The sequence below is a fragment of the Exiguobacterium sp. s143 genome, assembly GCF_018618895.1.
In the GTDB taxonomy this organism is placed as follows: Bacteria; Bacillota; Bacilli; order Exiguobacteriales; family Exiguobacteriaceae; genus Exiguobacterium_A; species Exiguobacterium_A abrahamii.
This window is the reverse complement of the sequence record NZ_JACSMX010000002.1, coordinates 57,549-115,219: the sequence shown is the minus strand read 5'-3', so window position 1 is coordinate 115,219 and position 57,671 is coordinate 57,549. Positions and strand designations below refer to the sequence as shown.

Here is a 57,671-nt window from a genome sequence, read left to right as displayed (position 1 = left end):
CGCCTTGCCCGACATCTAAAAAAGTGATCTGTTCAGGTGCGTGCCACTCCGTGTAGCCCCATGCCGTAAGTAAAAGGATCAACGGTAGAGCATGCCCCCACCATCTCCGCTCAGCAATGAACCAAGCGATTCCCGTTCCGACAACGACAATCGTCAAGACGATAGGAGAAAATGCCGGAACGGCAACCATCGCCAACGGTAGATCCTCCGCCAGTCGTAACGCTTGATCCATCCATTGAATCGCATACTGATGCGCGATCTGAAACGTTGAACGAATCGGTAAGAACGGAAGTGTCGCAAGAATGAACGATCCCGGCAGAATCACCCATTCAATCCAGCCACCAATCAATAAGTTCAAGAATGGCGACCAAATTGAAAACGTCGTCTGTTCAATACCCTGTAAAAAGAGGAGTGTTCCAAACTGTGCCCAAGCACTGATAAGCAGCCAGTTCCAAGGACGACGAACCGAACCCATGAGTCGTCTCGACAGCACAAGAAACAGCGTCAGTCCGACCGTCAATTGAAATCCGATATCGTAAATGACAGTTGGTTGAATCGCTAATTGAAAAGCTGCGACCCCCGCAATGACCTCGACCGGATCTAACGGTTTGTGGAAACGACGACCGAGCAACAGAATGATCGCGACGAGCACAGCCCGCGTGACTGGAGGACTCCACTCCGTCAACCATCCGTAAATCGGCAGTAAGATCAGAACGATATCAAGTCGTTTTTCTTTTGTCATTCTGATTTTTCGTAAGACGTACAGCAGACTAACTACTAAAAAAGCGATATGTGATCCTGAAATGACGATCGCATGTAATAAGCCGAATTTCTTAAACCGTTCGAGCGTCACTTGATCCATTAATCGATCCTCACCAAATACAAGTGCTTCGACGTAGAATGCTTGCTTTTGTGGTAACAAGTCTTCTATCCGTTTCAACCATGCTTCACGTACCCGTCTTCCTTCTGCCGCATACCCAAGTGTCGGATGACAGGAATCAAACGAACGTACTTCCCACTTTCCAGCGTAACGATGCGTATGCATGAATTGCAGTTCGTCAAAACCTCCCGCATTCGATTGTTGGCGGACATCGAGCGGTTCCGTATTGACGTGACAGGAGTAACCGATTCGTTCGTATCCTGTCTCATCTTCTGCAATCGTTGCCGTCAATAGAACCGATTGACCATTGCTCTCCGCATCATAGCGAATTCGATCCCCATTACGCTTACCTGATAAGATGTCAACAGACGAGACGTCGTGCGGTTCAGGTGACAGATGACCCATTCCGATGAATAGACAACTCAGAATGAACAAAAAGAAAAGACGACCGATTGAAAAAGACCATGACTTCATGACAGTAAATAGCATCAGCGTCACTAACCACCAGATCGATTCTTTAATGGCGACAATGAGTAAGAGAACGAACAGCGCATGAAGCGGCATCAGTAGACGATCAGGTAGGATTTAAGCGATTCTAACGTCTTTTCCCCAAAGCCCTTTACATCTCCGAGTGATTCATACGTCGCAAATCCTCCCTTCTCCTCACGATAGGCTAAGATCGCTTCTGCTTTGGCAGGACCGATTCCCGGAACCTCCATCAACTGTTCCGCCGTTGCCGCATTGAGGTCAATCAGTCCTTTTGGTATCTCTGCTTTTGAGCGTTTCGTTGGTTTCGGCTGATCTTTCGTCTTTTTTACCGGCACGATGACTTCCTGTCCATCAATGAGACGTGCCGCGAGATTCATTTGTCGAATGTCAGCTTTCTCAGTCGTCTTTGCTTTTTCGATTGCATCCTTCACTCGATCACCGAGGTGGAATTGATAGGGTCCAGGTGCTTCTACCGCCCCTTTCACATCGACCATGATGAGTTTGTCACGAATCGAGGTATCTTTTTCTACTGGCTCTGCTTTTGCCTCTTGTTGTTTATCCGTTAAGGACGGTTGATCGACCATCGCTTCATTCGAACAAGAGGGTAATGGTACGAACAATAAAATGATGAGTAGCAGGACGACGACGAGACCTGCGATCTGTTGCAAACGTGGAACGGTCAAGACGAATCCCTCCTTTTTCCACGACTCTAACAGGTCGCTACGGACTTCAGGAAACGAAGGAATACGCACTAACCACTCTTTTACAACATGATACGGTGTGTTATGTCGGATAAAGATCATATCATCCATACCGTAACTTTGAATTAGCATCTGTTTGACGAACAAAAAATCCGTCTCCTTCAAGCAACACGAACGTGTATCGCTTAAAGAAGACGGATGAGATCACTTTTACATTTTTTCAGCAACGAAGAAAATCCGCTCGGCTGTCTCAGAAGGAGCATCCGGTCCAAAATCGCCTGTGACCGCAAGAACCCGGAATCCGGCGTCGCGTAACCACGTCACGTACTGTGCTGGAGGATATGTCCGCTGATGATGCGTTTCATCGACACGCTCGTAGCGACCGTCCTCTTCCTCGATGAAGAAAGTCAGTTCATGGACGACAGAAAGCGGTGCTTCACCAGGATCCGCGAACCAGATATACGAACTTTGCTCCGCATGTGTCGCATATGTCTTTCCATTGAACAACGTTTCCATCTTGTATGGAGAGTGTGTATCAAATAAGAGACGTCCACCCTCTTTGAGGATTGCTGCTACATGTGTAAACGTCTGTTTGACATCCTCTTCCGTCCGGAGATAGTTCAAGGAGTCGCATAGGATCGTCACGGCATCGACAGGTGTCGGCAATTCGATTTCGCGCATGTCTTGCGCCCAGAATTGAATGCGTAATCCCTCTTCCATCGCTTTTTCCTGCGCGACTTCGAGCATCTCTTCCGATAAATCGATTCCGAGCATCTCATAGTGCGCCGCTAATGCAAGCGTCGCCGTACCCGTTCCACATCCGATATCAGCAATCGTACTGCCAGTCGGAACGTATGCTTTGACCCAGTCGACCCATTGATCGTACGGGACGTCTTGCATCAATTCATCATAGATGTAGGCGAACTGTTCGTATGCCATTAGTTGACCTCGACTTCAACCTTTGGAGCATCTGCCCAGAGTTTTTCGAGATTATAGTAATCACGATCGTCACGGTGGAAGACGTGAACGACGACGTTTTCAAGATCCGCTAACACCCAACGTGCCGCATCGAATCCTTCGAGACGTTTGATCGGCAGGTTATGTTCGTGCGCGACTTCTTTGAGTTCACGTGCGATTGCCTGTACTTGTTTTTCTGAATTCCCTTCACAGATGACGAAGTAGTCGGCAACTGGTGAGATGCTCGACATATTCAGGACGACGATATCTTCAGCGCGTTTATCGTCGATGGCATTTACGATTAATTGTAATTCTTGTTCGACTGTCATAGGACGGTCCCCTTTCGTTTGGCCGCGACGAAGGCATTATAAGTCTCAATCGTACGCGGAAAGATGATGGCTTGTTTTTTACATAAAAAATGAATCGTCTGACTGAGTGTTGCAATGACAGCGTCCGTCAAATCCTGCTCCGCTACTTCACGAAGCGCTTCGACACCTGGATAACTGCGATTTGGTTCAATCGCATCCGCGACGAAGATGATTTGATCGAGCAACGGCATACCGGGTGCCCCCGTCGTGTGATTTGCGATGGCCTGATAAATCACATCTGAATCAAGACCAAGTTCTCGACGGACAAGCTCCGCACCTACTGGCGCATGAAGCAGTTCGTCATCATAATCGAGTAAAACACGTTGATTCAATTCAACGGCAATCGAACGCATCTCATTCGTATCGCGGTATTTCGCATAATCATGAAGCATAGCAGCAAGTGTTGCTTCTTCTTCGTCAACACCATATTTAAGAGCCAAGTGTCGCGCTGTCTCGACGACACCTAATGTATGCACATAGCGTCGCTCAGGCAACGTACGCTCAATGATTTGACGTGCTTCTTCAAGGCGCATATAGATTCCACTCCTCAATCCGTTGTCGAACGGCTTCCGGTACAAGGTAGCGAATGCTCCGTCCGCGCGCGACCCGTTGCCGGATATCCGTCGAAGAAATTTCTAGCAATGGCATATCGACTGCTTTCACACGGGCACCACGCGGAATCAGATACCGACTGCCCGGTCGAGCGACGGCACCAAAGACGACTTCCTCGTATAACCGTTCGGCTTGATACCACGTATCGAGGCTCACGAGTGAGTCTGCTCCAATGAGAAACAGAAACTCATGCTCCGGGTACCGGTGCTTGAGTGCACGAATCGTATCATACGTATAGGAAGGCTCTTCGCGCTCAAACTCGATTGCCGAGACGGAAAAAGCAGGATTCAATGCAATTGCTTCTTCTACAAGGCGTAAACGCTTGGTTGCGTCTGTGACTGTACGTTGTTTATGCGGTGGCACATTCGCTGGTACGAACCAGACCGCATCGAGTTCGAGTTGTTCCTGCGCTTGTTCGGCAATCAGGAGATGACCGATATGCGGAGGATCGAACGTTCCGCCCATCAGTCCGATTTTCATCGTGGCAATTCGAGCGTCTTGTTCTCTTTTGATTCTTTATAGAGAACGATGACTTTTCCGATGACTTGAACGAGTTCAGCATTCGTTCCTGCGACGAGTTCTTGTGCGACATCCTTCGGTGCGTCCGCACAATTTTGCAATACTTGTACTTTCAAGAGTTCCCGTTTTTCGAGCGCATCCATCAAATCAGCGCACATCGCTTCTCCGACTCCATTTTTACCGACTTGGAAAATCGGGTTTAAGTCGTGAGCTGTCGCGCGTAAAAAACGTTTTTGTTTACCTGTTAACATGATTAAAATTCCTCCAATTGCTTTCGTATCACCTGCTCGCCAAGTGCAAGGTCAGGTGCTTGTCCGGTGAAGCGTTCAAATGCTTCAGCCGCTTGTAAGACGAACATCGGGACACCGTCAAGTGTGTCGAGACCTTTTTCGGTCGCTTCACGCAATAGACGGGTCGGCGTCGGTCGATAAATAATATCACAAATCAAGGCGTGCGTCTCCGTCAATTCGATCGGACGTGCCTCGATATGTGGCGCCATCCCGACAGAAGTCGTATTGATGATGACGTCGTAACTCGTTAAATCAAATGTTTCTTGCCATGGTAGAACGGTTGCTCCGAATTCATCGGCAACTGCCTTAGAGCGTTCTTCTGTACGATTCGTGATCGTCACATCTCCGGGCAACGCAGCAATGATGCCTCGCGCCGCACCGCCCGCACCAAGAACGAGCGTCTTTTGAAATGACGGACGACGTTCTGTCAACGCGCGGACGAATCCGATTCCATCTGTATTCGCACCAATCAACTGCCCATCCTGCCGATATACCGTATTCACGGCGCCTGCTTTTTGAGCTGCCGGCTCTAGCCGATCCAGATACGGAATGATTGCTGTTTTATGCGGAATCGTCACATTGATTCCGTCTAGCTGATGTGTGCGTAATTTCGTAATGATTTGCGGCAATTGCTGCTCCGTTACATCGATGAGGTCATAACAGCCGAAAAGCCCAGCCGCTTCCAGCCAAGCTGTATGCAGCTCAGGTGAAAGTGAATGGGCAATCGGATGACCGATGACGGCAAAGCGCATCAGACGAGCGCCTCACGTAAGGATACAGCGACACCTTTCGGGGCGTAAGCAGCGACACGTCCACCTTTTCCGTGAACCGCAACCCACCCGAGTCCACTGAAGACGATATCCGTCTTCATGTTGTCGCGGAGGCTGAATTCATGACGGACAAGCGGCGGTAGCATCTCACGCGTCTTTTCGTTTGGCGGAGACAACAGCTCACCGTTGTGGTTCGCGTATAAATCGTCTGCCTTTTCAAGCTTCGTCCGGTGAACTTTCAATTCGTTCGACATGTAGATGACGAATGAACGCTTGTTCCCTTCCATATAGTCCAATCGTGCAAGACCTCCGAAGAAGAGTGTCTGTTGCGGGTGGATTTGGAAGACTTGTGGCTTGATCTCTTTTTTCGGTGTGATCAGCTTCAAGTCCTTTGCATCAACATAGTGAGCCATCTGATGATGATTGATGATCCCCGGTGTATCATACAGGTTACAGTTATCGTCGAGTGGAATGTCGATCAAGTCTAGTGTCGTTCCTGGGAAGTGACTGACCGTGATGACGGCTTCATCTTCTTCACCGAAGCGTTTGATGACTTGGTTGATCAGCGTCGATTTCCCGACGTTCGTACAACCAACGACATAGACGTCGCGGCCTTTTCGATAATAATCGATTTTTTCAGCGAGTTCATCGACTCCGTGCCCTTTTTTCGCACTGATCAGATGAACGTCGACTGGACGTAATCCAAGTTCTTTCGATGCTTGACGCATCCAGTTCATGAGACGGTTCGGGTTGAGTGACTTCGGTAATAAATCGGCTTTGTTCCCGACGAGTAAGACGTCGTTTTTACCGACGAACCGATGTAATCCCGGTAACCAGCTTCCATTAAAATCGAAGATATCAACGATTTTAACGACAAGTGCATCTTTTTGACCGATTCCGTCTAAGATTTTAACGAAATCATCGTCCGATAACGATACATCTTGAATTTGATTGTAGTGCTTTAATTTAAAGCAACGTTGGCAAATGACCATTTCACGATCAAGTGCAGATTTAGGTGCGTATCCTGGTGCTTTTGTGTCTTCCGTTTGAATGGCGACACCACAGCCAGCGCAGTGGATTTCTTCGATCATATTATGTTGAGCCGCATGCGGGAACGATATCCCTTCTCTTTTCACCGTAGCGCCCTGCTCGCTACTCCAAGAGCGTAACTTCCGACCTCTCGCCGTACATGTTGCGACTGCTGCCTTCCCTTTCATCTACCGATCTGACAGGGTTATTGTTGCTTATCCTGACGAAGTGTTTCGATCGGATGCTCCAGTGCAGAAGGATCTTCCTTGACGCGTTGTGTCAATTTATAGATTCCTTTGCGTTTCATCCGGCGGAAAATGACACGTTCCATCAGGCGATTGAATTTCGTGACGACACCGTCCGTCTTAACGACAGGTTGAACGTGGATGACTTCGATTCCAACGGAGTTTGCACCGAGTACATCCGTGAAGAGTTGGTCTCCTAAGAAGACAACTTCCTTCGCGTGATAACCGAATTCCGTCAATGCCCGTTTAAACCCGATAGGAAGCGGTTTTCGAGCTGGCGCAATATAATGCAATCCGAGTGGATCCGCGAACTTCTTGACGCGGTCTCCGTTATTGTTCGATACGATGATGACGTCGAAACCATATTGATTATTCACCATATCCAGCCAAGCAACCAATTCGTCTGGAGCATCTGCGATATTCCATGCGACGAGCGTATTATCAAGATCGGTCAAAATCGCTTTGACACCGTTTCGTTTGAGCATTTCAAGGTCGATATCGTAGATCGAAGCCACGAAATGTTTCGGATAAAGTCGTTTGAACAAGAATAAAACCTCCAGATAATGGTCTAGCTCTATAGTTAAGTTTAAGAAACAGTTATGCTCTTATCGTTCGATTATAGCACAATCAGGTAGTAAGAGCGACGCACAAAAGAAAACGGAAGGCGGACCTTCCGTTTTCTTAATAATACCGAATCCACAAATAGAGTTGGGATAGAATCAACGTTACGATCGTGATCGGTGCTCCGTAAATCAAAAAGCGCATATAGGTGAATTTTTCACCTTGTCGTGTTGCGAGACCCGCGACGATGACGTTCGCCGATGCACCGATCAATGTCCCGTTACCACCGAGACATGCACCGAGTGCGAGGGACCACCATAACACGTCCACTTTCGCATCTGCTGGTGATAATCCAATTCCAGCAGCCACATCGTTGATGAGTGGAATCATCGTCGCAACGAATGGGATGTTATCGATCGTCGCACTGGCGATACCAGACAACCAAAGCACAGCAGTTGCTGTCGTCTGAATATCACCGCCTGTCAGATCAATCGTCTTTTCGGCGAGGTAACGGATGATGCCCGCTTCCTGAATCCCACCGACGAGCACGAACAATCCGGCGAAGAAAAAGATTGTCGTCCACTCGATACGGGCAAAGATTCCCTCTAACTGATGATCGTTTTCAATCGTCAGCAGCATCAGAACGGTCGCTCCAAGGATCGCGATCGCTGGTGCTTCGAGATGAAGTCCGATTCGATCAAGCACCGGATGTAACACGAACAGCGCAATCGTACTGACGAGAACGATACTACTTCGCGTGACCAATTTTCGACTGACGATATAACTCTTCTCATCGATTTCCATCAGTTTTTGTCGATCTTCCGCTTCGACATGCAACTGCTTCCGGAAGATGAAATACAGGATGCCGATCGTTACGACCGTGATGACGAGGATAATTGGTGCAAGATTCACTAAAAAGGCATTGAACGTCAAGTGTGGATTCGCAGCACCAATCATGATATTCGGTGGATCCCCAATCAAGGTCGCCGTCCCACCGATATTCGCAAATAGGACTTCTGCGAGCAAGAACGGAAACGGCGCGATTTTAAGTATCTTCGTAATCGAAAATGTGATCGGAACGATCAATAGAACCGTCGTGACGTTATCAAGGAATGCCGATCCAAGTGCCGTCAATGCGGACAGTAGAATCAGTACCTTGATCGGATCACCTTTCGTCGTCTTCGCAGCGCGGATTGCAATGTATTCGAACAATCCAGATTGGTTGGCAATCGTGACGAGAATCATCATGCCGATCAATAAGACGATCGTTCCCCATTCAATATATTCAAACAATGCGGTCTCGAGATCCACGATACCGATGATGACCATCGCGAGCGCTCCAAGCAAGGCGACGATCGCCCGGCTTACTTTTTCACTGATGATGAAGCCATAGGTCACTAAAAAAATGATGAGTGCGATATACGTCTGGACCTGTGTACTTCCGATTTCTGCTAATGCCAGTGCCGGCATGATTCATTCCTCCTAAACGTAAGGAGACGCCCAAAACGGGCGCCTCGCTTTCATGAATGCCATTGTCCGAGGCGCTGCCCCATTAAAACTGGTCCAATCGCCTGACTGTCTAACGTCAATGCATCTTTCGGACAAATCAGGACGACCGTCGAACCGAATGAGAAGTATCCAAACTCATCCCCGCGACGAAGGTCCTTCGACTCGTTCGTCCGAACGATCGAGTTAACGTTCAGTGCGCCGACCATGACATGTTCAAGCGCATGTTTCCCTTGGACGATGCGCGTCACACGACGGTAGTTCCGCGTCAATGGACGAAGCGCATGTGTGAGACCGATCTCATTCACTGGTGCTGAATCGCGACCGAGCGTATAGCTCGTCCGGACTGTTCCATCCATCGGCACATGAACACGATGGTAGTTTTGCGGACTTAAGTAAAAGATCATCACACGTCCACCAACATATTGCTGTGCCTCGTGATGGGAACCGAGTAACTCAGATACCGTATACGATTGTCCTTTGACAGTAAAGCGGCTATCAGCCGTCAAGTCGTCAACGACGGATAGCACACCGTCACACGGACTGACGAATGCGCCTTCTGATTGATCAATCGGTCGCATTTCCGGTTTGACATGACGAATGAAAACGTCATGTAAACTCGAATACGCTTCTAAATTCCGAGTCGCTTCTGTCATATTTAGATCGTATGCCTGAACGAACGGACGGATGAATGGACGACTGATACGGCTCATCGCAAAACGTTTCAGTTGTTTGGCAACAAGCGGGTGTCCATTTAATTCGAACACGCGAGAGTAAAACCATTTTTTAATCATTGAGATCACCGGATGATTCTTCTTTTGAGTCCTTTACGTCTTTTCCAGCGAAGAACTCTTTATAGCTGTCTTCCGTTTGCTCTCCTGCTACACGTCCGACTTCCTTACCATCCTTAAAATGAACAACCGTCGGTGTACCCTCGATGCCAAACGTGTCCCAAGCCGACTGTTCGACAGCAAGATCAATCTGTTCGAATGGGATGTCCTGTTTTTCACCAAGCGGGACGAGATATGGTTTTACTTTTTCACAGTGAGAACAACCTGTTTGATAGAAATACATATAGAATTCATCACCGGATTTTACTTTATCTGCGACTTGTGTAGCCGTTAGGTTGCCGTTCTTCGATGCAGAATCTTCTCGATCCGTGAAGACGAGAAGTAATCCTCCCACCAATACGATCAAGGCGATGACTCCGGCTGTAATCCAATTCGCCTTGGATTGCGGTTTTTTCGTGTTTTTACGTTTCGACTTCTTTGACACGTCTATCCCTCCGTCATTCTGGTATTAGCCATTTTTTCTGAACCATTATAGCATGACCATTCGCAAGAATCGTATCGATTTGCAAAGCGTCATCAATCAGTAACAGATCCGCTCGTTCTCCAACCGCTATTCGCCCGCCCGGTATACCATATGCATCCGCGACATGTCGCGTGATCGTCGCGATTGCCTGATCAAAAGTAACACCATGCTCCACTGCATCGCGTACGGCTTGCATCAAGGAAGAGGGTTTTCCTGTATCAATTCGCACTAATCGACCTGCCTCATCAAATGCCGGAAGACTTGCGCCAGCGTCGCTCGACATCGTGATCTGCTCGAGTGGAATTCCCGCTGCTAAAGCACGGGCGACAGCCTGTCCTGCTGGAATCTCGCCTTCCGCAATGAAGCTTTCCGTCGTACACGTCGTTAAATCGATCCGTCCTCCTCGTTTCGCCCAGGCGAGTCCTGCCTCAAAAATCCGTTCACTCCGATTGATATGTGTCGGAAGGAATTGTTGAATCGGTAGATCGGTCGTGTCGATCACTTCATGTAATAGATCGAGCCCTTGTTTCCCGTCTCCGATATGGACGTTCATCGTTCCCGACACGCCTTTGACCATGCCGGCAATTCGGGCTTCTGACGCTAATCGCGCGAGTTCATGAGCTGTCGGTTGTGTCGATCGGTGATCGTTGATGGCAATCTCTCCGATGCCAATCACTTCATTGATGAGGACGATATCATGTCCTGTCGATTGCGTCAGGAAGACCGGCGGAACCATATAACTTCCGCTTAATAGAAAGGGACGGATACCAGATGCAGCATATCCCCGTATGTGTGCCAGTAGGTCAATTCCTGTTCGTGTCCAACCATCCGTTCCGAGTAATCCAACGACCGTCGTGACACCGCCTTCGAATATGTCACGAACAGTCAACGGAGCCGTTCGCGTGGCAAATCCACCTTCTCCACCTCCACCAATCGGATGTAAGTGTCCGTCGATGAATCCGGGGACTAGCCGTTTGTTGCGACCATCAATCCGTTGCGTGATCAGTGCTTCATCTATGGTGTAAGAACCGATACCGATGATCTGATTCCCTGCGATGTAGACATTTTGCGGCATCTCTTGCCACAGAACCTGTTCGATGACGATCATCGTTCATTCCTCCTTAAGACAAAAAGCGAGCCTATCGCCCAAGTGACGACATCTCGCTTTTCCTTATTCTGCCTTAGTCCCTTGACCAAGACCTAAATCTTCATTGACGGCATCGAGTGCGAAGACGACAAGTGAAGTGACGACAGACATAGCTGTCGCGAATCCGAAGCTATACGTTACTGCATCAACTGCCGATACGATGAACACAGCCGTGTTCACGAGTAAGAATGACCAAAAGAATGTAACGAGAAAACGCATGATTTCCCCTCCGTTTCCATAACGTACTATAGAGTTATCCTACGATTTGTAGTATACCATTTTTTAATCCAAGCAACAGCTTTTCTCTAATTTTTTCAAGCGCTTTCTTTTCCTTGAAAAACTTAATCGTTTCATACGAAGGACAATCGCTTCATATGCTACAGTAGAATTAACGAAAAGAAAGCGGAGGATTTCATCATGACCCGTCACTTAATCGCTGTCGATCTCGACGGCACCCTTTTAAAAGATGATAAGACAATCAGCGCTGCGAACATCGCTGCACTCCAGCGTGCACGTGCGAACGGTCACGAAGTCGTCATTGCAACCGGACGACCATTTCGTCACGCCAGGAAATATTACGAACAACTCGGTTTGACGACACCGATCGTTAATTTTAACGGTGGTCTCGTTCATCACCCGAAAGATAATCACTTTGAAGTCCAGCATCATCCGATTCCATTAAAAACTGTTCAACATATTTTAGAATCTGTCGCTGAGACGAAAACACAAAATATCGTCTGCGAAGTCACGGATCATGTCTATTTTCAATATGACCCGGTTGGCATTTACGAATTCTATACCGACCATGCCTTATCCGTCACGACCGGAGATTTACGAAAGGTGCTTATGCATGAACCAACATCTCTTTTGATTCATGCCAAAGGAGAACACGTCGATGAGATCCGCTCCGAACTATCTGGTATCCATGCCGAGACGGTACTCAATCGTCAATGGGTGAAGCCTGAATTCATGGTCGAAGTGATGCGAAAAGGTACAAGCAAAGCGGTCGGTCTTGCCCATATCGCCGACCACCTTGGTATTAACTCTAAACAAATCATTGCTTTCGGTGATGAGGAAAACGATTTAGAGATGATCGAGTATGCTGGACATGGTGTCGCGATGGGTAATGCCATCCCCGTGCTGAAGCATCTGGCAAACGGCACGACGAAGCGAAATGAGGATGACGGGATCGCGTATTACTTGAGACACGTCCTTGGACTCGCATGAAAACAGATAAAGAGGCTGACTCAAAAAAAGAATGACGCGTCTTTTCACGCCCTTTCCTCAGGCGAGACACAAGCCAGTTTTCTTGCTTCGTTGAAGCAGGAAAGCGGGTCTTGTTCGTCTCTGACAGCGCATAAATGCGCTTGTTCCTGTAGGAGTGGCGTGTGACGCGTCATTCTTTTTGTTACGAGATAAGGATGGCAGATCATCATTCTGCCACCCTTATCTTTGTAGAGGCTGACTTTTGTGTCAGCCTCTTTTCATTATCCTTTTCGGAAGTATCCGACAACCGAGTCTGTCGCGACGACGTTGATGAAGACCGTCTCGTCCGCTTCCCGGCAAATCCGTTCAATGTCCCGTAATTCATGACGCTCGATGACCATCATCAACGTCGCTTTTTCAGCTCGAGAATACGTACCAATCGAAGGAATTTGCGTGATGCCTCGAATGATGTGCTGATGCAAAGCCGTCGTGATGTCATCCGCATGATTCGTGACGATGAAAATCGTTAGACGCTGATTGCTCGTATGAATCTCATCGACGACTTTAGACGTCACGTAGATGAAGACGATCGTGTATAAAGCAGTCGACCAACCGAACAACGCTCCTGCTAATAATGCGATCAAGAAATTCAAGACGAACAGATACAAGCCGACACTGCGATCGGAGAAACGAGCAAAGATGAGGGCGACGATATCAAACCCACCCGTCGAAGCACCGAACTTAATCGTGATACCGGTACCGATCGCAAGCAAAACACCTCCAAACACTGCATTCAGTGTTTGATCACCTGGTATGACAGCATATTGAGGAATAAGACCAATGAAAATCGTCGTTGCCAAGACCGAAACCAACGTAATGATTGTAAAACTCCGACCTAACATGATCCATGCGAGCACGATCAAAGGGATGTTCAACGCCAAGAACCAGACGTTCTCACCAAACGCAAATGCTGTATTTTGAAGGACTTGCGTCAGGATTTGGGCAAGTCCTGTAAATCCAGTCGAATAGACACCACTCGGAATCAAAAACCAGTTCATGGCAACGGCAATGACGAATCCCCCAATCGAAGCCACGATCACTTTTAACATACTTTCCTTTACTACTGCTGTCACACGCCGTTCTCCTCTCATTCATAACTATCTTGAAACACTTTAGCACATTCAAATGTCGTCGGATAGTCAAGATTTCCAAAGATTGATGTTCTTTTTCATGATGGCGTTTTCATTTGTGACAAAGGTGTCCTGCTTCTTGTTACACACAAAAAAAGAACCGACTCAAAAATCGGTTCTTTTTTCTCTCTTATACTGTCATCGAAGCAGGAACTGTAATCTGTCCTCCTGCCGGAACTTCAACAGTTGTTCCATGAACGTTTAAGCTGAATGCTTCGCCTTCTGTTTGGGCGATTTCGACGGCATTTGGCTGTACATGGACATGGATATGATGACCGCGCCATTGCATCCGGAACGTATAGCTCGTCCAGCCTTTTGGCAACATCGGCTTGAAGGATAACGTATCGTTCGCCACCCGTAATCCAGCGAATCCGTGGACGATCGACATCCATGATCCAACCATCGACGTGATGTGTAAACCGTCTTCCGTATCATTGTTGTAGTTATCGAGGTCAAGTCGTGCTGAGCGTTGGTACAGTTCGACCGCTTTTTCCTCATAACCGACTTCCGCCGCAATGATTGAGTAGATACATGGTGATAATGACGATTCATGAACCGTGCGTGGTTCATAGAAATCGAAGTTCGCTTTTTTCTCTTCTACACTGAAGCGATCCGTCAAGAAGTAAAGACCTTGTAAGACATCTGCTTGTTTAATGAAGACAGAGCGAAGGATCCGGTCCCATGACCAATTCTGGTTTAGCGGAAGATGTTTTGGATCGAGGTCAGCGACCAAGATTTGTTCCTTATCCATGAAGCCATCCTGTTGCATGAAGATTCCAGGGGCTGCCTCATCTTTTGGATAATACATCTTCGCGTCGATATCTGCCCACTTCTCCAGCTCCTCATCCGTCAACGCTAATTGATGCATAAGTTCTTGCAGACGTTCTGGCTCTTCTTGTGCCAAATGACGGTGGACGGTCTGCGTATATTCGAGACACCATGCCGCAATCAGGTTCGTATACCAGTTGTTGTTGACGTTGTTCTCGTATTCGTTTGGTCCCGTCACGCCAAGAATCATGTAGACGTCCTTATGCGCGACGTAATTGACACGGCTTGCCCAGTAGCGAGAAATCTCGACTAACACTTCAAACCCGTATTGTCCGAGGTACGATGTGTCTCCCGTGTAGTTCGTGTAATTATAAATCGCATGCGCAATTGCGCCGTTCCGGTGAATTTCTTCATGTGTGATTTCCCACTCGTTGTGGCACTCTTCTCCGTTCATCGTCACCATCGGATAAAGTGCACCCTTCATCCCAACATTCTTATCCGCATTTTCTTTTGCTTGCGGTAATTGATTGTGGCGATACTTGAGTAAATTCCAAGCCACTTCCGGTTTCGACGTCGCAAGGTAGAAGTTCAAGCAGTACGCTTCTGTATCCCAATACGTCGCACCACCATACTTCTCGCCCGTGAATCCTTTTGGTCCGATGTTGAGGCGTGAATCTTCACCTGTGTAGGTCTGGAACATATGGAAGATGTTGAAACGAATCCCTTGCTGTGCCTCGACATCTCCTTCAATCTTCACGTCCGCTTCTTCCCAGTGGTGCAACCAAGCTGATTCATGTGTCGCAAGCAATGATTCAAAGCCTGATTCGAATGCGACATGAACACGTTTCATCGCTTGCTCCAGTAACGCATCGATTTCATGATCGCGATTCGTTACGAGCGCGACGAATTTTTCGACTGTGACACCTTCTCCGACTGCGGCTTGTTTCGTGAAACGATTCGCGATGTACTGCGTATTGCCATCGACGACTTCGCACCGTGCGCCTTCGACATCCGTGATCATCGCTGCCGTTACATGCCAATCGAGCTTTTTCGTTTTTGATGTGACATAACCGAACCGTTCTTCAATTCCGTGTTCGACAGGAAGCCAGAACTTCTCGTCATAATTCGAGTCTTCATTCTCAACATCCGCATCGAGATACGATTCAATGACGATTTCTGCTTCAAAATTGACAGGTGTCACCGTATATTGCAAGGCAGCGATTTCTTTATCGACGATCGAGAAGAAACGCTTGGATTCGACTTTCGTTTCCTCTACCCCATTCTTCAATAGCATCGTCCGTGTCAACACACCGTGTTGCATATCAAGTTCGCGTTTGAAGTCGATGACTTCCCACGTATTCAAATCAACAGCTTTTCCGTTGACAGATACTTTCAAGCCCATGATGTTGACAGCATTGAGTACTTTCGCGAAATACTCCGGATAACCGTTTTTCCACCAGCCGACACGTGTCTTATCCGGATAGTAAACACCTGCGACATACATGCCTTGATGCGTGTCCCCTGTGTATTCCTCTTCAAACGTCCCGCGCATTCCCATATGACCGTTTCCGATCGATGTCATCGATTCTGCCAATCGATTATCTTCTGGATGAAAACCAAGCTCTGTAATTTTCCACTCATTGACCTCAAAAAGTCGTTTCATCGTCAAGTCGCTCCTTTTTATGCTACGCATGTCGGTCACCCTGATCATGTAAGCGTTTCATCTATACTATACATTCTTTATTGTACACATAAAAAGCACCAATGCAATCGTTTGCACGAAAATAAATTTCTTTTTCTGCAACCGCTTCCTTTTACTAGAAATAGACGTCGATTTGAATCAAAAAAAGTCTATTTTCAAACCAATCGGCTTAAAAATAGACTGTCGTTTCATGCTTCAGATTTTCCGCCACAAGACTGACGGACGACGAGATAATGCGGGACGATGACGCGCTTCCCATAAGGTGTCGCATCTTCATTGATTTGTTCAATCAAACAATTCGTCGCTTCAAAACCAAGTCCAAAAATGTTGATTTCAACAGAAGTCAACGGTGGGCTTGAGAATTCTGCGATGAACAAGTTATTGAAACTGACGACGGCCATTTGATCCGGCACACCGATCCCCATTTCATTCAGGGTACTCATGACACCAAGTGCCATCATATCATCACTGACGACGACAGCCGTCGGCGGATGTTCAAGCGACATCAGTCGTTTGACTGCCTCGGCGCCTCCTGTCGTCATGAATGGTGCACTGACGATGTAGGATTCTTGAATCGGGATGCCCTCTTCCATGAGAGCCGTCTTGTAACCCCCGACACGCTCTTGCGTCACAGCTAAGTCCTGTGCGCCTCCGACGAATGCGATACACTCATGCCCAAGTTGATGCAAGTACTTCGTCACTTCGCGACCGGCTAGATAATTATCCGTATCGACATACGTGACATGTGATGAATCACTGAATGGTTTTCCGACGACGACGAACGGAAACTTCGAATCCTGCAGAAATTGAACGACTTTGTCATCCGTGCGGGAATACAGCACGACGACACCATCGACACGACGGCCCTGAACCATCGAGACGACACCTTCATATACTTCTTCTTCCGAGACACCTGTCGTCATATATAACGAATATCCATTTTGATGCGCTTTTGTACTGATTCCTCGAATGACTTCCGAAAAGAACGGGTTTTGTAGCGTTTTTGTTGCAGCACTTGGCATGACGAGACCGATCGCTTGTGTCGTTCGATTCGCTAGACTGCGAGCATGAACGTTCGGATAATATCCGAGCTCATCCATCGCCTGCCGCACCCGTTCCTTCGTCTTTTGACTGATGCGTGAACTATTCGCAATGACGCGTGATACCGTCGAGGGTGCGACATTCGCTTCCCGTGCTACATCCTTGATTGTTACCTGCATCCCCTTCACCTCACATTTCCCCTAGTTAAGTATTTTATTTTGTTTGACGTTGCATGCGTTTACGGTGAAAGAGAAGAAGTATGAGCGCTAAAATCGGAGCAATCGCACCAATGGCGATGATCGACCACCAGTTGACTTGTGACTTTTCGATGACATAGCTGTTCGCACTATTTGCATCAAGCGTGATCTCATAGGCGTCACCATCTTGACGCACCAAGTCTGAGAATAAAAGTCCTCTTAAACGCTGGTCATCACCGATTTCTTTCGCAGACACGCGTAAGCTCGTCTTTTTTTCTCCAAGATTGATCGCGTAAACGACTTGTTGTTGTTTCGTCTCCCGTGAGTAGACTGCCATATGATCTGTTTTTGCGATCAAGCGTTGCTTCCCTGTTGCAAACGCTGGGTAGTCCTGACGCATCTCGTTCAACGTTTTTACGTACTGTTGCATCTTCTTGTTTTGATCAAATGTCATCATCATCCGGTTTCCAGGATCCTCGCCACCTGGCATCGCCACCTCTGTTCCTTGGTAGACGATCGGCATCCCCGGGGCAGCATAGAGTGCAAACAGCGCCAATCGAAGCTGCCGTTCCTCTTCGTCTGCTCCACCAATCTTTGCTTCCGTGATGAAGCGCTTGACATCATGATTATCAATGAAGGTTGCAAGTCCCTTGGCATTCGGATTAAACGTAGTATCTCGATTATAAACTGAATCGAGCTCTTCCGCTGAACCATTTTTGCGGGCAAACTGATCCTTGACTCCATAATAAAACGGGAAGTTCGTCACGGAATCAAAACCTAATTTTGAATAGGATGCGATTTTTCGCGGATCTCCATCGAATACTTCAGCCAACAAGAATAAGTCCGGATGCTTTTCTTTGACTGCTGGAATGAACGTTTCCCAAAAAGAGGCTGGCACATGGCGAACCGTATCGAGCCGGTATCCGTCTATACCCGTTTCGTCGACCCAGTAGTTCGCGACATCAACTAAATAATCGACGATTTCTGGATTTTCCGTATTGAAGTCCGGTAAATCGAACAGCCAGTTATTTTCGACTTCCGACGGGTTATTCCAGTTCATGATTGGTTGATTTTTATGGAACCACTCCGGTTTTTCTTTCACCATTGGATGATTTGGTCCTAAATGATTGACGACAAGATCAAGGACGACCTTGATATCCCGGTCATGAGCTTCCTTGACGAGGCGTTTAAACTCTTCCTTTGTTCCGAAGTGCGGATCAATCTCGTAATAATCATCCGTCCAGTATCCATGATAACCATTCGGACGGTTCTTAAAGATCGGCGTTAACCAAATCGACGTGAATCCCTTTTCCTTGATGTAATCGAGACGTTTCGTCACGCCTGCTAAATCACCACCTTGAAACGCTTTTAGATTTTCAGGATCCGCCTCTCGGTCATTACTCGGATCGCCATTCTCGAACCGGTCCACCATGATGAAATACATTCGTTCTTTTTCCCAACCTGCTGCTTCACCCGTCATCGGCTGAAGTCCGATAGACAAGAGAAGCGGCAAGAGGAGAAGCATTATGCCTCGTCTCATGCCGCTGATTTCCCCCTTATGATTATCCTTTTGTTCCACCTGCTGTCAATCCAGACACGAAGAAGCGCTGGAATGCGAAGAAGAGAAGAACGATTGGAACTGCTGATAATACGGCACCTGCCGCAAATAACGTGAAGTTATTGTCGAACTGCTCCGACACCATGTTGTACAACCCGACCGCAAGTGTCTGTTTCTCAGGAGAACGCAGGACGAGCGATGCTAAAATGAAGTCGTTGAATGGTGCCATGAAGTTGAACAACGCGATGACGGCGACCATCGGTTTTGCGAGCGGTAAGATGATTTGCCAGAAGATTCGTAAGTGACCGGCACCATCCATCCGTGCCGCCTCATCGAGTTCTTTTGGAATCGTATCGAAATATCCTTTTGCAAGATACGTATTCATTGGAATCGCGCCACCCGAGTAGAGTAGGATGAGCGCCAGATGCGTATCAAACAATTCTAACATATTAAGCAAGACATAAATCGCAATAATGGCAACGAATTGCGGTACCATCTGCAACACGAGGAACAAGATTAGTGAATTTTTCCGACCGACGAAGCGATAGCGTGAAAAAATGTATCCTGTTAACGTGATTAGAGCGACGGAGACGACCATCGTGATGACGGCAATCTTGATTGTGTTTAAATACCACATGCCATAATCCGTTTTTGATGGATCAAACAAATCGAAGTAGTGAATCAAAGTCGGATTACTTGGAAAGATATCCGATGTAATACTTTTCCCTGGGTTAAGTGAAGTCCCAACAACCCAAAGGAGTGGATAAACGATAATGATGGAGGCGATCGTCAAAATGAGATATGACAACGCCATGTTGATTCGGTTTTGTTTTCTCATATTAGATCATATCCTCATCTTTGAATGATTTTGAACGCTTGAACTGAATGACGGCAATCGTCATGATGAAGAACGACAACACAAGCGTGATCGCTGCTGCAAATCCATACTGCGGGTTCGCGCCAAGCGACAATTTGTAAATCCACGAAATCAAGATATCCGTTCCACCAGCCGATTGACCCGGCACTGCCGGTCCACCGTTGTTGAAGAGATAGATGATATTGAAGTTATTGAAGTTGAACGTATACTGCGTGATCAAGATTGGTGCTGTTGCGAAAAGAATCATCGGCAATGTGATCAAGCGGAACTTCTCTCCTGCTGTCGCTCCATCGATTGTTGCTGCCTCATAAAGATCTTCTGGTATCGACTGCAAGATCCCCGTCGTCAGTGTCATGATGTATGGGAAACCTAACCACCACTGAATCCCGATCAAGGCAAGCTTCGTATACGTCGGATCTGTCATCCAGTCGACACCGTCAGTAAGACCGATCGCTGGTAACAATGTCGTATTGAAGACACCGAATGTCTCATTGAACATCGAGCGGAAGATCAAAATCGTGATGAAGGCTGGTACTGCCCATGACAGGATCAAGATGGAACGGAAGAACCGTTTTCCTTTGAGTCCTTTTTGGTTAAGCAAGACTGCAAGTCCGATACCGATCGCGATGACACCTGTCGTCGAAGCGACGGTCCAGACAAGCGTCCAACCAAGAACGCTGACGAATGTATCGCGGAAAATATCAACCGTAAAGATATTCAAGAAGTTTTGAATCCCGATCCAGTCGACCAGCTTTGCTGGAGGCGAGTTGTTGAACTTATAGTTCGTAAAAGCAATCAAGAAAGTAAAGATTAACGGTAAGACGACTGTGAACACTAAAAGTACTAACGAAGGAATCAACATCGCATACGGGAATCCATTATCGCGGAAGTTCCGTAGTTGCATCTTCAAGGAAGGTACTTCAAGGTTCATGTCACGCAACTTACCGATTCGATACGCATCGATAAAGTTCCAGACGTAAATGGCGATACCAAAGACAAGTAAAATCAAGGCAATGATGCCCTCGACCATTAGAAAGATCGAGTGATCCCCCCTTACGCCTGGTACCTCACCGAGTGTAATCAAGCCCCAGATCGCTCCGCGATCGCCAGGACCATTTCCGGCTCCTTTGAAGAACAGTTCAAAGTTGACGAGAAAATATGATAGTACGACGACAAAAAATGTCGCGCCTTTAAGGAATTGTTTATTGTATAGTTGTCCTACTCCTGGAATGATCGACATCAGCGCCGCAATCGTGCGGTGGTTCGTCTTTTTTTCAGGCGTTGGATTCGTCGGGTGTGGTGTTGCAATCGCAGCCATCGTCCGTTCTCCTTTCCAAAGGTCATGTCTGACCTCAGGCTTCTCTTCCAACCATAAAGATGAGGGGGAATCCAAGATCCCCCTCTCTTTATCTCTTTTTCATGGATTCACACGTTCCATTTACGCTTATTGATTGTTAGCTTCGATTTGTTGCTTGATTTGTTTGACAGCATCATCAGCTGATTTTTGTGCGTCTTGTTTGTTTGTTGCAACAAGCTGAAGTGCTGCTGCCATTGGTTCCCAAACTTGACCCATCTCAGCGATGTTCGGCATTGGCACACCGTTTTGTGATTGTGCGAAGACTGCTGCTGCGACTTCGTTATCCTTGATTGCTGCATCTTCTTGAAGAGCAGTAACTGGTGGGATTTCATTGTATTTTTCGAACATTGCTTTAGCGTTTTCTTCACCTGTGAGTGATGCCAAGAACTTCTCAGCCCACTCTGCATTTTCCGAGTATGCTGAAATCGCGTATGTTTTTACACCAACGAATGTTTTGATCGGCTCACCGTTTGGAAGTTTCGGAAGTTCAGACGCTCCGAGGTTGATACCTTTTTCTTTATAGCTCGCAACTGCCCATGGACCGTTCATGACAGCAACAGCTTTTTTATCGCCGAAGAGTTGATCAAGTGCTTGACCACCGCCACCACCGATAAGACCTTTCGGGAAGAGACCTTCTTTGTACCACTTGCCGATGTAATCCATACCTTCGACAGCACCTTCATTGTTCAAGCCGATATCTGCTGGATCCAATTTGCCACCGTTGTCTTTGAAGACATATCCACCGTATCCACCGATTGGACCGTGTGCGAAGTAGAAGTTATCCCAAAGCGCGAGGAATCCGTATTTGCCGTCTTTCTTTTGCTCTGTTGAGATCTTGTACAGATCATCCATTGAAGCTGGTGCTTCTTTTAATTCATCTTTATTGAAAAGGAGGATTGGTGTTTCAACTGCTTTCGGATATCCGTAGACTTTACCATCAAACGTTACTGCTGATTTCGCTGTATCGATGAATGGCTCAAGTGCTTTTTCGCCATCCTTGAGTTCCGCGATCAAGCCTTGGTCAACGACTGTACCGATTTGGTCGTGTGGAAGAAGCATGATATCCGGCCCTTTACCTGCTGGTCCGTCAAGTGCTACTTTCTTCTGCTGATCTGTCATCTTAACTTCTTTAACTTCAACTTTGACGCCTTCTTTTTCTTCGAACGCTTTAGCTGCCGCTTTAGTCGTTTCAGCTTTTTCAGTGTCTTCCCAGATGACGATCTTGCTTGGTTTTTTACTGCCCGAATCTGAAGATGATGATTCAGAATCCGATCCACCGCCACATGCTGCAAGCGCACCGATTGCCATGACAGATACAGAGAGACCTGCTACGAATTTTTTCATTTCCATGATTGAAATTTCCTCCCCAAGTTAACTTATGAATGATAAGTTTTAATGCACAACGTTTGCATAAAGGCACAACCATTTTCTCATGATAACAACCGAGTGGTTGTAAGCGTTTTATGAAAACGTTTGCATCACCTTTACATTTTTATTATACAATCTAAAATCCTTTTGACAAGTCCTTTTATTCAATTATTTTCTTACATTTCAAAAACTTTTTATTTTTGATTTCATTATTTGAATCAAACGCTAAAAAGAATAAGCGAACAAAAAGAAAACGTTTTCATTTTTATTGTTTGCACAACATGATGCAAACGATTGCATCATACTCTCGACTTTTATCAGGAATCCTTGATTTCACGGGATTGGAATTGACTTTAAGAAAGCGCTTTACTATTCTTAGGTCGAAGACATAATCAATACGATGCAAGCGATTGCGTTAAGGAGTGACTGCCATGTTCAAAGAAGCTGTGTTTCACCGTGCGATGTCTCCATTCGTCTATAAGTACGATGAGCGAACAATCCACATCCGTTTACAAACGAAAAAAAATGACGTTGATCGCGTCGATTTGATATGGGGCGACCCATACGATTGGCATACTGAAAACCCGGATGCTGCCGATTGGAACTTCGATCCCTCAAAATCAAACTACTGGAATACATTTGAAACACCGATGAAGCGAAGTGGATCAGATGAATTATACGATTATTGGTTCATCGATGTCGTACCTCCTTTCCGTCGTCTACGATATGGTTTCCGTCTCCATGACGGTTCAACGAGTCATGTATTCACGGAACGTGGATGGTTTGATGAAAAACCGCTCGATGATACAGGCTACTATTTCTGCGTTCCTTTCCTTAATGCAGTCGACGTATTCACTGCACCAGATTGGGTCCAGGATACGGTTTGGTATCAAATCTTCCCAGATCGCTTCGCAAATGGCGATGCGACGAATGATCCAGCTGGTACACTTCCATGGAATAGTACAGCACCAACGACGACGAATCTTTTCGGTGGAGATTTCCAAGGCGTCATCGATCACATCGACTATCTCGTTGAACTTGGTATCACTGGTATTTACTTCTGCCCCATCTTCTTGGCGAAATCGAATCATAAATATGACACAATCGATTACTTAGAAATTGATCCACAGTTCGGTACGAAAGAGAAATTCAAGGAAATGGTCGATTTGTTACACGCACACGGCATTCGTATCATGCTAGATGCCGTATTCAATCATGCCGGCTTCCACCACAAAGCATTCGCTGATATTCGTGAACATGGTAGTCGTTCAACCTATAAAGAATGGTTCCATCTGCGCGATTTCCCACTCGTGACCGAGCCGCTACCGAACTACGATACGTTTGCTTTCGTACCTGAGATGCCGAAATTCAATACCGAGAACGATGAAGTAAAGTCATACTTACTCCATGTCGCCCGCTATTGGGTCGAAGAATTCGGAATCGATGGCTGGCGACTCGACGTCGCCAACGAGGTTGATCACGCATTTTGGCGTGATTTCCGTCAAGTCGTCAAGGAAGTCAATCCTGATGCGTATATCCTTGGTGAAATTTGGCATGACTCACAGGAATGGTTGCTCGGTGACCAGTTTGACGCCGTCATGAACTATCCATTTACGAATGCCGCCTTGAACTTCTTTGCCTTAGATAAGACTAAAGCAACTTCGTATGCGAATGATATGTCGCATGTATTGTTCTCAAACACGATGAATGTCAATGAAGTGACCTTTAATTTAATCGGTTCACACGATACACCACGTGCGTTGACGCGCGCTGGCAATAACAAACAGAAGCTTCGTCTTCTCTTGTTATCGATGTTGACGTTCTCAGGTAGTCCCGTCATCTATTATGGTGATGAAATCGGTCTCGATGGCGATCAAGATCCAGGCTGCCGAAAATGCATGCCGTGGAATCCAGAGGAGCAGGATCAGGAGTTATTCGCCTATACGCGACATTTGTTACAGCTTCGAAAGCAGCATAAGACGCTTGCGAACAAAGGACATATCTCTTTCGTTCATGCGAATGATGAGACGAATACAATCATCATGCGTCGCATGAGCCCGGAAGGATTATATTATATCTACTTCAACAATTCAGATGCTCCCGTTTCGTTGACCGCTCCACAAGCTGGTCGGGGGCTTGATTTATTGACGAACACGCACCAGCAGACACTTGATGTCTCTCTCCCTGCGTATTCTGGAACGATCGTTCAAGTCTTATAATTATCTAAAAGCCTGTACACTCACCTTCTAAAAAGAAGTTTGTGTCCAGGCTTTTTCTGTATCCGTTCTTCAGGAGAGAAACAAGTTAATGAATGCCATCGAATTAGGGTATAGGGTACAGAAAGGAGGACATCCTCCATGGAAATTTTCTTTTACGCCGGTCTCATCCTCATCGGCTTATTTACGATCAGTTACTTGAGTGAACGATTCCACGTCCCGAGTATTCTGGCCTTCATCTTGATCGGAATCGTCCTTGGATTCTATTACGACCCTCCCGAAGAGCTGAAACTCGGGGGAGAAGCGGGCATCATCGTCCTGTTCTTTTTACTCGGTCTAAAATTTTCAGTGGCGGACTTGCTGATTCAGCTCCGTTCCATTTGGAAAGCGGGAGTCATTGATATTCTACTTTCGTTTGGTGGGACTATCCTATTGACCCTATCGTTTGGCTTTTCAGTCGCCGAATCGTTTTTGATTGGCTGTGTCTTGTATGCGACGAGTTCTTCGATTTCTGCTCGGCTGCTCGATCGGGAACCGGATAAACATCAGGATGTGAATCGCTTCGTGCTGTCCTTACTCGTCTTCGAAGATTTGATGGCACCAATCCTACTGACGACGGCCCCGTTCGTTTTAGGGACTGAGACGTTCTCGGTTGCCAAAATCAGCATCATCTTTCTCGGGTTCGCCTTCTTCTTCATTGCTCTGATGATCATGACGTTGTTTATCCGAAGACGTGGACGGTTAGTCGACTCCCTCTATCGACATCCTGATGCCGGCATCGGAATCATCGGCTTGATCTTATTGTTTTCTGGAATTGGAATCTTATTTGGTCTATCCGAAGTACTTGGTGCCTTCATCATCGGTATTTTGTTAACCGAACTGGATGAGACGCGTTATCTTAGACGACTAGTCACGCCATTCCAAGACTTATTATTACCATTGTTCTTTATTACATTCGGAATGTCATTCGAATTGACTGACGGATTACCGATTGATCTATTTTTCTTCGCTCTTGTCATTTGGGGAGTCGTCTCTAAATTTTTAGTCGGTTACCTCGGCGGAAGGTCCTTTGGTTTATCGAATTATCATGCGATCGAATCTGGCTTTTGTCTGGGTCCACGTGGTGAATTTTCGATACTTTTCATCACGCTCGCTAGTGGTGCATTCGTGACGTTGACTGGGATATACATTTTTGTTTCTGCTTTTCTCGGAATTCTATTATTCCGTATCTCTACAGGATTGACGAACCGTACACATGCGACCGCACGAAAAATCAAAAAGAAATTGAATTAAAAAGACGTCGGCGCATCGTGCGTTTCCGACGTCTTTCTTCTATAAAGTATGCTCGATTCATCGTCCGACAAAAACAGGGCGTTTTTTTTCGATGAAGGATTCAACAGCATGGCGATGGTCTTCCGTTTTTCCAGCACGTGACTGATAGATGATTTCTTGAGCAAGCATTTCCTCCAAGTTATTTTCATAACTCGCTGCTTGCAGCTGCTTGATGTACCCGATCACTTTTGTCGGACGATCTGCTAGCTGACGAGCAAACGCTGTGACCTCTTCTACAAATTTCTCTGATTCGATACTTCGTGTCGCAAGATTGAGCGAAACGGCTTCGTCTGCTGAAATCGTGTCACCGAGTAACGCAAGCTCCGTTGCTTTTGCTGCACCGATTAGTCGAGGTAAGAAATACGGAGCTCCTGCGTCCGGGACAAGACCGATATTGATGAATCCGAGCGACAATTTCGCTTCAGCGTGGACGAGCCGGAAATCACAGGCAAGCGTCAATGATAAACCGGCACCTGCCGCTACACCATTGATGGCAGCAATCGTCGGTTTTTTTGATTTAGCGAGTGCCCGAACGACAGGATGATAATACTGTTGTAGATATTCTCCATGATCGAGCTCAGGCGAGACGGTTTTCAAATCTTGCCCTGCACAAAATCCACGTCCTTCACCAGTCAAGACGATGACACGTACTTCCTCATCCTGATTCGCTTCTTCTAGAGCGTCTGCCAACTCCTCTAGTAAATTCGACGTTAATGCATTCAGTTGTTTGGGTCGAGCTAGCGTTAGCGTTGCAATTTGATCCTTGACGACATAATGCATTTCTCGTTTCATCGGATTCCCCTACCTTTAAAAAATGAATGATTGTTCATTATGATGTATTCGTGATATTTTATGAAAATCCTTTTAAATCTCTTTTTTTTCGATGAAAGACAAAAAACCCTCTTTCATTATGAAAATCGAAGGCGTATAGTTTCAAAAAGATAAAGAAACACTATTCGTTTTATGAAACAAAGGGGATTTATTTATGAAAACAGTCAAGCAACCAAGCTTATTCCACATTACGTGGCCATTATTCATCGAGATTGCCTTGCACATGAGCCTTGGGATCATTGCAACGTTGATTTTAAGTTATTACTCAGATAGCGCTGCTGCGGCAGTCGGTGTATCCAATCAAATTTTGAATATCTTCATTATTCTCTTTAACATCACCTCGGTCGGTGCAACGATCATCATTGGTCAGTACCTCGGTGCAAGAAAGACGCAAAACGCTCGTCAAACGGCTCGTTCTGCTTTTGCGATTAACTTGTATACCGGTCTCATCGTTTCTCTGACCGTGGTGTTGTTCGGAAGACAACTCCTTGGATTTTTCTCGTTAGAAGGAGAGACGCTCGTCTATGGCGAAACGTTCATTAAGATCGTTGGTCTATTCCTTTTCTTAGAAGCCATCTCATTGACACTGGGTGCGATTCTCCGGAGTCATGGATTCACAAAAAATGCTATGTACGTCACGCTACTCATGAATTTCGTTAGTGCTTTTGGTAACGTCATCGCTGTTCTTGGACTCTTCGGCATTCCCGTTCTCGGTGTTGCTGGTGTCGCTTGGTCGATCGTCATCGCCCGAACAATCGCTGTCCTTGTCTTATTCTTCGTCGTTTACCGGAAACTCTCATTACGTTTTAAAGTAAAAGACTTGATTCATTTCGACCGGGAAGATGTGAAACGAATCATGAACATCGGAATCCCATCTGCTGGTGAAGGGATCTCATATCAATTCTCACAACTCATCATCACAGGATTCATCGCAACAATTGGTGAAGCAGCATTGTCTGCTCGTGTCTATGTATCAAACATCACGATGCTTTGTTTCCTATTTACGCTTGCCATCGCTCAAGGAACGCAGTTACTCGTCGCACGCCAAGTTGGTGCTCAACAATTTGAACAAGCATATGGACGTGCTGTGAAAACATTGAAGATTGCTGTTTTCGCAAGCTTCATCTCAGCTGTCGCTCTTGCTTCATTCGGTTCATCGATTCTATCAGTGTTCACATCGAGTCCTGAAATCATTGCAATCGGTATCCCACTACTCTGGGCAAGCGTCATTCTTGAACCAGGTCGCGCGATGAACATCGTGCTCATGGGAACTCTTAAATCGGCAGGAGATGTTCGTTTCCCTGTCGCCATCGGTATTCTATCGATGTGGGGAATCGCGGTCGTCCTCAGTTATACACTTGGTCTTGGTTTCGGTCTCGGTTTACTTGGAATCTGGATTGCCTTCTCTGCTGACGAATGGTTCCGTGGCATTTTCGCCATGAAACGTTGGCACGGACGGAAATGGGTCCAATACTCACTCGTCAAAGGAGAAACACATGAGCAAAACGAACGTCGAGAGGCTTCTGAAGCAGTCTAAGATTGACTTCGAATCCCTCACTTATCCTGTTGATCTTGATGATTTATCTGCTGAAGCCGTCGCTAGAAAGATTAATTACCCCCTTTCGACCATTTTTAAAACCCTTGTTTTGAAAATGGTCGAAAATAAATATGTCTTCGTCGTCATTTCGGGGGAAGAAGAACTCTCTCTAAAGGCAGCGGCTAAAGCATTGCATTCGAAAAAAGTCGCGCTTGTTCCGATGAAGGAGTTAGAAGACCTGACTGGCTATATTCGAGGTGGTGTCTCTGCCATCGGTGCTAAGAAGAATTTTCCGGTTCTCTTATCGGATCGTGCTATCCATGAACCATTCATCATCATATCCGCTGGAAAACGTGGACATCAAGTTCGGTTGAATCCTCATGATTTTTTATCTTTCACTCAGGGGATTCTCTTTACGAACGGCTGAATTCCATCTCCTAATTATGGTATGATGAGTAGTATCGATGAAGTGGCAGGAGGAATCATTTTGTGGAAAGATCGTGTTCGTAATTCAATACCCAACCTATTTACGTTCGGAAATCTGTATTGTGGTTTTTTAGCCATCGTCATGGCAGCAAAAGGTGATTTTCAAAATGCCACCTTACTAATCGTCATCGCGATGATGCTTGATAGTCTGGACGGACGCCTTGCTCGGATGCTTGGTGTAGCAGGCGACTTCGGAAAAGAACTGGACTCATTAGCAGATATCGTGACATTCGGTGTCGCACCTGCAATGATGGCCTACTATACGTATTTCTATGAATTCGGAGAAGTTGGTTTACTAATCTCTGCTCTGTTCCCGTTGTTTGGCGCATTTCGTCTTGCTCGTTTTAATTTATCGGCAACGAATGTGGCATCTGCTTATTTTTCAGGTGTACCGATTACAGCGGCAGGTGGTATTTTGGCCGTCGTCACGTTGTTTAGCGGACGAATGAACGACTTGATGGTCCCACTCGTTTTTACAGGTCTTGCCTTCTTGATGGTCAGTCGTGTCAAGATTCCAAGTTTTAAAGACATTCCCGTTCCGCGCCATACGTTCGTCATCACCTTTACGTTGCTATACGTGACGTATGTCATGATTGCGCGTAGCAATGAGTGGTCTACGTTTTGGTTCGTTGCTGTTCCGTTGTATATCGCGTTTCTCCTTTTCTCGTTCATCAAAAAGAAGAAGCAAAAACAACATTCAAACGGATGATGATAGGAAGTGGTTCGGTTTCTCTTACGAGAAGCCGGACCACTTTTTTTATAAGACCGCTTCTCCCTCGCTCGTTTTCAAGATATATGGGTATACTTATGACAGAAGCTATTTTGGAAATGGAGGAATGTCACGCATGGAGCAGTTTCATAAACGTCTTTGGATTTTCTTTTCGATTTGGTTCACCATCGGCTTGATCTTAGTTGGTTTTTCGTTACTTCCCCCTTGGCTCGAGTGGGCCAATGCCGTCTTTTTATTCGCTTCCGGCTTATACGCAGCTCTCTATTTTTGGCATGTCTTACCGAAGGGGCGTCTTGTCATCCCCTTTATCTTCTTTGGTTCGATCATCATTGAGTCGATTGGGGTCCATACCGGTTGGCCGTTTGGAACATATCGTTACGAGTCGGATTTCGGTGTCCAATTATTAGGTGTGCCGATTACGATCGGGGCTGCATGGCTATCGGTCATGGGGGCGAGTCTCGCTTTCTCCCGTTTGTTCTCGTTTCGCTATAGTACATTGATTCTCGTTCCATTGTTTGCCGTCTGGCTCGATTTAGCAATCGATCCTGTTGCTGCTAACGTGAAATCGTATTGGCTTTGGCAAGACGGTGGCTGGTATTACGATATTCCGACACAGAATTTCTTCGGGTGGTATGGAACGGCGCTCGTCTTTTCCTTTTTCATCAATCGATATCAAGTCAAGGCGACGGATGCCGCACTCGAACAAAACAATCAGTATCTCTTTTTGATGTTGCACACTTTATTCGGTGTAACAGCAGGAGTTGCTGGTCTCTATGGCGTCACTTTGGTCAGCTTAAGTGCATTCATCGTCTATTTCATTGTGAAACGAGGGGTTATCGTTGAAAGAAGCAAACAAAAGCAAATTAGCTGAATCCGTATTTCATACGTATGTCGATCATGCTTTGATCCGACGTCATTTCCACCGTGTCTTATATCGAGCAGACGATCTACCTGTCCCTGGTCTCATGCTTGCTACACACAGTTCTTGGTGGGACGGTATGATTCTTTTTCATTTGGATCAGACCTGTTTCCATCACGACCCCTATGTCATGATTGATCAAGCAGGGCTTGCTCGTTTCCCGTTCTTCTCCCGTCTCGGAGCTTTCTCTGTTGACCGGACATCATTCGCTGATATCAAGACAAGCCTTCATTATGCAAAAGAACGACTTCAAAATGGCAGCAGCGTCTGGATGTTTCCTCAAGGCGAGGAACGTCATCAAGAGGACCGTCCGCTTCGCTTAGCAAGTGGTGCCACACATTTGACGCGTCATACGGATCACGTGTCTCTCGTCGCCTTTTATTATTCATATGGTCATGAACAGCAACCGGACGTCTATATCCGGACGCGTCGCTTTCGTCCATTACCTAACGAACGGTCAAGTGCTCAGGCAAAACGACTGACGGTAGAACTAACTGCTTTATACGACGACATTCGAGCAGATGCAATTGCGGAACGTGTTGATTTGTATCGCTGTATCTCTACCCGAAGGGAACCACTTCCTGCACGAACGGAGCGCTGGTTACGGGCCCTTCGGTCATGAGTTGGTTCTTTCTCTTCTTCGCTCTAGCTGTCTGTCTCTATACATGGATTAATTTAGCTTTTCTACCACGATTAACGGCTCCCGTTCAACCAGATAGTCTAGCAATTTGCATCCCTTTACGGAATGAGGAGCGTAATGTACGAAAATTATTAGACGCATTAGAACCCGCTCTGACACCAGGGATGCACGTTTACTTATATGAAGACCGCTCGACCGATCGGACGCGCGAGTTATTGCTCGATCGAATCGGTCAAGACGACCGTTTTACAGTGATTGATGGTCTTCCCTTACCAGCTGGCTGGGCAGGAAAGGTCCATGCGTGTCATCAACTCGCGAAACGAACGACAGAGGACTATCTGTTATTTCTCGATGCTGATGTGACATTGACACCTGATGCGATTTGTCGCTTATACGGAACGTTACGAACAGAACGAGCTGTTTTTCTTTCCGGTTTCCCGTCCTTTCCTGTACCGACGTTTCTAGGGAAGTGTTTGATTCCGATGCAACATGTTCTTATCGCGCAGCATCTTCCGATTCCGTTTCGCAAGGTGAAACATCCAGCGTTTGCTGCAGCCAACGGCATGGTCGTTCTCGTCGAACGACACGCGTATGACCAAGTCGGTGGACATGAAAGCATCCAATCGGCTCTCGTTGACGATTTAGAACTTTGTCGTACATTTAAACGACACGGGTTGACGACGACGCTCGTCGAAGTCGCCCCAGCAGTTTCTTGCGATATGTACGCCACGAACGAAGAAGTCTGGCAAGGTTTTCTAAAGAATGTCTTTCGTGGGATGAACGATTCTTATATCGTCGGATCATACTTTCTACTCTTTTACTTGGTTCAAGCAAGTGTCCTACCTTATCTCATCCTCCACCCATCCTGGCAGATGGGTGGCGCACTGATTCTTCTTTATTTAGCACGATTCCGGATTGATCGTGCGGCACGAATCCGACATGTTTGGTGGCTCCATCCACTGGCGGTATTCCTTTATGTCATCTTGCTAGCAAGTGCGATGATTCGAAGCTTTAGGAAACGGGAAATCACATGGAAGGGTAGGACCTATTCATAAGGAGGAATCAGTATCATGAAACATATAGCTGTCATCGGAGCCGGTCTTGGTGGACTCAGCGCTGCTATCTCATTAGCAGCAAAAGGATTTCGCGTCACGGTCATCGAGCGCAATACACATATCGGTGGCAAAATGATGCCGATCGTCACAGAAGGACATCGCTTCGATTTTGGTCCGAATACGATCACGATGCCGGAAGTTTTTCAGTCTGTCATTCTTGAATCCGGTGCGGATCCCGATGAGTACTTTACATTCACGAAACTTGAACGTCATACGGTCAATCATTTTTCCGACGGAAGAACATTAACATTTTCGTCTGGACGCGAAGCGATGCGGACAGAAGTAGATCGTTTCACGAACGGTCAGTTGGCGAAGAACGATATTACAGGTTACCAAGAAGAAGTGGCGAAGTTGCATACGATCGCAAAACAACAATTCTTTACGAATATTGATTCGTATATCCGCCCCTCCCTCTGGCGAGACATGTTGAAAGTGCATCCCTTTCAAAACCTTCATGGGTTGCATAAGCACTACTTTAAGGATAAAGGGTTAATTCAGGCACTCGATCGTTATGCGACGTATATCGGGAGTAGTCCGTATCAAACACCCGCTACCTTCAGTTTAATTGCTCATTTAGAACTAAATGACGGTGTCTACTTCACAAATGGTGGTAATACAGCAATCGCAGAAGGGTTCGCCCGACGTGCAAAAGAACTAGGTGTCGTCTTCCGTCTTGGCGATGAAGTGACACAGATCGAAGTCGTCGATGGACAAGCAACGGAAATTGAATTGAATCACTTGGAATATCTCCCGGTTGACTTCGTCGTCATGAACGGTGATTTGTTGACACAATATCCACGTCTGATCTCAGAAACGGCACGACCTGATTTTAAAAATCCGACACCTGCTCAAGTCGAACCGTCGATTTCTGCCTATGTCCGATGTATCGGTCTCTCACGTCGGATCGAAGGGCTGGCTCATCATAACGTCTTCTTCTCTTCGGATTACGAAGCTGAGTTCAAGGCACTCTTTGATGAAAAACGTTACGCTGAGGAGCCGACGATCTATATCTCGAATTCTTCCGTCACAGCACCAGAAATGGGACAAGCGGGTGATAACTTATTCGTGCTCGTCAATGCACCTGCAACGGATACTGGACATGCGATTGATTTTGATACGTATGATCAACTGATCAATCAACGATTGCAGTCCTTTGGGATTGATATTTCATCTGATGTCGTCTTCGAGCAACGGGTCACGCCACAGGATATCGAACAAACCTTCTTTGCCTATCACGGCTCATTGTATGGCTTGTCATCCAATGGCATCCGGTCGTCTTTCCTCCGTCCGAGCAACCGTTCAAAGAATGTTCACAATTTGTTTTTTGCTGGTGGATCAACGCATCCTGGTGGTGGTAGTCCAATGGTGACGCTTTCAGGAAAACTAGCAAGTGAACGAATCGTCTCTGCTGTCGCCGCTACCCTGTGAACGTTATGTGAATTGCATATCAATCACTTGTACGGACAACTAAGATTTGATACGATTACTTCGAGTTCAAGAGGTAGTGATTGACCCCACATCCTCAATCAAGCGCAAGGTGACTTCCCCGAGTCAAGAGCGTTGAAGAACTTACTTTTTCTAACCAGCGAAATCAAATGGGACCCACCCATTTCATCACGTGACTCATCGTGTGTCCATTCGCATGACTTACGACGTTCCCCCTTAGATCGTCTCATCCGAATGGTCCACAGATAGCTCGATAAAGAAAAGACCATCCCCGTGGTCGAAACAGACCTATCTCGTAGTCCAGATGTTCGCTCTGGTGTAGAAGTAATCTGAGACTCCCCGGTCTCAGACCATAGAAAAAAGACCTTGGTCCCCGCCAAGGTCTTTTTTCTATGGTCATGTATTAAATCGTAGCAAGTAACTTCATTTTTTGCCAACGGCTGACGTACGCCCGTTTTGTAAAGACGTCATAGTGATTATCCCGCGCTGCATCGAGTATACCACGGTACAGGAAAGCAGCAGCCTTCAGAGCACGCCGACTCTCTCGTGGATAACGTTCAAACGATGGAATCGCTGCGTCATACAGATGCTCTGCTCGAAGTGCAACCTCTTCCCAGAGACCGATAAAGTCTCCTGAAGGACGACCAGCGAGTAACGACTCCGCTGTGACACCGTATGTCTCCATCCATGAATGAGGCAAGTAGATACGACCGCGTTTTGCATCTTCACCAACATCTCGTAAAATATTCGTCAATTGCATCGCGATTCCAAGATCGATAGCAGACTTACGGAGATCAGGCTGTTGCGGTGCAAGGATGGGCAACAACATCAAACCGACAGTACTCGCTACGTAGTAGCTGTATTGCTCTGTCTCTTCAAGCGTCTGATAACGATTTTTCTCGATATCCCAACGCATCCCTTCCGCGAGCTCAAGGAATGGTGTCTCATCCATTTCATAACGTTCAAATACGTCTGCCAACGCAATCCATAACGGTTTATCTAGTACTTCGCCATCACGGAATCGTTTGAATTCATTCAAGAAAGCTAGTAAACTCTCTTTCGGCGTATCCGACTCATCGACGGTATCATCGAGGAACCGGCAAAATGTATAGATGGCATAAACAGCTTGTCGATCTGCTTTTGGTAAGAGTGAAAAGGCTTTATAGAACGTCTTAGATCCGGACTGAATGACTTCCTCACATTTGATATACGCGTTCTGGATCGTCACTGAATTCATGTTTCCACCCCATCTCTTGTTCCATTCGGTTTACGAGTATCGTTGCGCCCATCATGACGACTGGTACTCCTCCACACGGATGCACCGATGCACCGACGGCATATAATCGATCGATATCCGGATACGGTTTTGCCTGTGTCTTTAAGGCAGCCGATTGGCGAATCGTCGGCGCGATCCCAAAACTACCTCCCTGATATAATCCAAAGGCCTGTGCATCATTCGGTGTACGAATCTTCATTTCTTGTATCTTTTCCCGGAATCCCGGATGATGATGCTCGATTTTTTCAAGTACGGTCTCGATGAAGTCTACTTTTTCATAATCTTCTACACCATAGCCACGCGGAGAAGGAATTAATGAATAGACGACGCTATCATCCGTTCCTGTTAAACTACGGTCAATCCGACTCGGATGGAACAGATAGACTGCCGGATGTTCAGGTAATCGTCCTTTTTTAAAAATATTCGTCATGAGCGGTTCCAAGTCGTTTGGCATCAAAAAGCGATGCACCGGTAAATCGACTTTCCCTTTCATCTTGAAATATAGCAATAGCGTACCGCCTGAAGGTGTATAGGTCTTAGGTTGTTTACCTTCTACAAGGCGTTCCATCAATGGAAACTCTCCATTTAGTACGATTTGATCAAATGCTTCCTGTGTGCCATCTTGTAAGACGATTTCCTTTGCCTGTCCTTGGTCGACGACGACTCGTTCAACGGGTGCCTCGAAGACGAATCGGACACCACGTTCGACTAATGTGTCGTACATGCGTTCAGCAAGCGAGAAATAGCCACCTTTTACATACCAGACACCTTCTGCTTGTTCCCGGTACGGAATCAAACCGTAAATCGATGGTGTCGTATAAGGGTTTCCGCCGATATAAAATGTCGGGAAACTGTATGCCATGCGCAAATATTTACTCTTGAAGTATCGCTTCAAATGGTCATGTGCAGTCTCTAGAGCATGCATCTGTAATAATGGACGCATCATGTCTGGGTGCAACAACTCCGTCTTCCGACGATAACCACGTTCTAAAAATTTCGATACACTCGTCTCATAATCCTTTTCTTTTTGATGCATGAATTCATAAAATCCACGACCTTCACCGAATTGACGTTCGATCGCGATCGCTTGATCCACGACATCGGCTACTTTCGTAACGACCGTACCATCGTCAAAGTGAAGGTCATACAATGGATCGACCCGTTCAAGTTCTACTCCCGTCACGCCGGCTTCTGCCAACTGCTCTTTTAACTTGCCTGGCATCAGAACGATCGTCGGACCTTCATCGATGCGGCCACCCGATTTAAAATCGACGGATCGTAATCGACCACCGACATGTGCTTCTTTTTCAAAAATCGTAATCTCGACTCCAGGATGTCTTGCTGTCAGCAAAAGCGCTGCATGCAGTGTACCAACACCGGCTCCTACGAATCCTATCTTCATGTCCGCACCCCTTCTTTTTTGAGCACGAGTTCTGCCGTAATACGCGCGGATTCGAAAATCGTCGGTAATCCGCTACCCGGATGTGTGCCACCTCCGACGAGATACAGATGATCGAGCTCTTCAAATTGATTATGCGGGCGGAAGTACATCATCTGTGTCAACTGATGACCGAGATTGAACGTCGCGCCTTGATGGATCCCCATCGCTTCCCAGTCGTCTGGCGTGAACATCTCTTCGACTTCGATTGCCGCCTCAATCCCTTGATACGGTGAACGCGTTTCAAGAGCGTCCAGAACACGACGACGTAGTTTCGGTCCTTCGATCGACCAATCAAGTTCAGAGTAATTGTTCGGCACTGGCACTAGGACATACATAGCAGACTTGCCTTCAGGTGCTAGCGTTGAATCAATCACGGATGGATTTTGGACATAGAACGAAAAGTCATCCGATAATTCTAAAGTCTGCGTCATCTCGCGAACGTTTTTCTCATAATCCTCTGCAAAGTAAATCGTATGGTGTGGTGCATCGAACGTCCGGTTGACACCAAGATATAACATGAACGTCGAACACGAGAATTTTTTACGGTCAATTTTTGGTCGGGACCATTTTTTCAGAACCCCTTCCGGCACCAGATGATTCATCGCATGTGCGAAATCAGCACCGATGATGACTTCATCGAATAACTCATGTTGACCTGACTCGAGGATGACTCCTTCGACAGCTTTTCCGTTTAAGATCAATTGTTCGATGCCCGCACCTAACTGTACGGTTCCACCTAGCTCTTCGATCGCACGTTGCATTGCAAGCGGTACTTGATGCATTCCACCAATCGGATGATGGACACCGTAAGCATGTTCCATGTAAGACAAGATCGAAAAACCACCTGGACATTCCCAAGCTGACATGCCTAAGTATTTCGCTTGGAATGTAAAAGAATACTTCAATTCTTCGCTCGTGAAGTAGTCGGATAAAACATCATAAAGCGATCGTCCGAGCGATAGGCGCGGAAGTGCCGTTAAGACACGCGGTGATAAGTAATCCGTCAGCCGATCGTGACGTGTCTGTAAGATTGGCATGAGTTTTCCAAGCTTAAGTGCTTGCTCTGCCATGAATCGATCGTACCCTTCCCCGTTTCCAGGAAATTGTCGTTCGATTGCCTCTTTCATCCGGTCCCGATCCGTCGTCATCGTAAACTCCTCTGTTCCGCCTTTGAAATAGAGTGTATACATCGGATCAAGCGCCTTTAAATCTAAATAATCTTCTAATCGTAAACCGGCTTCGTGAAAAACGTTTTCTAAAATATGCGGCATATTAAGGAATGTTGGTCCTCGATCGAACGTATAGTCACCTAGCTTGACGGCAGAAGTTCGTCCACCGACTTGCGTTTGTTTTTCGTAAACGGTGACGTCTACTCCTTTTCCTGCTAATAACAAGGCACATGCAAGTCCCCCAGGTCCTGCTCCAATCACTGCTACGCGTCGCTTCACCCAAATCTCTCCTTTTTATCTCTCATCGTTTCAACTATTATACTAAGCACATAGTAAAAGCAACAAATTTGAACTGTCTTCAAACTGTAAAAACGCCAGACTTCGCTTAGGAAGTGGCGTTTGCAGTGACGATATACCAGGCACCTTCTTTTAAGAATGGTGTGATCGAAATGTTTTCAAACCCAGCTTTCGTTAGATCCTCTTTCAATTCTTCCTTACTTGGTAATGGATACAGATTCTCATGCAACGTCATGAAGGCATTGAATGCTGCTGAGAAAGGTGCACCATGTGAACTGTCACGTAATGGTGTGACGAGAATGACTGTTCCATCATCCTTGACGAAACGACGAACTCCTTTTAATAGTGCAAGGCGTTCCGGTTGCGGGAAGTAATACAAAATATTATTCATCATGACACCGTCATATGTCTCTTTGACATCAAACGTTTTGATGTCTCCAACGACAAAATCAATCTCTCCGCTCGTATCTCGTCGTTTTGCTTCTGCGATGACGGATTCTTCAATATCGATTCCGGCGAGTCGTAAGTCCGGCAATGCCTCATGGATTTTACGGAGATACCCACCATAAGCACAACCAATATCAAGAAGTGAGGTCAGATTACGACTCCGAATGATATGGCGTACTGCTGGGAAAGCAACAGTCTCAACGAGAGCTGAAGTTTCAGCCACGATGTCTCCATGTTCCTCTCCATTAAAGGTCTTTTGTTGACCCTCTTCTAAAAATTGAGGATAAGAGAATAGTGCTGGCAAGTGCAGCTCCATCATTTCCGATAACATGAATCCGATACTCCGATCGTCTGATTGAGAGAGTTCCGGAAGAACATGGCGAGTCGCTGTATAGCGTAAATCTTTTTTCTTCAAGTGACCGACTGCGACGCCGACTTCGAACCAGCGGGATAACGCTTCCTGTGTCAGCGGACGCTGCATCCGTAGCTGTGCCTCTGCTTGTGTTGCTCCTGTTTGAAGAGCATCGAATAATCCATATTTATAACCGATATACCCATGCCAAAGTGGTAACACCGGTTCTGCGCGTTTCATCCATTTTCGTGCCCGGAAAACTTTCGTCCATTCCTTCAACTGTGCCACAAGCGTTCCCCTCTCTACTGTGTAATACATCCCTTTTCCCAAATAACAACCACTTGTAAACAAAAATTACTAACGAACATGACAAAAAGAGCCCTTTTCAACCTATGAGGTCGAAAAGGACTCTTTGATCCCGCATGAACTTAGAAGAATTTCATACCGTATGGGAGTGAATAGCCTAGGAATACTGTCACAAGGACAAGCACGATGAATCCGATGACGAAACCGGAATAAGCTTTTCCTTTTTTAAGTCGAACAAGTGTCAACTCTCCGAAGATGAGCGACAATAAGCCGAGTGTAATCTTCGCATGGTAGAGTGGGTCTGGATTTTCAGACATCCCCATGATTTTGATGTACAGATAAAGACCTGTCGCGAATGTCAATAAAAGCAACAGACGGAACGCCATATGAATCCCTTTTGCAGCTTTTTTGTTGTTCTTGTACATCGAAAAAGCGACGAAGAACGTAACCAATAAAAGTACCCAAAGTAAGACGTGTGTGTGAACGAATGCTGTGATTGGCATTTCATTTCCTCCTTTCTTTTCCTATTTCATCGTATCTGATTTCAGGACGAACACCTAGTGTTATTTGGTTGATATATGGTTTTTTCAGGAGATTGTCACATGTGTAGACTGGACAAGTGGAAATTTGACGGTAAAAAGACTACCTTCCTTCACGACTGACTCGACATGAATTTCTCCACCATGACCCGTGACGATTTCCTTACATATAGCTAGTCCTAGACCAGTCCCACCAATTTTTCGACTATCCGAGTTATCGACGCGATAGAACTTTTCGAATAGACGACTCAGCGATTGTTCTGGAATCCCGATTCCCTCATCTCGAACTTGAAGAATGACTTGATCAAGTGATGTCGTGAGTACGACATCGATCGCACCACCAGATGGTGAATATTTCACCGCATTATTCAATAAATTATTGAGCAACTGTCTAATTTTTTCTTCGTCTGCTTCAATGACAGGCAACTGATTTCCCTCGTGACGGAACGTAATCCGATGAGCCTGTGTCGAAGCCGCATAAAATTGTGTCGTTTCTTCAGCAATCGTATAGATGTTCACAGATGCTTTTTTATACGATTGTGTGCCCGACTCCATGCGCTGGACATCTAAGAAATCATTGACGAGATTCGCAAGACGTTCCGTTTCGGAATGGATCGTCCGCAAATATCGATCTTGGCGCGACTCTTCGATGTCTCGGTTGAGCATGAGTTCTGTAAATCCGTAAATCGAAGAGAGTGGCGTCCGAAGTTCATGAGAGACGGTTGAAACGAGTTCTGATTTCAAACGATCCATTTCAGTCTCTTTCGTTACATCACGCATGACGAGCATCGTTCCTTTATGTACGTGATGGATATGGATCACCTCGACATAAAATTGAATGAATACCGTTTCGTTTCGAATCGAGAACTGTAAAATATCGGTCGGTAATTCTCCACGCAGAACTGCATCAACATAACGGCTAAAGACTTCTGGATCGTCGACGACGGATCGAATGACTTCTAAGCACGTTTGCAATGTCTCCTGTTCAGTCTGAACACCATAACGTAATTCCGGGAATAAATCGTATAATGGTCGATTGACGAAGACCTCTTCTTTACCCGGTTCAAGATAGATGACGGCCTCTCGAATCGAATCGAGAATCCGCTCTGTCTTCGTTTTCTCTTTCGTCATCTCATCAAATAAACGCATGCGTAAGAGCGATAGTGACAATTGACGGGAGAAGGACATGACATCACGCATCTGTTCGTTCGTAAACTGATCGCGATAACGGACAAGGTAGATATACGCGATGATGTCACCAGACGTCGGTTCAAGAATCGGTACAGCTGTTTCGTACATATAGTACGGGTACGGCAGTGGATGATTGCTTGCGACTTGTTTAGAAGAATGAACAGGTGACTTTAGTGACTCAGCTCGTTTTAAGAGAGACGCATCGTTTTGAAGCAGCTGTTCTGCCAATTCATCCGTCATTCCATACGTAACGACAGAATAACTATCTTCTTCATCAACAAATACTAATGCACCAATCTCAGAATCTGTGATTGTGACGAGCTTCTCAATGATTTCTGGATAAGCAGTCAACGACTCACGTGCCGCGAGCGTTTCTGTCAAATCATTCCGATACTGCAAATGTTGCTCATTCCGCATCGTCAGCTCTAATGCTTCTTCGAGTTCTTCTTGCTGTGCTTGCAATTCTTCCTGCTGTGCTTGCAATTCTTCCTGTTGCGCCTGTAATTCTTCATTTTTCGCTAATAAATGCTGCTTGTTCTCGGAAATCGAACTTGCCATCTGATTGAAGGATAACGCCAGGATTCCGATTTCATCTTTACGATTCGGTACTTTGACGCTCGAGACATCTTCACCGTTCGCAAGCCGTTGACTGTTCTTGACGAGAGATAATAATTCCATCGTGATGCGGCGGATAAACGGATAGATAAAGAAAATCAAGACGGCAAGTAAGACGACGATATTCGCTAACCAAATCAGCTGTGTCGTCCGGATCTCCCGTTCCAGTTGGTCGCTCGTCCGTTGTGCCCAATCCTCTAAAAATTCGCGATAACCGCCGAGTGCTAGCTCGCTCTTATTGATTTCCGAGAGTACATCAATGTTTCCTTGAGCATCTAATTGAATCTTACCTTCAGCTAATAATTGCTGACCAAGTGGCAGTTCAGCAAGTGTTGTTCCTTTTAAGAAGGATTCCGTGACATCTCCAGATTCTTTCGCTTGGACATAGGATTGAATAAGCGGCAAAATCGCATCGAAATAATAACCATACAATTCTCTCGAGGACTGGGCGAATGCCTTTCCTTGATCATAAATCGCATTTTTTTCGAACCATTCTGTCTGCTGATCAATCTTATCTTGTTGAGCCATGACTTGATTGTATAGATCACCATTCCCCATCAAGGCATAACCGCGCATGTTGAACTGGACATCCTGCCACTCTTCCCATAAAGCACCCGCACGTGCACTCCGGTCACGGATATCTTCTAATTTCGCCCGAGTCGCCTGCAGTTTCGTATCGGTATAGTTGTAGACGATCAATGATGAAATCATCAATGTAGCTAATACGACATAAAAGGAGGCCATGAGTTGGCGCCCGATTTTTCGATTAATCCACTTGGTGATCACTCAGTATTCCTCCCACGACATCAATCAGTTCTAACGGACTAAAGGGCTTCGAGAAAAAGTAATTTGCACCGATCTCTTCCGCTCGTTCGCGGTCTGATTGTTGACTTTTAGCCGTCAACATCATGATTTTTAAGTGTTGCTTATCTGGATGTTGTCGGACTTTCTCAATAACTTCAATCCCTGTCATTCCAGGCATCATGTAATCGAGTAAAACGAGATCATATTCAGCGTTCATGATTTTTTGATACGCTTCGTCTCCATCTGTCGCTTCATCGATCGTATATCCTTCATCTTCTAGTGTATCGAGTACTAACATTCGTAAGACATCTTCGTCTTCTGCTAATAAAATACGTGCCATCTATTAAAACCTCCCAAAATTATCCATCGTCAAAGTAACATATCTTCTTTATTTTACACAGTTCTTTCACAATAAGAAACGGAAATCCCTTCAGAAACTGATTTTGTCTCCTTATTCCTCATCCCTCTTTCGACCCATACTAAAACCTCCCTCATCTCTACCTTAAGTAGTAGGACGAGGAAGGTCTCGATCGTATCAAAATTAAATTACACTAAATCAATCGTTTCTTCTAAAGCAAACGCATAGATGACCTTGCGTGAAATGTGAATATGAAGAACCGCTTCTAACGCTTCTTGATACAGATTCAACTGAGTTGCGTACCGATCCCGTAACACATCAGCAGCTGTCTGTCCGACTTCCGTCGTAACGATTTGATCCGATTTATAATCGAGCAAGATATAGGACTCTCCATCCTGAATCAAACAGTCGACGATTCCTTGCATGACTGCGTCATCCACTGGACCTGTCCAGTCTTTCCGGAAACGCGATGCCCCAATCTTATATGTGAATGGCAACTCTCGATAGACGTGGTTCGTCCGTAATCGTTCGCTGAACAATTGTCCGATTTCAGAGTCGAGGAATCCTTGTAACTGTGTTGTCGCTTCCCGCATCGTCGTCGCTTCAATCGGCGTAATGCGTTCCGTTGCTTCCCACTGATCAATTTGTTGCGAAATCGGTTCGTCCGGTTCATATAATTGCATCGCTAAGTGTAAGACCGTTCCTCGTTCCGCTCCACTTAAAACAGGTCCTAGGAATTGTGGCGTACGGTAATACGTCGTCTGGCGATATGTCGTTTCGAATGCTGCACGCTCCAGTTGCTCCGCCCGCTTCAGTTCCGTGACGGTCTGTTTTGCTGCCGTCTCTGTCGCAAGCGCATGCGGATACTGATACGAAAATGCCGCTTCGACGATTTCTTTGACTTGCGAATTAACCGGCACATCGATTTTTTCAAGCTTCTGAACATGTTCGAGTTGCTCCACGAGTGTTGAGATTTCTTGATACGGTGCTAACTCCTCTAAAGACATCACGCGAATCGACCAATCCGTCTCATCCGGACGTAGTAAACTGCTGCGTAAGACTGCCGGAACGACCCATTCCGCATAACTCTTCGCTTGGCGCCGGTCATTTTCAGGAAGTAAGACTTCATCTGGTGGCGTCATCTGCCAGGTCGCCATTTGATCTTCTAAATCCTTGACTGTCCCGACGAGAATCAACTTTTCCTTCGCTCGAGTCATCGCAACATACAAGACGCGCATCTCTTCTGCCTTCATCTCTCGATCCATTTCCCGGCGGATGACTTCTTTCAAGAGTGTCCCAGATCGCAAACGACGAATCGGATCAATCGCATCCAGGGCAATGCCATACGTCTTATGCAACTGAATCGCCTGCATTTGATCCTGTTTGTTGAATTGCTTCGTCAATTGGCTGACGATCGTCACTGGGAACTCGAGTCCTTTTGATTGGTGGATCGTCATGATTCGAACGACGTCCTCGTCTTCTCCAAGCGAACGGGCTTCTGCGAAGTCTTCTCCTCGTTCAATTAATCGATTGATCAGACGAAGGAAACGATAGAGTCCACGATAACCGGACGTCTCATATTGCTTCGCTCGCTCATATAAGGCGTTCAAGTTGGCTTGACGACTTTTTCCTCCGGCGAGACAGCCGACGTACTCAAAATAGCCGGTCTGATCAAAGAGCGATCGAATGAAGGCAGGTAGGGCACTCCCACGCGCTTCAGTTCGCCATGATTGAATCTGACGGATGATTTCATCCATTCGAATTCCGAGTGATGATTCCTCTGCCGCCATTGCTAGCGCTGCCTCATAAAAGCTTCCTTCTTTTTGTTTTGCTCGAATCCGTCCTAAATCTCGATCCGCCACCCCAAAAATCGGCGATCGTAACAGACTCGCGAATGGGATGTCTTGAAGTGGATTATCGATCGTCTTGAGCAATGCCATCATGATTTGAATTTCCGTCGCTTGGAAGTATCCGCCTGTCGTATCCGCATAGACCGGAATCTCATACTGTTCGAGCACTTCGACAAGCGCTTGGACACGCTTACCACGCGACCGTGCTAAAACGACGATGTCGCGGTATTCACAGGTCCGGAATCGATTGGCTTTCGCGTCATAGATTAGATGTGGATGCTTCGAATCAACGAGTTCTAAAATTCGCGTTGCAATCGCTCGTGCTTCAACCTCTTCCTTTTCACTATCAAGTGGATCAATCAAAAGTAATTCAGGTGCCACTTGCTCCGATTCGAGATAACTCAGATTCCCGAGTCGAAGGTGCGCGGCTTCATCGTAATCAATCTCCCCGACCGTCTCATCCATTACTTGGCGGAAAATTTGATTCGTTCCATCCAGCACTTCAAGACGACTCCGGAAGTTTTTTGTTAAATCGATCCGTGTTCCCACATCGGTCTGTTGGAATCGTTTGAATTTTTCAAGGAACAGTCCTGGCTCTGCATGGCGAAATTTATAGATGGATTGTTTGACGTCACCGACCATGAAGAGATTTCCTGTCGCCTCATCCGTTTTCGAGACCAATTGGATGATACGTTCCTGAACCTCGTTCGTATCTTGATATTCGTCGACGAGTACTTCGACGAAACGTTCCTTCAGAAGTTTTGCCACGTCTGACGGTTGTCCTTCGTCCGTCAAGATCTCTAATGCAAAATGTTCAAGATCCGAAAAATCGACGATACCACGTTGTTGTTTCGCTTCGAGATAATCGCTTGCAAATTGACGTACGAGTGTCACGATCGTCTCGACGTGTCGCAACTGCGACCGCAAGTCCTCCAAGTAATCAACACCAGTCTTTTGGACGAACAGCTCTTTCATTTTCTTGAATTCCGCTACGAGTCGCGTCCGCTCTGCTTGAAACGGTTTGATTCCTTCATCCCCGCGTGGACTCTTCCAGCGACCGAACTCTACTGCTTGAAAAGCAAGCGCAACCATCGACCAGTGGCGTGCCGACGTCTCAAGCGAGGTAAAAGGAGCAATGTCCTGACGCATCATCTGTCCCATTTCCGTATAACCAGACTGCTCCAGCTCAAAAGCAAGTTCTCGGTAACGTCCTAATACATTCGAGAGACTTTCCCACTCTAATTCGACTAGTCGTTGCATGAGTGGAGAATCATCCGGGTCAATCGGCTGATCGTACTGACTGATTAAATGTGCATAAAAAGCTTCCGGATCCGGTAAGGAACGGGAAAACCGATAGAGATTCGAAATCAGTGTCAGCATCGCTTGATCATCGCGATCTGACGTATAACTATCAATCAAATCATAGAATCCCGGGTCCTCAGAAGCATAAAAGGACTCAAAGACCGCTTCTAAGACATCGTCTTGCAATAACAGTAATTCAGATTCATCGGCAATTCGAAACGCAGGATCTAAACCAATCCGGTAATAATTCTCGCGCAGAATCGACAAACAGAACGAATGAATCGTTGTAATTTGTGCCCGGTTCATCAATTGACGCTGTTTTTTCAAATACAAATCATCCGGTGCCTCTTTGATGCGCTGGTCCATGACCTCGATGACTCGCGTCTTCATCTCACGTGCTGCCGCATTCGTAAAGGTAGCGACGAGAATCCGATCAGCCGACAGCTCATCTTCGGGATCAATCAATCGTTGCGTCAGCCGTTCAACGAGGACCGCTGTCTTCCCTGATCCCGCTGCCGCTGAGACGAGGATATGTCCACCTCTAGCTGAAATGGCTTGTTGTTGTTCTTCCGTCCAACGCACGCTCATTCTTCTTCCTCCTTCAACCGTTCCAGTACCTCTTTTTCAGACATCGGTTTTAATGGGCGATACTGATTCCCAAGCGATTCATCGAACTGACAGACTGAACGATACTCACAAAAACTACACGGTGTCCGTTCCTGATAATCGAATGGATTGATGGCGATATCCCCATCATAGATATCTTGACTGCTGTCTTTTAATGCCTCCCATGCATGATCCATCAGCGCTGATAAATCTTCCTCTTGTACGACACCTTTCGTCTGCGTCTTATGCAGTCCGTTTTTTGTGAATGTCACTTTGACGAGCGGTGATTTTTTTCGTTCATCGTACGCAATATGATCCATCGCTCGTAGTACCTCGTCATTCTCGAGAATGACGCCTTGCATTTGATAGGACTCGAGTAACAGTTGGTTGCGCTCTTCTTCGTCAGCCGATAAATCGCCCCGTAACATCGGGTTTTTGACGTGGAAATATAACGCACCAGCTGGTTTTGCCTGCTGTTGATAGAGCAGCTCCGACTGCTCCACGACCGTCTTCAAATACAACAACATCTGAATCGCAAGCCCATAATAGATTTCCGCAAAATCAAGTCCTCGAGCACTTGATTTATAATCAATGATTCGAACGTATAGCTGATCACCAATCGTCGCCTGATCAATCCGGTCGATGCGACCCGTGAATTCAATTTCTGTTCCATCCGGTAACGTAAAGCGTAATGGCGGGAACGTCGCATTCCCAAAACTGATTTCAAATAAGTCAGGTTCAAAATCTGTTCGTTTTGCTTGTTCCACAAGCATTTTAGCTGTTTGTTCGACGACATCCGTCAATTTTTTCTTGATATACCCGAACCGACTCGAACTCATCAAGATCGCATTCTGAATTTCCGGTGTCACCTTTTCGACAGCTTCCTTCGCAAGTGTTCCGCACGTCTCGCCGTCGATCTCTCGCCAGTGTCGTCCAGAAGCTTTAATACTGAGCGACAGATCATTTAATGCGCCGTGGAACAGATTCCCGATGTCCGGTGCTTCAAATTTATACAGCTTCCGCTCGCGTAAACGAAGTCCGTATCGAGCAAAATGCTTATACGAGCAGGCATTATAGGTCTCAAAACGCGAAACGCTCGCTTGCAGTGAATCACCATATAGACGATGCGCCAACCCTTCCGGCAAGGCTTCCGCTTGATTTTGATAGAACAAGGCACTCGAGAATAACCCCATCCGTTCACGTCCCTGTCCGTTTTCGAGAAGCGTATTGTACACTTCGAACCAAATCGGCTGAATCGGATAACGTCGTTGCAAACGGCGCAGCTCGATCGCCGTCGCTGCTGCCGCGCGATCTGGACTCGTTACGAAATCAAGTTGTTCTTGCGGTGCGTGTTCCCCAGCTTCCGCAAAGTGTGTTTTGATCGGACGATCGAGCAACAATTGTCGCTTTAATTGTTTTGTGATCGCTGCCGGCTGAAGCGCCTTACCTTCTTCATCGACAAGTGCGTAACTGACATACAAGGCTTCACTTGGAGCCATCATCCCTTGATACAGGTAAAACAGCTCATCATCAAACACATCAAGAGACGCTTTTCCAACCGGAATACCATGCTCATTTAAAAAGTCATGATCATTTTCGGACAGTAACTTTGATTGATCTTGAACGAACGGAATCAGACCATCATTCGCTCCCAGTAAAAAGACGACTTTTACTCGTTGTAATCGTCCACGGACATAGTCCGTCGCGATCACTTGATCGAGCGATGGCGGAACAAGTGCAAAACGAAGGCTCTCAAGTCCTGTCTCGACCATCTGAACGAACAGCTCCGTCGATAAAGTATGCTCAGGTGCAGCAGCTTCTAGCTGCTCGAATAGATGAAGTATCGCTTCGTATACTTGATCATGCTCGCGCGCAACAAGTAATTGATCCTGCTCTAGTGCCTGCTTACGCCATTCCATTAAACACTCTGCAATTTTTTGTTCTTCGAGGAATTGATAAAGACCTTTCGTATACGCGCTCATCGTCTTCGCCTGCTTTAACCTACGGTGCAACGGTTCAATCAAGTCGACGACGAATGTTCGTAAATGGTTCAGTTCTTCTTCTTGCGCAAGCTCCTCTTCCGTTAAGCGAACTTCCTCTGCTAGGCGCCGCTTTAATTGCCACGATTGTTGCCACATCGACCCTTTGATGCCGCGTTCGAGCACGAAGGTCTCAAAACGATCGAGCGCTAGACGCGCATCTTCTGCGGGAATCGGCAAGAGCTCCGTCTTCAGTAAACGAAAGACCGTTTCTTCCCGATAACCCGACGTTACGATGTCTAAAGCAGATTGAATCAAGTCAACGAGTGGATGATGAACCATCGACTCACGTTGATCCAAGAAATATGGAACATCATACATGTGGAAGGCTCGTTCCAAGTGATCCGCATACGGCTCAAGATGTCGCACGACGAATGCCATCTCATGAAACCGATACCCTTTTTGTCGAACGAGTTGAATCGCTTTCCGCACGGCTGATTCTGCTTCAACTTGACGGTTAACTGCAGCTGTCATCTGAAAGCCCTCAATGTCATGATCGACAGGAGGATATCCCGGCTTCAACAAGGCCTGCTCCAAATGTCGTAGTCCTTCTGATTGAAACTTGATTGGTTGATCATACAAAATTTCTTCATATGGAATCGACAGTTCCTGCATCTGACCGATCAATTGCATGTAGCACCTCTGAGACACACCAAAAGAAGTTTGTTTCGCATAAGGATCCGTTGCATCCATCGTAAAACTAATATGCATTTCAGCCACTTGTTGCATCAAGGCGAGTAAAACTTGTTGCTCCTGGAGCGAAAATTCATAAAATCCGTCGACGATGATCGTCGCTTGATCCAGTCGCGCTTTTGGAAGTAATTCGAGCAACGTCGTATAGTAATCGTCTGCATGGAGTGCTTTATCGACGATTCGTTCCGTAAAGCGCTCATAAATCAACGCAAGGTCGTTTAATTTCGGTGACCGTTCTAGAGAACGATCACTCACTTGACGCAACATGTCTGGCTCAATCAACGAACGTTTAAACGACGCAATGAGCTCATCAAGTCCTTGGAAAAATCCAGGCATGTTTTTAGTTCGTTTAAAAATCTTCAGTTCGTCTTCTGATTCCTCAACGACCTGTCGCAGTAATAGCTGTGTCCCCGTCTCATCAAGAAATGGAATCGCTTGATTCCCGTAATCGCGTAAAATATGAAACGCAAAGCGCCGTAGACTCATGACCTCAAGACGAACAAGACCTGCTATCCGTTCATCTGTCGCAATCCGCCGCTCCATTTCAAATGACATCTGATCTGGAACGATGAAATACATCTTCTCCCCTAGTGGTCGTTGCTCGAGTTCTTGTACGACGCGCTCGATCAATTGTGTCGTTTTTCCACTCCCGGCACGACCAATATGCATATGGTTCATCAAGAAAACCTCCTCCTCGTTTTTTCTTTACTCTTAGTATCTCACAAACAAGAACAAATGTACTGTTTTTGGCGCATGTCTTCTACGTATAAATTTGCTATAATCAGGACACATCCTATGTAAGGCAGGTGATGCTTCTTGTCACTTTACGAAACCGTCGGAGGCGAGCATATACTCACATCCTTGGTTCGCTCGTTCTATCATCAAGTCTACCATGATTCACTGTTGCGACCGTTATTCCCTGAAGATCGGCAACGTGTCGAACAGGCACAACTCGTCTTCTTGACCCAATTGACAGGGGGACCGCGCGACCCGGATCAACCGCCGGCGAGTTTAGCGATGATTCACCGGTTATTACCGATTCAAAAAGAACATGCCATCCGTTGGTTGGAACTGATGGAAGTAGCTGCTCTTGATACAATTCCAAATGAAGAAGCACGACTTCAACTACTCGAGCGATTACGAATTGGCGCGATGAATGTACTACGCGTTTGTGAAGCACACCAGATGGACTGAGGGATTTTTCTTTCTCATCTGTCCATTTCCATGTAAAATAATAAATGGAGGCGATAAAACATGACGGAAGAACAAGAACAACGACCTGAACTCGTAAAGAATGCGATCGAGCAAGCCGAAGCATCGACGAACGAGGATGACACGCTCGAGGAAGAGCAAACCGAAGAACAAAAAAAATTGGATCACATCAAAGGTCTCGTAACCCTTGAACGCGGATCTGATTACTATCGTGTCGTTTTTTATGACGACCATAAACACTTGATTTTCAAGGAACTCGATTACGACCGTGTCGACTTCGTAGGTCGTTTCTACAATGATAGCTTTGATCCGACAAACTTGACGGAACTAGAAGAAATCGCAGAAAAAGCACTCTCGACTTCTTTACGAAAACGATTCTTGTAATGTATGAAATAAGCCGTCCTCCGATTGGAGAACGGCTTATTTTTTATTGATCAGATTGTTTTTTCTTCCGACGAAGGACGTAAGCAAGAACGCCACCTGCGACAGCGATCCCTGTTGCCGCCAAGATCGGTAATAAGACCTTTTTGTTGGATGCTAGTTTTTGTTTGACTTGCTCAAGGCGGGACTCATTCGTCTCTTTCAAGGCGATGGATGTCCGACGGTTCATCGTGACGTGTTTCGCAGCATCCGTCACGACGATGCGTTTCGTGACCCAACGGCGATTTCCAGCATCATCGACGACCAATTGTCGCGCCCGTTTAATTCCTTTGATTCGTTTACCCGGTGTATTTTCCGGACGCACGATGCGGGAACTGATAAAGCGTCTGCCTCCAGTCGCACCAAATCCAGGCTGTAATTTTCGGCGATTTAACCATTCGTATGATTCATTCATCGTGTCACGGTAAAAGTTACCGCTTCACCTCCCTATGATTTCTCTCTCTACTGTTTCTCCTTACGTAAGTAAGATTCCTGTTATGTGTTTCCACTTTTCACCGATTCTTAAACTCCGGCAACTGAAAACGACGCTGCATTTCATACGCCAGTTCCAGTGTTTTAATCCGTTGTCGTTCGATGCTGTATGCGGATGCATCCGTATCGATACATTGACCTGTCTGAAATTCGACTTGTACTTTACCGGATTTTTACTGAACAGTCTTCATCTGTTTAAAATTAATCCAAATACATTCCGCCTTTTCTTTTGCGGTCGTTGGAAAGAAAATCGTCTGTGCTTGCCAATCCACTAAAACAGGGGTCTTTCGGTTCGGACCAAGAATATGCCGCGCTGCTTCGATTCTTCCACGCATGGACGAACCAAAATACAAACAGGATTCTTCAATCAACTTAATGGGATGACCATCTAAAATACTTTCAGAATGTTCCTTGATGACGAGTGTCTGCGGTTCACCGTATTGACCGTATCGCGGGATCAAGGCTAACGTTTCTTCCGTGATTGGGTATGACATCTCCTTCGCTCCCTTCCTGGATTATATTGGTTATATCAAACTTCCTTTTGCCTTGCATGAACGGAACGATTATTTCCTAACGAAAAAAACGAGATCCAAAGATCCCGTTTTTAAAATTCTTTTGGTTTTTTTTCCTCTTGCTCAATGAAATGACGTGGGAAATTAAAAATCACACAAACTTTTCCAACTCCATTTCCCGCAGAACGGTTTTCGATTGCGACCGTTCCATCATGACGCTCGACGATCCGTTTGACGATATAGAGACCAAGCCCAAACTTTCCTTCCTTGCCACGTGAGAATTGATGGAACAGTGGCGAGGAGGCGTCAAGCGGTGGTCCGTCATTTTCGATTTCGATATGCACCTGATCCGCTGTTCCGGACAGTCGAATATCAATTCGTGTTTCGGCATAACGAATCGCATTGTCCATGACATTTTCGAGCGCAACACGTAACTGCTCTCCTTCACCAAGAACGATTCCTGCTTCTCCACTGACATGCCAGTCAAGTGATTTCGTCCCAGAAAAGCGATTTTTCAACAGATGCACCATCCGATCGATGTCAACATTGTCCCATGTCGAACGATCGAGCTCGAAATAGTCGAGCTTCGTGACATAAAGTAGAGCTGCGACTTTTTTCTCCAACCGCTCCGCTTCTTCATCAATGACGGATACGGATCCGGTCAAATCACCATCTGGATAAATCCCGTCTGAGATGGATTGAGCATAACTTCGGATGACCATGATCGGTGTCTTCAAATCATGGGAGATGTTTTGAAGTAATGATTTTTGTGCCTTATCTTGTTTTTCAAGATCCATCCGCATCGCATCGACCGATCGTGCGAGTCGTCCGATTTCATCCCCGCGATCAAGTGGAAGTGGTGTATCCCATTTCTGAGCCGCGATCTTCCCGACCGCTCCCTCGATTTCGACGAGTGGTTGTGTCAACCGTCGCGCTAACCAAAACGCAATGAACAGCGTGAAGATACTTCCAATAATGACGACGAATCCGATTTTGGAGAATAATTGCGTAATCAGTTCTTGTCGATACGCATCCCAAACATAAGAGACACGATAGTAGGTTTCACCACTATCCTCGATTTTTCGAATACTGTAGTATACATCTTCTTTATCAAGACGCGTTGTATACTTTGCCGTAACTGTTTTTTGATCAATCGCATCACGGTACATCTGATTGATCAGCTGTTGTGGCGCTCCACCGTAATAGAGCTTTCCGTTTTTAGAAAGGAGTAGGATATTAACAGAACGGGACTCCTGTTTTCGGCGGTCGAATTCAATCGGATTATCCTGAAGCATCTCGATGACGGAGGCGTCCTTCGAGAAGAAGACTTCGCTATTCTCAAGTGTCGCATAGACCTGTTCATCGATGAAATTTCCGATCGATGACCGGATGACCAGGAGAATGACCGCAGAAAGCGTGACGATGACGAGCAGAAACATCGCCCAAATCTGGAATCCGAGACTGCGGTTTTTCATGCAGACACCAAGCGATAACCGATGCCGTAAATCGTTTCGAGCTCGAGCTTCGATAATTTTTTACGGACACGACGAACGAGATCATCGACGACTCGGTCTGAACCGAAATAATCGTCACCCCAGACGCTGACGAGAATCTGCTCGCGTGACATCGGCGTCCCGATTTGAGTGGCGAATAAAATCAACAAATCGTATTCTTTCGACGTCAAATCGATTTCTTGACCATTCTCTTCGATGATTCGTTTCTCTGGATAAATCATATAATCTCCGTATTGGATGACACCACTCTTTGGTGTCGCATACGTTCGTGCCAATATCTTTTTGACACGGATGACGAGTTCTCGCGGAAGAAACGGTTTTGCGATGTAATCGTCCGATCCCATCTCAAGACCAATGATTTTATCGATATCCTCATCCCGAGCCGAGATGAAAATGACAGGTGTCGTCTCATCATGTGCCTTGATCCGCTTAATCAATTGAAAACCATCCATATCCGGTAGCATGATGTCTAAAATCCATAAGTCAGGCTTTTCAACGATGGCAGAGGCCGCTGCCTCACCAGACGTAAATGATTTCACTTGCCATCCTTCTTGCTCCAAATATTTCACGAGTACACGGTTCAAGTTCACTTCATCATCAACTAAATAGATTGTATGCATGGCTCTCACTCCTCGACTAATGTGCTTTGTTTCAGTGTATCAAAGGAATTCCGCAAAATTATGGGAGAGTGGATAATAATTCAAAAAAACCTTTCTTTTCAAAAGAAAAGAAAGGCGAAGTCATAAATTTTCTATTATTTGACGAGACGGAGCGCTGGATACGCTACTTGCTCGTTCTTTGAAGTCACAGGTGTTGCCTGTTGACGACGTTCCATTTTTACGACGTGCGTCAAAAATCCAACGCCGCCTCCTAGCAATACCGTTACACCCGTCATTAATAGAATCTCCATTTTCTTCGCCACCTTTTCCATCGCAATTGATAATCAGTATCATCCTCAAACTGACTATATCATGCTCAAACGAAAATGAGAAGCGTTCTCATGAAATTAATCGTCTAAAAACTTTTGTTGTTCCAGTTCATGGCGTTTTCGAATGATTTCCTTCCAATCAAATTGTCCTTGTTCGAGTCCATTAATTAAAATTTCAGCAGTTCCGACATTCGTCGCAAGCGGCAAATCGTATACGTCACATAATCGAATGAGTGCCGAGACGTCCGGCTCATGCGGTTGGGCCGTCAGTGGATCGCGTAAAAAAATCACGATATCGATTTTTCCTTGTGCTACCAGCGCTCCGATTTCCTGATCCCCGCCGAGTGGACCTGACTTACAGCGATGGACGTGCAGATCGGTTGCTTCCATGATCCGTTGCCCGGTCGTTCCTGTCGCGTATAATGTATTTTTTTTAAAGAATGCGGCGTAAGCCCGTGTAAAGCCCATCATCTCATCCTTTTTCTCATCATGTGCAATCAATGCGATATTCATTCGTATCCCCTCCTTCTTGTCTATGCACAGAAAAAGAACTTCAGAAACCTGAAGTTCTTGATTCCACTCATGAGTTCGTCGGTTGTTTCTTCAACACGGTCCGTAAAATCTTTCCGGTCGTATTACGAGGTAATTGATCGATGAACTCAATCTGTGTCGGACATTTATATTTCGCGAGTGATGTAGCACAGAATGTCCGCGTTTCCTCTTCCGTCATCGTCTCACGGGCAACGACGAATGCTTTGACAGCTTCGCCCATCTCCTCGTCCGGTATGCCGATGACGGCGGCTTCAATGATATTCGGATGCTGATAGAGCACTTCCTCGACTTCACGCGGGTAGACGTTGTAACCACCGACGATGATCATATCTTTTTTACGATCGACGATATAGAAATAACCGTCTTCATCTCGACGAGCCAAATCACCCGTATATAACCAGCCATCGCGTAACGTCGCTTGCGATTCTTCCGGCATCTTATAATAACCCGTCATGACGTTTGGTCCACGAACGATCAATTCTCCGACTTGACCATCTGGTAATTCTTGTCCCAGTTCATCGACGACTTTGTTTTCGACATCGACGATCGATGTACCAATCGAGCCTGGTTTCTGAACACCATTGACCGGATTGAAACAGGTAACGGGTGATGCTTCCGATAAACCATATCCTTCGAGGATACGACATTGGAATGTCCGATCAAATGCTTCAAGAAGCGGCACTGGGAGACTCGCTCCTCCTGAGACGAACAAACGTGTTGATTCAAAATAGGTCGCATATTCCGGATGGGCCTTCACAGTTTGAAGTAAGAAATTATACATCGTCGGAACTCCCGCAAAGATCGTCACCTGTTCTTTTTTCGCCAACTCAAACGTTTCTTGTGGTGAAAAACGTGAAGCAATGATGATTGACGCTCCATGTGCGAGTGAAGCATTGACGACGACCGTCAAACAAAAAACATGGAACATCGGTAATACGGCAAGTGTCCGGTCGCTACTGGATACATGTAGATAATCCCCAATCGAGCGCGCATTCGACGTCAGATTACGATGGGACAACATCGCACCTTTTGGTTTTCCTGTCGTTCCACTCGTATAGAGAATGACAGCAATGTCGTCCAATTCATTCGTCACTTCTGTCAATGGATGTTCGATTTCGAGCCAGCGATCGAGCGTGATGAACGTGACTTGTTGATGCGTTTCGTTTGGTCCTTCCTGATCCGCGTAGGGAACAGAGACGACGATCTTGAGATTCGGTAAATGCACGAGACGATCTTTTGCAGCTTCGACGAGCGGTGCAATGCCTAAAATCCCCTTCACATCACCGTTCATCAGGATATACCCGATTTCATCCGGTGTATATGTAGGGTTGATTGGAATCGCGATTGCCCCTTGTTTCATGATGGCGTAATATGCCACTAGGAATGCTGGGCTATTCCCTAAGATTAGCGCGACATGATCACCTTTTCGGATTCCGTTCGCTTCGAGTGCGCCGGCTGCCCGGTGAAACTTCTCGACAAACTCACGATAGCTGACTTGCGTGTCCTCAAACACATACGCCGTTGAATCCGGATGTGTTCGAGCGGTTTCTTCGACGGATTGAATCAATCCAAGCATGAGCAAAATTCCCCTTTCGAATGAATGACTATTCATTTTTTACGTAAAAAAAATCCATACGTAGTCAAAAGCGACCGTATGGATAGTGTAACACTTTTTGGAAACGTTTTCACCGAGTTTCTTTTTAACCGTTGACGATGACGCCACCGTTTAAGTGAAGGACTTGTCCTGTCATATAACTTGAATCGTTACACGCTAAGAATACATACGCAGATGCCATCTCAGCCGGTTGCCCTGGGCGATCCATCGGTGTATTTTTCCCGAATGTCTTGACCGACTCATGCGGGAACGTTTCCGTGATGAGCGGCGTCCAGATCGGACCCGGTGCGACGGCATTGACACGAATTCCTTCCTTCGCTAAGTTCATCGAAAGACTTCGTGTGAAGCTGACGATTGCTCCCTTAGTAGCAGAATAATCGATCAGTAACGCATTTCCTTCGTATGCCGTTGAAGATGTCGTATTGATGATGGCAGAACCGAGTGAAAGATGCGGTAAGGCAGCACGGGCAAGACGCATCATTCCGAAGATATTCGTCTTGAACGTCTTTTCCATCGACTCGTCTGTAATATCCTTCAGACTATCTTCTGGTTTTTGCATACTCGCATTGTTGACGATGATATCTAAGCGACCGAAACGGTCGATCGTTTTTTGGACGAGTGTTTCACAGTAATCTGCCTCTCCGATATCCCCTTTAGAAAGTAGGACTTCGCCGCCTAATTCCTCAAGGCGTGCCTTTGTTTCTTCTGCCCCTTCTTGATCACCGTAGAAGGCGATGACGACTTTTGCTCCTTCACGGACATAAGCAATCGAGACAGCACGCCCGATCCCAGAGTTGCCGCCTGTGACGATCGCGACTTTCCCTTCCAATTTTCCTGCTGCCTTATAATCATCACGTTCATAATATGGTAACGGCTGTGCGTCCTCCGTCTTTGGTAATTGTTCTGAAATCCGTTCAAAATCGATAAAGTCCGTTAACGAACCTTCTAAAAAGTTATCTTTATTATAGCCCATGAAAAAAACTCCCCCTATGCAGTTGATAGAAGGAGTTTTCCCATAAAGACTTACGCTAAAACGTCTAGCACTTCATCTAGTTCGACAGCGCCGAAGTATTTTTTCAATTCGTAACGACCGAGCACTTCGCGAAGTGACGCGCGATCATAGCGCGAACCTTCGAGCGCCCGTGCGATTTCTTCTGCATCCTCGACGCCAAAGAAGTCGCCATAAATCTTCGCTTCTTCGATGATGCCTTTTTTGACGTTCAGCCGGAAATCAATC

Annotated in this window: 53 protein-coding genes (2 of these 53 cut by a window edge); 12 read left to right on the top strand and 41 right to left on the bottom strand. The window is 46.2% G+C overall.

What is annotated here, in order from left to right:
• The 15 genes from KNQ03_RS08845 to KNQ03_RS08775 form a co-directional block, all read right to left on the bottom strand.
• Window positions 1-1,444, bottom strand: partial view of a DNA internalization-related competence protein ComEC/Rec2 gene (locus tag KNQ03_RS08845; protein WP_214724407.1) — the 5' portion only. It extends 719 nt beyond the left edge of the window; the window shows 1,444 of its 2,163 coding nt (coding positions 1-1,444); the start codon lies at window positions 1,442-1,444; the stop codon falls past the left edge of the window.
• Window positions 1,444-2,202 carry a helix-hairpin-helix domain-containing protein gene (locus tag KNQ03_RS08840; RefSeq protein WP_251140275.1) on the bottom strand — a complete coding sequence of 253 codons (759 nt, stop codon included), beginning with the start codon at window positions 2,200-2,202 and terminating at the stop codon, window positions 1,444-1,446. Before KNQ03_RS08840 ends, KNQ03_RS08845 begins: the two co-directional genes overlap by 1 nt.
• Before the next feature lie 78 nt (window positions 2,203-2,280).
• Window positions 2,281-3,009, bottom strand: coding sequence for a class I SAM-dependent DNA methyltransferase (locus KNQ03_RS08835; protein WP_058704798.1), 729 nt, complete (start codon window positions 3,007-3,009; stop codon window positions 2,281-2,283).
• The gene (gene rsfS / locus KNQ03_RS08830; protein WP_023467427.1) at window positions 3,009-3,356 is read right to left on the bottom strand and encodes a ribosome silencing factor; all 348 of its coding nucleotides are present in this window, start codon (window positions 3,354-3,356) and stop codon (window positions 3,009-3,011) included. The genes KNQ03_RS08835 and rsfS overlap by 1 nt, the downstream gene beginning before the upstream one ends.
• Complete coding sequence (yqeK, locus tag KNQ03_RS08825) at window positions 3,353-3,928, bottom strand: bis(5'-nucleosyl)-tetraphosphatase (symmetrical) YqeK (RefSeq protein WP_023467426.1); 576 nt, start codon at window positions 3,926-3,928, stop codon at window positions 3,353-3,355. Before yqeK ends, rsfS begins: the two co-directional genes overlap by 4 nt.
• On the bottom strand, window positions 3,918-4,487 hold the full coding sequence (nadD, locus tag KNQ03_RS08820; RefSeq protein WP_214724405.1) for a nicotinate-nucleotide adenylyltransferase: 570 nt from the start codon (window positions 4,485-4,487) through the stop codon (window positions 3,918-3,920). Before nadD ends, yqeK begins: the two co-directional genes overlap by 11 nt.
• Window positions 4,484-4,777 carry a ribosome assembly RNA-binding protein YhbY gene (gene yhbY, locus KNQ03_RS08815; protein ID WP_023467424.1) on the bottom strand — a complete coding sequence of 98 codons (294 nt, stop codon included), beginning with the start codon at window positions 4,775-4,777 and terminating at the stop codon, window positions 4,484-4,486. Before yhbY ends, nadD begins: the two co-directional genes overlap by 4 nt.
• 2 nt (window positions 4,778-4,779) lie before the next feature.
• Window positions 4,780-5,568, bottom strand: coding sequence for a shikimate dehydrogenase (gene aroE, locus KNQ03_RS08810; protein ID WP_058265063.1), 789 nt, complete (start codon window positions 5,566-5,568; stop codon window positions 4,780-4,782).
• On the bottom strand, window positions 5,568-6,677 hold the full coding sequence (gene yqeH, locus KNQ03_RS08805; RefSeq protein ID WP_023467421.1) for a ribosome biogenesis GTPase YqeH: 1,110 nt from the start codon (window positions 6,675-6,677) through the stop codon (window positions 5,568-5,570). The genes aroE and yqeH overlap by 1 nt, the downstream gene beginning before the upstream one ends.
• Before the next feature lie 143 nt (window positions 6,678-6,820).
• Window positions 6,821-7,405 carry a YqeG family HAD IIIA-type phosphatase gene (locus KNQ03_RS08800; RefSeq protein ID WP_023467420.1) on the bottom strand — a complete coding sequence of 195 codons (585 nt, stop codon included), beginning with the start codon at window positions 7,403-7,405 and terminating at the stop codon, window positions 6,821-6,823.
• Window positions 7,406-7,541: 136 nt separating this feature from the next.
• Window positions 7,542-8,891, bottom strand: coding sequence for an ArsB/NhaD family transporter (locus KNQ03_RS08795; RefSeq protein WP_195865607.1), 1,350 nt, complete (start codon window positions 8,889-8,891; stop codon window positions 7,542-7,544).
• A gap of 50 nt (window positions 8,892-8,941) precedes the next feature.
• Window positions 8,942-9,721, bottom strand: coding sequence for a phosphatidylserine decarboxylase (locus KNQ03_RS08790; RefSeq protein ID WP_214724403.1), 780 nt, complete (start codon window positions 9,719-9,721; stop codon window positions 8,942-8,944).
• Complete coding sequence (locus KNQ03_RS17050) at window positions 9,714-10,202, bottom strand: thioredoxin family protein (RefSeq protein WP_214724401.1); 489 nt, start codon at window positions 10,200-10,202, stop codon at window positions 9,714-9,716. The genes KNQ03_RS08790 and KNQ03_RS17050 overlap by 8 nt, the downstream gene beginning before the upstream one ends.
• A 13-nt stretch (window positions 10,203-10,215) precedes the next feature.
• A complete protein-coding gene (iadA, locus tag KNQ03_RS08780) occupies window positions 10,216-11,349 on the bottom strand; it encodes a beta-aspartyl-peptidase (protein WP_214724399.1) in 1,134 nt (377 codons plus the stop codon).
• Between the two features lie 63 nt (window positions 11,350-11,412).
• Window positions 11,413-11,607 (bottom strand): YjzD family protein, encoded by a 195-nt coding sequence (locus KNQ03_RS08775; RefSeq protein WP_023467415.1) that lies wholly within the window; start codon window positions 11,605-11,607, stop codon window positions 11,413-11,415.
• 198 nt (window positions 11,608-11,805) lie between these two features.
• Here KNQ03_RS08775 and KNQ03_RS08770 point away from each other — a divergent pair, with 198 nt between their 5' ends.
• Window positions 11,806-12,615 (top strand): Cof-type HAD-IIB family hydrolase, encoded by an 810-nt coding sequence (locus tag KNQ03_RS08770; protein ID WP_214724397.1) that lies wholly within the window; start codon window positions 11,806-11,808, stop codon window positions 12,613-12,615.
• 260 nt (window positions 12,616-12,875) lie between these two features.
• Here the strand turns inward: KNQ03_RS08770 and KNQ03_RS08765 are convergent, their stop codons facing one another.
• From KNQ03_RS08765 to KNQ03_RS08735, 7 genes are all read right to left on the bottom strand, one after another.
• The gene (locus KNQ03_RS08765; protein WP_023467413.1) at window positions 12,876-13,727 is read right to left on the bottom strand and encodes a YitT family protein; all 852 of its coding nucleotides are present in this window, start codon (window positions 13,725-13,727) and stop codon (window positions 12,876-12,878) included.
• A 187-nt stretch (window positions 13,728-13,914) separates the two neighbouring features.
• The gene (locus KNQ03_RS08760) at window positions 13,915-16,215 is read right to left on the bottom strand and encodes a glycoside hydrolase family 65 protein (RefSeq protein WP_214724395.1); all 2,301 of its coding nucleotides are present in this window, start codon (window positions 16,213-16,215) and stop codon (window positions 13,915-13,917) included.
• Between the two features lie 227 nt (window positions 16,216-16,442).
• Complete coding sequence (locus KNQ03_RS08755) at window positions 16,443-17,474, bottom strand: LacI family DNA-binding transcriptional regulator (protein WP_035398727.1); 1,032 nt, start codon at window positions 17,472-17,474, stop codon at window positions 16,443-16,445.
• A 34-nt stretch (window positions 17,475-17,508) separates the two neighbouring features.
• Window positions 17,509-19,032, bottom strand: a complete 1,524-nt coding sequence (locus KNQ03_RS08750; RefSeq protein WP_214724393.1) for an alpha-amylase family glycosyl hydrolase — start codon at window positions 19,030-19,032, stop codon at window positions 17,509-17,511.
• Window positions 19,033-19,054: 22 nt separating this feature from the next.
• A complete protein-coding gene (locus KNQ03_RS08745; RefSeq protein ID WP_050677686.1) occupies window positions 19,055-19,888 on the bottom strand; it encodes a sugar ABC transporter permease in 834 nt (277 codons plus the stop codon).
• 1 nt (window position 19,889) lies between these two features.
• Window positions 19,890-21,245, bottom strand: coding sequence for a carbohydrate ABC transporter permease (locus KNQ03_RS08740; RefSeq protein WP_023467408.1), 1,356 nt, complete (start codon window positions 21,243-21,245; stop codon window positions 19,890-19,892).
• Between the two features lie 126 nt (window positions 21,246-21,371).
• Window positions 21,372-22,628: an extracellular solute-binding protein gene (locus tag KNQ03_RS08735; RefSeq protein ID WP_214724732.1), complete on the bottom strand. Its 1,257-nt coding sequence runs from the start codon at window positions 22,626-22,628 to the stop codon at window positions 21,372-21,374.
• Window positions 22,629-23,083: 455 nt separating this feature from the next.
• Here KNQ03_RS08735 and KNQ03_RS08730 point away from each other — a divergent pair, with 455 nt between their 5' ends.
• Both KNQ03_RS08730 and KNQ03_RS08725 read left to right on the top strand, forming a co-directional pair.
• The gene (locus KNQ03_RS08730; protein ID WP_214724391.1) at window positions 23,084-24,871 is read left to right on the top strand and encodes a glycoside hydrolase family 13 protein; all 1,788 of its coding nucleotides are present in this window, start codon (window positions 23,084-23,086) and stop codon (window positions 24,869-24,871) included.
• 138 nt (window positions 24,872-25,009) lie between these two features.
• On the top strand, window positions 25,010-26,161 hold the full coding sequence (locus KNQ03_RS08725) for a cation:proton antiporter (RefSeq protein WP_214724389.1): 1,152 nt from the start codon (window positions 25,010-25,012) through the stop codon (window positions 26,159-26,161).
• A gap of 57 nt (window positions 26,162-26,218) precedes the next feature.
• Here the strand turns inward: KNQ03_RS08725 and KNQ03_RS08720 are convergent, their stop codons facing one another.
• Window positions 26,219-26,992, bottom strand: coding sequence for an enoyl-CoA hydratase/isomerase family protein (locus KNQ03_RS08720; protein WP_064300354.1), 774 nt, complete (start codon window positions 26,990-26,992; stop codon window positions 26,219-26,221).
• Window positions 26,993-27,185: 193 nt separating this feature from the next.
• Between KNQ03_RS08720 and KNQ03_RS08715 the strand changes: the two genes are divergently transcribed.
• The 7 genes from KNQ03_RS08715 (at window position 27,186) to KNQ03_RS08685 (ending at window position 33,886) form a co-directional block, all read left to right on the top strand.
• Window positions 27,186-28,568, top strand: coding sequence for an MATE family efflux transporter (locus KNQ03_RS08715; RefSeq protein WP_029340978.1), 1,383 nt, complete (start codon window positions 27,186-27,188; stop codon window positions 28,566-28,568).
• Window positions 28,528-28,995 carry a Cys-tRNA(Pro) deacylase gene (gene ybaK, locus KNQ03_RS08710; protein WP_064300355.1) on the top strand — a complete coding sequence of 156 codons (468 nt, stop codon included), beginning with the start codon at window positions 28,528-28,530 and terminating at the stop codon, window positions 28,993-28,995. Before KNQ03_RS08715 ends, ybaK begins: the two co-directional genes overlap by 41 nt.
• A gap of 21 nt (window positions 28,996-29,016) precedes the next feature.
• Window positions 29,017-29,763: a CDP-diacylglycerol--serine O-phosphatidyltransferase gene (gene pssA / locus KNQ03_RS08705; RefSeq protein WP_174316042.1), complete on the top strand. Its 747-nt coding sequence runs from the start codon at window positions 29,017-29,019 to the stop codon at window positions 29,761-29,763.
• Between the two features lie 136 nt (window positions 29,764-29,899).
• Complete coding sequence (locus KNQ03_RS08700) at window positions 29,900-30,655, top strand: carotenoid biosynthesis protein (protein ID WP_023467400.1); 756 nt, start codon at window positions 29,900-29,902, stop codon at window positions 30,653-30,655.
• Window positions 30,624-31,325 carry a lysophospholipid acyltransferase family protein gene (locus KNQ03_RS08695; RefSeq protein WP_251133345.1) on the top strand — a complete coding sequence of 234 codons (702 nt, stop codon included), beginning with the start codon at window positions 30,624-30,626 and terminating at the stop codon, window positions 31,323-31,325. Before KNQ03_RS08700 ends, KNQ03_RS08695 begins: the two co-directional genes overlap by 32 nt.
• A complete protein-coding gene (locus tag KNQ03_RS08690) occupies window positions 31,322-32,398 on the top strand; it encodes a glycosyltransferase family 2 protein (protein ID WP_214724387.1) in 1,077 nt (358 codons plus the stop codon). The genes KNQ03_RS08695 and KNQ03_RS08690 overlap by 4 nt, the downstream gene beginning before the upstream one ends.
• Before the next feature lie 15 nt (window positions 32,399-32,413).
• Window positions 32,414-33,886 carry a phytoene desaturase family protein gene (locus KNQ03_RS08685; protein ID WP_035398446.1) on the top strand — a complete coding sequence of 491 codons (1,473 nt, stop codon included), beginning with the start codon at window positions 32,414-32,416 and terminating at the stop codon, window positions 33,884-33,886.
• 421 nt (window positions 33,887-34,307) lie between these two features.
• On the opposite strand, the gene KNQ03_RS08680 is transcribed toward KNQ03_RS08685, so the two are convergent.
• The 9 genes from KNQ03_RS08680 to addB all read right to left on the bottom strand — a co-directional run bounded on the left by KNQ03_RS08680 (window position 34,308) and on the right by addB (window position 49,867).
• The gene (locus KNQ03_RS08680) at window positions 34,308-35,141 is read right to left on the bottom strand and encodes a phytoene/squalene synthase family protein (RefSeq protein ID WP_055966987.1); all 834 of its coding nucleotides are present in this window, start codon (window positions 35,139-35,141) and stop codon (window positions 34,308-34,310) included.
• Window positions 35,101-36,582: a phytoene desaturase family protein gene (locus KNQ03_RS08675; protein ID WP_214724385.1), complete on the bottom strand. Its 1,482-nt coding sequence runs from the start codon at window positions 36,580-36,582 to the stop codon at window positions 35,101-35,103. The genes KNQ03_RS08680 and KNQ03_RS08675 overlap by 41 nt, the downstream gene beginning before the upstream one ends.
• Window positions 36,579-38,069 carry a phytoene desaturase family protein gene (locus KNQ03_RS08670; RefSeq protein ID WP_050677170.1) on the bottom strand — a complete coding sequence of 497 codons (1,491 nt, stop codon included), beginning with the start codon at window positions 38,067-38,069 and terminating at the stop codon, window positions 36,579-36,581. The genes KNQ03_RS08675 and KNQ03_RS08670 overlap by 4 nt, the downstream gene beginning before the upstream one ends.
• 106 nt (window positions 38,070-38,175) lie before the next feature.
• Complete coding sequence (locus KNQ03_RS08665) at window positions 38,176-39,174, bottom strand: class I SAM-dependent methyltransferase (protein WP_023467393.1); 999 nt, start codon at window positions 39,172-39,174, stop codon at window positions 38,176-38,178.
• A 140-nt stretch (window positions 39,175-39,314) separates the two neighbouring features.
• On the bottom strand, window positions 39,315-39,695 hold the full coding sequence (locus KNQ03_RS08660; protein WP_023467392.1) for a DUF1516 family protein: 381 nt from the start codon (window positions 39,693-39,695) through the stop codon (window positions 39,315-39,317).
• 84 nt (window positions 39,696-39,779) lie between these two features.
• Entirely contained in the window at window positions 39,780-42,323 is a 2,544-nt protein-coding gene (locus tag KNQ03_RS08655) for a HAMP domain-containing sensor histidine kinase (RefSeq protein WP_214724383.1), read from the bottom strand.
• Window positions 42,304-42,681, bottom strand: coding sequence for a response regulator (locus KNQ03_RS08650; RefSeq protein ID WP_023467390.1), 378 nt, complete (start codon window positions 42,679-42,681; stop codon window positions 42,304-42,306). Before KNQ03_RS08650 ends, KNQ03_RS08655 begins: the two co-directional genes overlap by 20 nt.
• Window positions 42,682-42,887: 206 nt before the next feature.
• Window positions 42,888-46,439 (bottom strand): helicase-exonuclease AddAB subunit AddA, encoded by a 3,552-nt coding sequence (addA, locus tag KNQ03_RS08645; protein ID WP_214724381.1) that lies wholly within the window; start codon window positions 46,437-46,439, stop codon window positions 42,888-42,890.
• Window positions 46,436-49,867, bottom strand: coding sequence for a helicase-exonuclease AddAB subunit AddB (addB, locus tag KNQ03_RS08640; RefSeq protein WP_214724380.1), 3,432 nt, complete (start codon window positions 49,865-49,867; stop codon window positions 46,436-46,438). Before addB ends, addA begins: the two co-directional genes overlap by 4 nt.
• A gap of 138 nt (window positions 49,868-50,005) precedes the next feature.
• Here addB and KNQ03_RS08635 point away from each other — a divergent pair, with 138 nt between their 5' ends.
• Together KNQ03_RS08635 and KNQ03_RS08630 are read left to right on the top strand one after the other, a co-directional pair.
• Complete coding sequence (locus KNQ03_RS08635) at window positions 50,006-50,383, top strand: truncated hemoglobin (RefSeq protein WP_064300364.1); 378 nt, start codon at window positions 50,006-50,008, stop codon at window positions 50,381-50,383.
• 60 nt (window positions 50,384-50,443) lie between these two features.
• Complete coding sequence (locus KNQ03_RS08630) at window positions 50,444-50,785, top strand: hypothetical protein (protein ID WP_023467386.1); 342 nt, start codon at window positions 50,444-50,446, stop codon at window positions 50,783-50,785.
• Window positions 50,786-50,828: 43 nt separating this feature from the next.
• Here the strand turns inward: KNQ03_RS08630 and KNQ03_RS08625 are convergent, their stop codons facing one another.
• From KNQ03_RS08625 to lplA, 9 genes are all read right to left on the bottom strand, one after another.
• On the bottom strand, window positions 50,829-51,236 hold the full coding sequence (locus tag KNQ03_RS08625) for a hypothetical protein (protein WP_023467385.1): 408 nt from the start codon (window positions 51,234-51,236) through the stop codon (window positions 50,829-50,831).
• A gap of 250 nt (window positions 51,237-51,486) precedes the next feature.
• On the bottom strand, window positions 51,487-51,807 hold the full coding sequence (locus KNQ03_RS08620; protein WP_251140274.1) for a competence protein ComK: 321 nt from the start codon (window positions 51,805-51,807) through the stop codon (window positions 51,487-51,489).
• Between the two features lie 110 nt (window positions 51,808-51,917).
• The gene (locus tag KNQ03_RS08615) at window positions 51,918-53,300 is read right to left on the bottom strand and encodes a HAMP domain-containing sensor histidine kinase (protein ID WP_214724378.1); all 1,383 of its coding nucleotides are present in this window, start codon (window positions 53,298-53,300) and stop codon (window positions 51,918-51,920) included.
• A complete protein-coding gene (locus KNQ03_RS08610) occupies window positions 53,297-53,959 on the bottom strand; it encodes a response regulator transcription factor (RefSeq protein ID WP_023467381.1) in 663 nt (220 codons plus the stop codon). Before KNQ03_RS08610 ends, KNQ03_RS08615 begins: the two co-directional genes overlap by 4 nt.
• Window positions 53,960-54,093: 134 nt before the next feature.
• On the bottom strand, window positions 54,094-54,249 hold the full coding sequence (locus tag KNQ03_RS08605) for a hypothetical protein (protein WP_023467380.1): 156 nt from the start codon (window positions 54,247-54,249) through the stop codon (window positions 54,094-54,096).
• Between the two features lie 96 nt (window positions 54,250-54,345).
• Window positions 54,346-54,780: a methylglyoxal synthase gene (gene mgsA / locus KNQ03_RS08600; protein WP_023467379.1), complete on the bottom strand. Its 435-nt coding sequence runs from the start codon at window positions 54,778-54,780 to the stop codon at window positions 54,346-54,348.
• Window positions 54,781-54,847: 67 nt separating this feature from the next.
• Entirely contained in the window at window positions 54,848-56,395 is a 1,548-nt protein-coding gene (locus KNQ03_RS08595; RefSeq protein WP_214724376.1) for a fatty acid--CoA ligase family protein, read from the bottom strand.
• A 124-nt stretch (window positions 56,396-56,519) separates the two neighbouring features.
• Window positions 56,520-57,407, bottom strand: coding sequence for an SDR family oxidoreductase (locus KNQ03_RS08590; RefSeq protein ID WP_214724374.1), 888 nt, complete (start codon window positions 57,405-57,407; stop codon window positions 56,520-56,522).
• A gap of 50 nt (window positions 57,408-57,457) precedes the next feature.
• A protein-coding gene (gene lplA / locus KNQ03_RS08585; protein ID WP_023467375.1) for a lipoate--protein ligase crosses the window boundary here: on the bottom strand, window positions 57,458-57,671 show its 3' end. Its footprint extends 776 nt past the window's final position; only the last 214 of its 990 coding nucleotides appear in the window; the start codon falls outside the window, past its right edge — the gene reads right to left on this strand; it ends in the stop codon at window positions 57,458-57,460.

Excerpts from the sequence above, each read along its gene's own strand:
- aroE (WP_058265063.1), bottom strand. The coding sequence starts at position 5,568 with ATGCGCTTTGCCGTCATCGGTCATCCGATTGCCCATTCACTTTCACCT.
- mgsA (WP_023467379.1), bottom strand. The coding sequence starts at position 54,780 with ATGAATATCGCATTGATTGCACATGATGAGAAAAAGGATGAGATGATG.
- KNQ03_RS08795 (WP_195865607.1), bottom strand. The coding sequence starts at position 8,891 with ATGCCGGCACTGGCATTAGCAGAAATCGGAAGTACACAGGTCCAGACG.
- ybaK (WP_064300355.1), top strand. The coding sequence starts at position 28,528 with ATGAGCAAAACGAACGTCGAGAGGCTTCTGAAGCAGTCTAAGATTGAC.
- addB (WP_214724380.1), bottom strand. The coding sequence starts at position 49,867 with ATGAACCATATGCATATTGGTCGTGCCGGGAGTGGAAAAACGACACAA.
- KNQ03_RS08775 (WP_023467415.1), bottom strand. The coding sequence starts at position 11,607 with ATGCGTTTTCTCGTTACATTCTTTTGGTCATTCTTACTCGTGAACACG.
- KNQ03_RS08675 (WP_214724385.1), bottom strand. The coding sequence starts at position 36,582 with ATGAAGATAGGATTCGTAGGAGCCGGTGTTGGTACACTGCATGCAGCG.
- yhbY (WP_023467424.1), bottom strand. The coding sequence starts at position 4,777 with ATGTTAACAGGTAAACAAAAACGTTTTTTACGCGCGACAGCTCACGAC.
- KNQ03_RS08605 (WP_023467380.1), bottom strand. The coding sequence starts at position 54,249 with ATGGAGATTCTATTAATGACGGGTGTAACGGTATTGCTAGGAGGCGGC.
- nadD (WP_214724405.1), bottom strand. The coding sequence starts at position 4,487 with ATGAAAATCGGACTGATGGGCGGAACGTTCGATCCTCCGCATATCGGT.
- KNQ03_RS08715 (WP_029340978.1), top strand. The coding sequence starts at position 27,186 with ATGAAAACAGTCAAGCAACCAAGCTTATTCCACATTACGTGGCCATTA.
- KNQ03_RS08625 (WP_023467385.1), bottom strand. The coding sequence starts at position 51,236 with ATGAATGAATCATACGAATGGTTAAATCGCCGAAAATTACAGCCTGGA.
- KNQ03_RS08615 (WP_214724378.1), bottom strand. The coding sequence starts at position 53,300 with ATGAAAAACCGCAGTCTCGGATTCCAGATTTGGGCGATGTTTCTGCTC.
- KNQ03_RS08620 (WP_251140274.1), bottom strand. The coding sequence starts at position 51,807 with ATGTCATACCCAATCACGGAAGAAACGTTAGCCTTGATCCCGCGATAC.
- KNQ03_RS08730 (WP_214724391.1), top strand. The coding sequence starts at position 23,084 with ATGTTCAAAGAAGCTGTGTTTCACCGTGCGATGTCTCCATTCGTCTAT.
- KNQ03_RS08685 (WP_035398446.1), top strand. The coding sequence starts at position 32,414 with ATGAAACATATAGCTGTCATCGGAGCCGGTCTTGGTGGACTCAGCGCT.
- addA (WP_214724381.1), bottom strand. The coding sequence starts at position 46,439 with ATGAGCGTGCGTTGGACGGAAGAACAACAACAAGCCATTTCAGCTAGA.
- KNQ03_RS08745 (WP_050677686.1), bottom strand. The coding sequence starts at position 19,888 with ATGAGAAAACAAAACCGAATCAACATGGCGTTGTCATATCTCATTTTG.
- KNQ03_RS08770 (WP_214724397.1), top strand. The coding sequence starts at position 11,806 with ATGACCCGTCACTTAATCGCTGTCGATCTCGACGGCACCCTTTTAAAA.
- KNQ03_RS08610 (WP_023467381.1), bottom strand. The coding sequence starts at position 53,959 with ATGCATACAATCTATTTAGTTGATGATGAAGTGAACTTGAACCGTGTA.
- KNQ03_RS08725 (WP_214724389.1), top strand. The coding sequence starts at position 25,010 with ATGGAAATTTTCTTTTACGCCGGTCTCATCCTCATCGGCTTATTTACG.
- KNQ03_RS08835 (WP_058704798.1), bottom strand. The coding sequence starts at position 3,009 with ATGGCATACGAACAGTTCGCCTACATCTATGATGAATTGATGCAAGAC.
- KNQ03_RS08750 (WP_214724393.1), bottom strand. The coding sequence starts at position 19,032 with ATGAGACGAGGCATAATGCTTCTCCTCTTGCCGCTTCTCTTGTCTATC.
- KNQ03_RS08755 (WP_035398727.1), bottom strand. The coding sequence starts at position 17,474 with ATGCAGGTAACAATCAAGGATGTAGCACGGGAAGCGAATGTCGCACCC.
- rsfS (WP_023467427.1), bottom strand. The coding sequence starts at position 3,356 with ATGACAGTCGAACAAGAATTACAATTAATCGTAAATGCCATCGACGAT.
- KNQ03_RS08840 (WP_251140275.1), bottom strand. The coding sequence starts at position 2,202 with ATGCTAATTCAAAGTTACGGTATGGATGATATGATCTTTATCCGACAT.
- yqeK (WP_023467426.1), bottom strand. The coding sequence starts at position 3,928 with ATGCGCCTTGAAGAAGCACGTCAAATCATTGAGCGTACGTTGCCTGAG.
- KNQ03_RS08660 (WP_023467392.1), bottom strand. The coding sequence starts at position 39,695 with ATGCCAATCACAGCATTCGTTCACACACACGTCTTACTTTGGGTACTT.
- KNQ03_RS08590 (WP_214724374.1), bottom strand. The coding sequence starts at position 57,407 with ATGGGCTATAATAAAGATAACTTTTTAGAAGGTTCGTTAACGGACTTT.
- KNQ03_RS08720 (WP_064300354.1), bottom strand. The coding sequence starts at position 26,992 with ATGAAACGAGAAATGCATTATGTCGTCAAGGATCAAATTGCAACGCTA.
- iadA (WP_214724399.1), bottom strand. The coding sequence starts at position 11,349 with ATGATCGTCATCGAACAGGTTCTGTGGCAAGAGATGCCGCAAAATGTC.
- pssA (WP_174316042.1), top strand. The coding sequence starts at position 29,017 with ATGATGAGTAGTATCGATGAAGTGGCAGGAGGAATCATTTTGTGGAAA.
- KNQ03_RS08630 (WP_023467386.1), top strand. The coding sequence starts at position 50,444 with ATGACGGAAGAACAAGAACAACGACCTGAACTCGTAAAGAATGCGATC.
- KNQ03_RS08760 (WP_214724395.1), bottom strand. The coding sequence starts at position 16,215 with ATGAAACGACTTTTTGAGGTCAATGAGTGGAAAATTACAGAGCTTGGT.
- KNQ03_RS08595 (WP_214724376.1), bottom strand. The coding sequence starts at position 56,395 with ATGCTTGGATTGATTCAATCCGTCGAAGAAACCGCTCGAACACATCCG.
- KNQ03_RS08650 (WP_023467390.1), bottom strand. The coding sequence starts at position 42,681 with ATGGCACGTATTTTATTAGCAGAAGACGAAGATGTCTTACGAATGTTA.
- KNQ03_RS08740 (WP_023467408.1), bottom strand. The coding sequence starts at position 21,245 with ATGGCTGCGATTGCAACACCACACCCGACGAATCCAACGCCTGAAAAA.
- KNQ03_RS08700 (WP_023467400.1), top strand. The coding sequence starts at position 29,900 with ATGGAGCAGTTTCATAAACGTCTTTGGATTTTCTTTTCGATTTGGTTC.
- KNQ03_RS08680 (WP_055966987.1), bottom strand. The coding sequence starts at position 35,141 with ATGAATTCAGTGACGATCCAGAACGCGTATATCAAATGTGAGGAAGTC.
- yqeH (WP_023467421.1), bottom strand. The coding sequence starts at position 6,677 with ATGATCGAAGAAATCCACTGCGCTGGCTGTGGTGTCGCCATTCAAACG.
- KNQ03_RS08735 (WP_214724732.1), bottom strand. The coding sequence starts at position 22,628 with ATGAAAAAATTCGTAGCAGGTCTCTCTGTATCTGTCATGGCAATCGGT.
- KNQ03_RS08690 (WP_214724387.1), top strand. The coding sequence starts at position 31,322 with ATGAGTTGGTTCTTTCTCTTCTTCGCTCTAGCTGTCTGTCTCTATACA.
- KNQ03_RS08790 (WP_214724403.1), bottom strand. The coding sequence starts at position 9,721 with ATGATTAAAAAATGGTTTTACTCTCGCGTGTTCGAATTAAATGGACAC.